Origin of the sequence: Pseudomonas sp. R43(2017) (assembly GCF_002112345.1) — a bacterium.
Lineage (GTDB): Bacteria > Pseudomonadota > Gammaproteobacteria > Pseudomonadales > Pseudomonadaceae > Aquipseudomonas > Aquipseudomonas kribbensis.
This window is the reverse complement of record NZ_NEHJ01000009.1, coordinates 280,803-334,646: the sequence shown is the minus strand read 5'-3', so window position 1 is coordinate 334,646 and position 53,844 is coordinate 280,803. Positions and strand designations below refer to the sequence as shown.

Sequence of the window (53,844 nt, the reverse complement as noted above, 5' to 3'; positions counted from 1 at the left end):
CCTGAAGACGCACATGCCGGACGGAGTGGCGTAAGCGGCGGTTGTTTGCTTAAGTCAATCGAGGCCCACCGAGGCGCCGGAGCATCCCATGTCGATTCGATTGTTGTTGGCTGCCGTGTGTTGCCTGATTCTCATGCCGACGGCGCAGGCGGTGGAGTACACCCGGGTTAATACCGCCGCCAGCCAGATCAGCTTCACCTACAACCAGATGGGTTCGCGGATGTATGGCACGTTCGGCAAGTTCGACGCGACGCTGGACTTCGACACTGCCAATCTGAGCAACGCCCGCACCACGTTGCACATCGACCTCACGAGCATCGACGCCGGCAGCGAGGACGCCAATACCGAACTGGTGAAACCGGCCTGGTTCGACACGCAAAAGTTTCCGACGGCAGTGTTCGAATCGACCGGTTTCAGCCGGGTCGATGAAAACCATTACCTGGTGGCCGGCCGGCTCACCCTCAAAGGCATCACCCATGAAGTACAGGTGCCGGTGCATCTGAAACCGGACAACAGCATCGGCATCTTCGACGGTGAACTGGTGCTCAAGCGCGATGCCTTTGGCCTCGGTGCCGGCGAGTGGGCCGACACCGTGGTCTCGAACGACATCGCGATCAAGTTCAAGGTTGTTGCACCGGCCCAGTGACCGGACTCAATACGCCCGCCAGTGCCCCGGCACCCAGCGCCATTGGTTGCCGGCCCAGCGGTAGTGCCCGGCGACCCAGTGATAACCCGGTGCAGGCATCGCCGGAACCACTTCGACGATCGGTGGTGGCCGGTGCGGGCGTGCCGGTTCGACGACGCAGCCCGACAGGGTGATTGCCACCAGCGTGGCGGTGAGCAAGGTTTTTAGGGTTTTCGACATGGTGATGTTCCTGGTGGGTAACGTTGGCGGACGGTTGCGCGATCAACGCACCCAATGGCCTTCAATCCAGTACCAGTTCGGCCCGCGCGCCTGCCAGTGGCCGGGTTCCCAGCGTGCGCCGCGGTGACGCACCGGTTGCCAGTGACCGGGCATCCAGACATAACCCCGGCCTTCCCAGCGCCAGTGGCCGCGATCCCAGGCATAACCTGCCCGTGGACCGGGCATCGGTTCCATGCGCATCGGTGGCGGTGCTTCGCGGATGATCATTTCGGGTTGGGCAAACACGGGGGAACTGGCCAGCGCGGCCAGCGTCACGGGCACCAGCAGCAGGGCTTTTCGCCATTTCAACAGGGAACGCAGAACGTTCATGACAACTCCTCAGGACCTGCGTCGGGAAAATGAACGCAGTTGAAGAATTGGACGCCAAACGGGCGAAAAGTCCGCTCACCGGCAGATGAAATTTTTGTCAGGCTTGCACAGGGTATGATGTCGCGGTTCGCCGGTCGCCCAACCCGCCCGGCAACCTGTGTTTTACCGCCGGAGTTCACCCGCCATGCCCCGCATCACCCACTACAAATCCCCGTGCCCCGAAGGCATCAACAGCCAGATCCTGCAAATGGTGGTCGACTACCTGACCGACATCAGCGCGATCGGTCTGGGCCCGAGCAACCTGTTGTACAACGTCTATCAGTACGCGGTCGGCTACGAGGTGCATTTGTATCTGGAGGCGCTGAACGGCGAGAAGGGCACCGAGGTGGAACTGCTGGTGGCCACCGACGACGATGATCCGGAACAGGTGATCGGCTTCCTGTTGTACTTGCCGGTGCAGGGCGACTGGGAGGCGTGCAATGTGGCCTATCTGGCGGTCGATCAGCAGCATCGCCGTCAGGGCGTGGCCCGTGCGTTGATTGCTGACATGGTTGCGCGTTACCCCCATGCCGAACTGACGTGCAGCGTGGGTAAAGTCCCGTATTTCGAAGCGCTGGGCTTTGAAGTGCTGGGCCAGCTGGAGACCCAGGTGCTGATGAGCACCCGGCATTACCGCAGCAACGGTTTGCGCGGTTTTATCGACACCACGCCGATCTACCGTTCGCTGGAAGTGCAGCAAATCCACACCTACCTGCTGCAGAAGCACGGCAAACGGGCGATGGTCGATGCCGAAAAACAGCGTGACCGGCACCTGGATCAAGTCACCCGTCACACCGAAGAATTTGTCCGCCAGCGCCTGACCGTGCACTGATCCGGCCAACGGCAAAAAGCCCTTGTTGCGATGACCGCAACAAGGGCTTTTTTGTGCCCGTGATTTCAGGACAGCTTCACGTTCATGGTGATCCGCGCCGTGAACACCTTCTTGCCCTCGGTGTCGTGGATGTCCACCGGCACGATCTTGTCGCCTTCGGTCTGCCAGTCCAGCCCTTCGCCATTGGCCACGGCTGTGACATCGGATTTGGCCTTGGCCAGGTATTCGACGGTCATGCCTTTGGGAATCCAGCGGGCGCCGGCGGGAATCGACACGTCGGTCATCATTCCGGCCGCCAGTTCGGCGGCGTTGCACATGGCAATGGCGTGCACGGTGCCGAGATGGTTGGTGATCTCGCGGCGGAACGGCACCTGCACCATCGCCGAACCTGCGCGCAGCTCGCTGACCAACGGATTGATGCTGCTGAAATACGGCGCGACCTGACAGGCCATCTGGCTGAACGCTTCGGGGCCGGCGCTGGTGAACATGCTGAGAAACTGACTCATGGTAAAGCCTCGCGATTAGGGGAATTTACAGAATTATGTTCCGTTACAGAATATTGTTCTGTAACGGAACGGTATTCTGTCCGTGGGAAATCTGTCAACCTAGGCGCGTTTCGATCACCGGCACGGGCGTGCCTTTCAACCGGATTCACAAGGCCTTCAACCCCATGGACACCGCAGATCTACTCGAGCGCAGCTACCCCGGACGCCGGGCCGAACTCAAGCGCGACATTTTTCGCCAGGCCTTGCGCCTGTTTAACGAGCAGGGAATCGAGGCCACCACCATCGAAATGATCCGCGCCGAGTGCGACACCAGCGTCGGCGCGATCTATCACCATTTCGGCAACAAGGAAGGGCTGGTGGCCGCGTTGTTTTTCACTGCGCTGGAAGATCAGGCGCGCTTGCGCGACGCCTATCTGGCCGAGGCAACAACGACCGAGGAGGGCGTGCAGGCATTGGTCTACAGCTATGTGGACTGGGTGGAAAACCAGCCGGAATGGGCGCGGTTCCAGTATCACGCGCGCTATGCCGTGACCCGGGGGCCGCACAAGGATGAACTCGCCGACCGCAACAGGACGCGCAACCAGGGTCTGCGCACCTGGCTGAGCGAATCCGGACGCGCCGCCGAACTCAATGAATGCCCGGCCGAATTGCTGCCGTCGCTGATCGTCGGTCAGGCTGACAGCTATTGCCGCGCGTGGTTGTCGGGAAGAGTGCAGGGCAGTCCGAAGGCTTATCGCGAGTTGCTGGCGCAGGCCGCATGGCGTTCGATACGTCGCGAACCCGGCGAAGGCTGATTTTCAGGGACAAAAAAAGAGCCTCAAGACTCTTTGATGGGGAGGAAGTAGAGCCCGTGAGGCTCAAGATGCGCATGAAACAAGGTGCGGGCTTGATTGGGGTTCAGGGCACCCGCACCTACGCAGCGGTTTGGCGAACCAAGCGGCTGCGTATCTCCATCCTAGGAAGGTGCCCGGACGGTCTCAAGTACCGTCAGTCACTTGCTTTGCGGCGCTGACGGCGGCCCTTTCGACCATCGCGGTGATGGTTGCAAACAACTCGTCGCGCGCCTGTGCGGCGCTGATTTCATCGGTGGCCGCAGCTTGAGACAACGCCTCGGCGGCACCGAGCATGGCACGCAGTCCCGCTTGGGTGATGTCGCCACCGTCAGCGAAAGGTGACAGCACGCGGCGGCATTTTTCCAGGAAGATCGCCTCGTATTCGCGTTTGATTTTCTCCAGCTCCGGCGTGCTGGCCAGGGCGGCAATTACCCCGGGAATCTCGTTGCCCTGTGTCAGCACACAGTCGACATACGACGTGGCAATCACCGAGGCAGTGCCGCTCAGCGTTGCCTCGCAATTGTCCAGCGCGGCATCCATCAGTGCGGTCTGGCGCCTGTCGAAATCCTGATACAGCGCCGCCAGCAAACCGGCGCGGGTGGTGAAGTGGTCATACACCACCGGTTTGGTCACACCCGCCTTTTCCGCCAGATAACCCAGGGTCAGGGCATCGGTGCCTTCTTCGCGAATCAATTGCCAGGCCATGTCGCGCAACTGGCGCTGGCGGTCTTCCCGGGACAGGCGTCGGCGGGGTTGAACGGATTCGGGGATTTCAGTCGTTGACATTGCTTATATACCAAACGTAACTTACTGACGGTAACTTACCAAGAGTAGCTTGCGAGCAGCATATAGCCCCTGATGAACATTCACCACCCGGAGACTTCCCATGCACACATTGATTGTTGTGGCTCATGACGATCCCCGTTCGCTGACTCATGCGCTGGCGCAGAAAATCGCCAAAGGCCTGTCGGAGAACGATCCGTCCAACACCTTCGAAATCGCTGACCTGCACGCCGAGGAATTCGACCCGCGTTTCGGCGTGGCCGACTGGGCGGTGCACCACCGCGAATCCGCACCGCCGGCAGACGTTTTGGCCGAGCAGGCTCGCATCGACCGCGCCGATGCGCTGGTGCTGGTGTATCCGGTGTTCTGGTGGTCGATGCCGGCGCTGCTCAAGGGCTGGATCGACCGGGTGTTCAGCAATGGCTGGGCGTTTGATTTCGACGGCGATTCGACGCGCAAGAAACTCGGACGCCTGCGTGTGCAGCTGGTCGCACTCGGCGGGGCCGATGCACGCACCTACGAACGCCACGGCTACGGCGCGGCGATGAAGGCGCAGATCGATCACGGGATTTTCGATTACTGCGGGGCGACGGTGGCGGGCTCGGCGTTGTTGCTGGAGTCCGAGTCGAGCGATCCTGCGGTGCAGCTGCAGGCAGCGCGCGAGCTCGGACAAGGGCTTTTTCGCTAGTCGATGCGTTTGAAGACCAGTGCCTTCAGGCCACTTTCCGGATCGATATCCGGAAACTCCGGCGGGTTTTCCAGCCGCTGCTCGAAACGCAGGCTCGGCGCCTCCTGGGTCACGCCGTCGATCAGGAAGTCCGGACCGAACGACGGATCGTTCATGCACGCCAGCACCGTGCCCTGTGCCGTCAGCAGTTCCGGCAGGCGGCGCAGCACGCGCTGGTAATCCTTGGTCAGCAGGAAGCTGCCTTTCTGGAACGACGGCGGGTCGATGATCACCAGATCGTACGGGCCGCTGTTGATCACCTTGCCCCAGGACTTGAACAGGTCGTGGCCGAGGAAACTCACCTTGCTCAGGTCATGCCCGTTCAGGCGGTGATTGTCGCGGCCCCGGCTCAGCGCCGCGCGGGACATGTCGAGGTTGACCACATGGCTGGCACCGCCCTCGATGGCCGCCACCGAAAAACCGCAGGTGTAGGCGAACAGGTTCAGCACCCGTTTGCCGGCTGTTTGCTCGCGCACCCAGTTGCGGCCGTAGCGCATGTCGAGGAACAGCCCGGCGTTCTGTTTGCGGCCCAGATCCACGCGGTATTTCAGACCGCCTTCGACGATGGTCATCTCGTCGATTTCATTCCCCAGCAGCCATTCGGCGGTGCTCTGCGGCAGGTAACGGTGCTGGATCAGCAGGGTATGGGCGCCGGACTGCTGCCATTGCTCCGAACCGGTGATTTCCAGCAACAGACGCTTGAGGTCTTCCAGTTGCGAAGCCTCGGGTTCCTTGAACAGCGACACCAGCACCACGCCTTGCAGCCAGTCCACGGTGACTTGCTCCAGCCCCGGCCAGCAGCGTCCACGACCATGGAACAGGCGCCGGGTTTCGGCCGGGGCCGAAGTCAGCGCGGTAAGCAGGTGGGCGTGGAGAACGGCGAGGGCTTGAGGGTTCATCAATCGGGATCGGCCAGCAAAAGGGCGGGCATTTTAACCACAAAAGCGCCGTGGCGATGGCCCGCCGAGCGACGTTATCGAAAAGACCTGTATCAAAAATGAATTTATGTACAAGGCGCTGCTCATACCAGATAAGCAGCGGGATCATGCCGCTAAATCGTTCATGCAATTCAGGGAGTGCCAGTTCATGTGTCCAATTCCGACGTCGAGCGCGCACCTTCCTGGCGGGTTGATTCTGGTAGTGGAAGACGACCCGTTGATTCTGGAGTTTCTGTGCGAAATTCTTCAGGAGGAAGGTTTCAAGGTCGAGCCGCAGACCAGTGCCGATGCGGCGTCGCAATACCTGGAAGAGCATGCGCCGGAAGTCGCGCTGCTGCTCACCGACATCACCATGCCCGGCACCCTCAATGGCGCGGACCTGGCCAATCTGGTGGGCGAGCGCTGGCCGGAAAAACCGGTGATGGTCATGTCCGGCTATGAAACGCCGGAAACCTCCGGCGTCCGCCATCCGGTGGCGTTCATCAAGAAGCCCTGGGCCATCGGTCAGTTGCTCGATTGCGTGGACGGCGCGTTCAAATCCAAGGCACCGCGTCTGCACTGAAGCCTGCGGCAGATGCTACATTGCCGGGCACATTTGCCCGGCTCTGCCTAAGGATGCGATCCCTTGTCTGCTCACGATGCTGTTTTCAATCGCGCGTTCGGCGCGTTCCTGTTCGACATGGACGGTACCGTCCTCAACTCCATCGCCGCCGCCGAGCGGATCTGGGCGGCCTGGGCCGAGCGTCATGGCGTGGATGTGGAGTCGTTCCTGCCGACCATTCACGGCGTGCGCGCCATCGATACCATCACGCGTCTGAACCTGCCGGGGGTGGACGCCGAGGCGCAAGCGGCATTCATCACCGAAGCGGAAATCGAAGACGTTGAAGGCATTGTCGAGATTCCGGGTGCGGCGGCGTTTCTCAAGTCGTTGCCGGCAAATCAGTGGGCCATGGTGACTTCGGCACCACGGGATCTGGCATTGCGGAGGATGGCAGCGGCGGGGATTCCGGAGCCGGCGGTGATGATCACTGCCGAAGACGTGAGCGCCGGCAAACCTGATCCGGCCGGTTACCGACTGGCCGCGAAACGTCTGGGTCTGGAACCGGCCGATTGCCTGATTTTCGAAGACGCGACTGTCGGTATTCAGGCCGCTGAGGCAGCCGGTGCGCCGCTGATGATCATCACGTCGACCCACCAGCATCCGATCGAGACTCCGCACGCGACCATCGCCAGCTACCGCGAGGCGACATTGTCCATCGACCACAACGGCCAGTTGCGCCTGCAGAAAGCCAACTGACACCTCTGTACCTGTGGGAGCGAGCTTGCTCGCGATAGCGGTTTATCAGCCACCTTCTTCATTGACTGACATGACCCTATCGCGAGCAAGCTCGCTCCCACAGGGGACCTGCATGAATTCGCGATCAGTAAACGCCCGGCAACAACCGCCAGCTGCGCGCGCAATAGGCGTCGTATTCGGCGCCGAACTGGGTGCGCAGCAGCGCTTCTTCCGAGTGGATACGGGCAATCAGCGGGATCAGCGTCAGCGCGGCCAGCAGGATCCCGACCACTGAACGAAATGCCAGGGCCCAGCCCAGTGCATTGACGACCAGCCCCAGATAACTGGGATTGCGCAGGCGTGTGTAGATGCCATCGGTGACCAGACGGTGCCCCGGCTGAATCGCCACCAGTCCGCTGAACCGATGCCCCAGCACAAACACCGGCCACAACCGCAACGCCCCACCGACAATGAACAGCAACGCCCCCAGCCAGCGGGTGCCTTCGCTGCCCACGGTCCAGAAACCGATTCGGTCGCAATAAGCCGGCAGAAAACCACTGACCAGTCCGATCACGCCGAACGCCGGAAGCACCCAGCGATTGGCCCGGTCCTCGCGCTCGCCGGAGCTGAGGTTCACTTCGCTGAACAACGACACCACCACCATCACCAGCGTCGCCAGGGCCACGACCACCAGTGATCCGTGGGAGAAGAACACCGCCACGCCACCGATGCCCCACATCGCCAGGCCCAGATAGGCGAGGGTGGCGAGCACCGCGACGACGGTCATTTGCGCTGACATTTTCATAGGCACCTCACGGCTGTTCCGTTCAGTGTAGATCCCGGCACGATCCCCGGCGTTTACTGTTCCGGGAACAGGGTGGACTAAGCTGAAGACAGGGACGTTTCGCTTTCATCCGTCCACGCTCCGACGCAGCGGTCGCCCGGACGTGGCCTCATCAGGAGCCCGCCATGCTGCACATCCGCACGCCGTTGATCCTCCATCCGACCCTGTCGACCACCTCCCGGCGTATCTGGCTGAAACTGGAAAACCTGCAACCCAGCGGTTCCTTCAAGCTGCGGGGCATGGGATTGTTGTGCAGTCAGGCGGCGGCGCAGGGCAAGCGAAAAGTCGTCTGCCCGTCCGGCGGCAATGCCGGCCTGGCTACAGCGGTGGCGGCGGCCAGTCTGAGTCTGCAAGCCTGCATCGTGGTGCCGCACACCACCCCGGAAGCGACCCGCGCGCGGATTCGCCGCACCGGCGCCGAAGTCATCGTCCACGGCAAGGTCTGGGACGAAGCCAACCAGCGGGCGCGGGAACTGGCCAGCGCGGCAGACACCGAATACGTCCCGGCCTTCGACCATCCGGTGTTGTGGGAGGGGCACAGCACCATGATCGACGAAATCCTCGAAGACTGCCCGCAGGTCGACACCGTGGTCACCTCGGTCGGCGGCGGGGGATTGCTCGCAGGAATCCTCACCGGACTGCTGCGCCATGACCGGTTTGACTGCCGGATCATCGCCTGCGAAACCCTCGGCGCCGCCTCGTTCGCCGCCGCCGTCGAGGCCGGCCACCCGGTGCGCCTGAGCAAGATCGACACCGTCGCCACCTCCCTGGGCGCCGCGCAGGTGGCGAAGTGGCCGGTGCAGCACATCGGCGAGTTCGATCACGAATGCCTGGTGCTGTCCGATGACGACGCGATCATGGGCGTGGTGCGTTATGCCAGTGATTTGCGGCAACTGGTGGAGCCGGCGTGCGGGGTGTCGCTGGCGGTGGCTTATCTGGATCATCCGGCGTTAGCGGGGGCTCGGGATGTGGTGATTGTTGTTTGTGGTGGGGTGAGTATCAGTGCGCAGTTGGCGGCGGGGTGGGCGCGGTTGGGTGCCTGAACCGCGCCTTCAATCAGGCGCCCGAAATATCCGGCCCCGTCAGCATCGTTCTGAATGTCTCCACCAACGGCCGCAAATTGACCCGATGCCAAGCCGCCCACAACGGCGTGGTAAACGCCAGCCACGGCACCTCCCGCAACACCACACCCGGCGGGGCGTTGTGGCTCAGGCCTTTCTGGATCATTGCAATCCCCAGCCCCGAAGCGACCAGTCCCAGCGCGGTAAACGGCTCGGTCGCCTGCATCCGCACATCCGGGGTGAAGCCGGCGCGCAGGCAGGCGCTCAGGAAGTCGTCGCAGGCATCCTGACGCGGTTGCACGCCGATCCATTCCTGAGTGGCCAGATCCTCCGGGCTCAGCGAAGCCTGTCCAGCCAGCGGATGCTGCTCAGGCAGCGCCAGCAGCATCGGGTCGTCCAATACCTGAAAACCCAGCAGATCCGGATCGTCCACCGCCGGCGGCTCACTGACCAGTGCAATGTCGAGGCTGCGCTGACGCAGGCCTTCAAGCTGTTCGGCGGAGTTGAGGTTGTACAGCGCGACATGCACGTTCGGTCGATCCACCCGCAGCACGCGCAAGGCGTTGGGCAGGACGCCCGCGTGCATGGCGTTCTCGATATAGCCGATGCACAAGCCACCTTCCTCGCCACGGCCCAGGCGCTTGCCCAGGGATTCCAGGCGATTGGCGTGGGTCAGCAGGGCGCGGGTTTCGGCGAGGAACGTCTGGCCGTCGCGGGTCAGGCGAATGCGCTGTTGGCTGCGTTCGAACAGGGTCAAGCCCAGGCGCTCTTCGAGCTGGGCGATCTGTCGGCTCAGGGGCGACTGGGAAATATGCAGGCGCTCGGCGGCGCGGCCGACGTGCTCTTCCTCGGCGACGACCACGAAGTAACGCAATTGGCGGAAATCGATCATGTCAGACCTTTAGGGACTCAAGTGCTGCGCATTATGTCTTGGACGGTCTGAGTGTCGCAATCTAGGATCTGCTCAACGGTCAACCACGACCCAGACACTACGAGGAAATCCCCATGAGTTTGAAAGACAAACTGCCTGGCCAACTGGGCTTCGGCACCGCGCCACTGGGCAACATGTTCCGCGCCATTCCTGAAGAAGAAGCCCAGGCCACCGTGCATGCGGCGTGGGATGCTGGCGTGCGTTACTTCGACACCGCGCCGTTCTACGGCTCGGGCCTGTCGGAAATTCGCCTCGGCGAAGCACTGTCCCGCTACAAGCGCGACGACTATGTGCTCAGCACCAAGGTCGGCCGGGTGATTCTCGATGAAGTCGAAGACGCCGCCGCCCGGGATCTGGGCGAAAAAAGCGGGGTGTTTGAACACGGCCGCCCGAACAAAATCATCAATGACTACAGCGCCGACGCCACCTTGCGCTCAATCGAAGACAGCCTCGAACGCCTGAAAACCGATCGCCTCGACATCGTCTGGGTCCACGACATCGCTCAGGATTTCTATGGCGACCAATGGCTGGAGTACTTCAATCAGGCCCGCACCGGCGCCTTCAAAGTCCTGACCCGCCTGCGTGAAGAAGGCGTGATCAAGGGGTGGGGACTGGGCGTGAACAAGGTCGAACCTTGCGAATTGACCCTTGATCTGACCGAAGCGCAGCCCGACGGTTTTCTGCTGGCCGGCCGCTACACTCTTCTCGACCACGAGCGGGCCCTGCAGCGCCTGATGGATTCGGCGCGGGCGCAGAACGTTGAAATCGTTGTCGGCGGCCCTTATAGCTCGGGGATCCTGGCCGGTGGCGCGCACTTCGAATACCAGAAGGCCAGCCCTGAGATCGTGGCCAAGGTCGAGCAGATCAAACGCATCGCGGCGGCCCATGGTGTGGATGTAAAAGCAGCGGCGCTGCAATTCTCCCTGGCCAATCCGGCGGTGGCGGCAGTGATTCCCGGCGCGAGCAAACCGGGGCGGATCGCCGAAGACGTGGCGGCGCTGTCGGCGGTGATTCCTGCCGGTTTCTGGCAGGCCATGCGTGAAGCGAAACTGGTGTCCGAACGTGCACCATTACCTATCGACGAGGTGAAAGCATGAAGATCGATCTGAGCGGGAAACTGGCGATTGTCAGCGGCAGCACGGCGGGTATCGGTTTGGGCATCAGCCAGTCACTGGCCGAGGCAGGCGCCACGGTGGTGGTGATCGGTCGCGACGCGGCCAAGGTCGAACAGGCGCTGGCGAGCATTCGGGACAAAGTCCCGGGCGCGAAACTGCGCGGTCTGACGGCGGATCTGGGCACGGCCGAAGGCGCGCAGAAACTGTTCGCCGCCGAACCGAAAGCCGACATCCTGGTGAACAACCTCGGGATCTACAACGCTGTGGACTTCTTTGATGCGCCCGACGATGAGTGGACGCGCTTCTATGAAATCAACGTGATCTCCGGCGTGCGCCTGTCGCGGCATTACGTGCCGGCGATGGTCGAGCAGGGCTGGGGCCGGGTGATCTTCCTGTCTTCGGAATCCGGCGTGGCGACCCCGGCCGACATGATCAACTACGGCGTGACCAAAAGCGCCAACCTCGCGGTGTCCCATGGTCTGGCCAAACGGCTGGCCGGCACTGGCGTCACGGTCAATGCGATCCTGCCGGGGCCGACCTTCACCGACGGCGTTGAAGAGATGCTCAAGGACGCCGCCGCCGAATCCGGTCGCAGCTTGCGGGACGAAGCCGACGCGTTTGTGCGCCGGGCACGTCCGACCTCGATCATCCAGCGCGTGGCCAATGTCGAAGAAGTCGCGCACCTGGTGACCTACATCGCTTCACCGCTGTCCTCGGCCACCACCGGCGCCGCACTGCGCGTCGACGGCGGCGTGGTCGACAGCCTGGCAATCTGATTTTTTTGAGAGAGACCTTTATTTATGGCAACAGCAACAGCATCCATCGACATCCCGGCTTCGGCCGATCAGGTCTGGCAATTGATCGGCGGTTTCAACACCCTGCCGGACTGGCTGCCGTTCATTCCCAAGAGCGAGCTGAGTGAAGGCGGGCGCGTGCGCAGCCTGCAAACCGCCGACGGCGGAGTGGTGGTCGAGCGCCTGGAAAACTTCGATAACGCCGGCAAGACCTATAGCTATTCGATCCTGCAGGCACCATTTCCCGCCACCGATTATCTGGCGACGATTCGCGTCGAAGCCCAGGGTCAGGGCGCGAAGGTGACGTGGTCGGGACGCTTCACGGCCAAGGGCGTGAGCGATGAGGAAGTGGTGGCGCTGTTCAGCGGCATCTATCAGGGTGGACTGGAGGCGCTGCGCGCTAACTACCCGGCCTGAGTTTCATGATCGTTCCCACGCAACGTGGGAACGATCACTGCCCAAAAGTCACGACTGTGAAATCAGGCTCTGCCGGCAATCCAGCACCAGTTTCGCCCCGCCCAGATCGCTGCGACCCACCTCAAGACTGAACCCGTGCAGGCTGACAATCGCTGCAACGATCGACAGTCCCAGTCCGAAACCGCTTTGCGGTTGTCCACCCTCGGCGCGATAGAAGCGTTGGAACACTGCTTCGCGTTCCGACTCGGGAATACCGGGGCCGGAGTCGTGCACTTCGATCCGCGTATGCCCCGCATCATTCACTCCACGCAAAATCACCGTGCCGCCTGGCGGGGTGAACTTGATCGAGTTGCTCAACAGGTTGGCCAGCGCCTCGAACAACAGCGCCCGGTCACCATTAAGCATCGGCAGGGTTTCCGGCATGTTCAGCTCGAAACGCAGTTCGTCTTCCTCGGCCAGCGGCAGGTAGAACTCATGCAGCTCCTGCAGCAACCGCACCGGATCGAGCTCGACGAAGCCGGAACGGCGCTGGCGATCTTCCAGTTCGGAAATCCTCAGCAAACCCCGAAAACGCGCCATCAGCGTATCGGCCTCGGCCAGCACCAGATCCAGTTGCGCGGCCTCCGGCGAGCCTTCGCCGGCCTGCTGCTGCATGCGATACAACTGCGCCCGCAGGCGCGTCAGCGGGGTGCGCAGGTCGTGGGCGATGTTGTCGCACACGCCTTTGACTTCGTTCATCAGGCGCTCGATGCGATCGAGCATGGCGTTGACGATGGCGGCGAGCATGTCCAGTTCGTCGCGGCGATTGGACACGGGCAAGCGGTGAGTCAGGTCACCGGCAACGATTGACTGGGCACTGGCCTGAATCGCGCGGATCCGCCGCAACGGCCGACGCCGCAGCAAATGCCAGCCGATGACCCCCGGCACGATCGTCAGCGAAACACCCCAGAGCAGGGCGCGCAGAATGATCCGGGTCACGGCGAACAGTGAACCGTTGTCGCGCACCAGCACCAGCCAGCGACCATCGCGGGTCGGCGTGGCGACTGCATCGCAGCTGTCGGCCGGCAGGGTCGGGTCGTCGGATTCGGAGCAGTCGCGCAGTTCGTGGATCTTGCCGTCCAGCGGCAGGCCGGCGGGCATCTGCTGCAAGGCCCCGCCGAGGTAGGTGTGGTCGGCGGCGAACAGGCCGTAGGCGTCGATGCCGCGAATGTCGAAGGTCATGCTGGCAGCGAGCGCGTCTTCCAGTTGCTCACCACGAAAGTGTGAGAACAGATGTTGACGCTGCATCAGCGAATGCTTGGCCAGGTTGTCGAGGTAACCGGACACCTCGAAATACATGACCCCCATGAGGATCCCGCTCCAGGCCACGAACAACGAACTGTAAAGCGCCAGCAGCCGGCTGCTGGAGGAACGCCAACCGTCAGACGGGTTCGGCAATGACATAACCCGAGCCTCGCACCGTGCGGATCAGCGGGACATTGCCCGGCGGGTCGATCTTCTTGCGCAGACGGCCGATGTGCACGTCGATCAGGTTGGTGCCCGGGTCGAAGTGATAACCCCAGACTTCCTCGAAAATCATCATCCGCGACAGGATCTGGCCGCTGTTGCGCATCAGGAATTCCAGCAGTTTGTATTCGGTCGGCAACAGCGTCAGCACCTGCTCGGCGCGGCTGGCTTCGTGGCTGATCAGATCCAGTTCCAGGTCCGCCACACGCAGGGTGGTGGGTTGGGTGCCGCCGTTGTTCTGGCGGCGCAGCAACACTTCGACCCGGGCCGCCATCTCGTCGGTGGCGAAGGGTTTGGTCAGGTAATCGTCACCGCCGGCGCGCAGGCCGCGCACGCGTTCGTCGACATCGGACAGGGCGCTGATCATCAGGATCGGCGTGGACACACCCATGGTGCGCAGGGTGGTGACGATGGCCAGGCCATCGAGTTCGGGCAGCATGCGGTCGAGGGTAATCAGGTCGTAATTGCCGCTGACGGCGCGGTCGAGGCCTTCGCGGCCGTTGTCGACCCAATCCACGTCGAGGCCGTGGCTGCTCAGTTCGGCGACGATTTCCCGGGCGGTCACGGCGTCGTCTTCGATGGTGAGGATGCGAGTCATGGTGGGCCTGCTGATCGGTTCAAACGGAATGGCAGCATTTTGCCAAGATTTTGCAATAACGCTTTAAATTAACTTTCATGTTGTAGTTGATACAAACGGCCAGGGCCGGTTTTTTGTGCCAATGCATAAAACCCGCTGCGATTGCACCGTTGTTGCAAATTGCATGGTCCCGGGAAGTTCATTCTTTTTAACTCATTGAATTTCAACGATTTATTTAATGTTGTCGACTGGCACGGTCACTGCAATTCATCTGCTGACGAGTTGTAACACCATTTTTCATGCCGGGAGCAGAACAACAATGAATAGATCCTCTGATGGGTTTTATCCTGCCTTTGATGGCGAGTCGAGCAACGTCTCGGGAGTCTCCTGGGGCGCGATCTTCGCCGGTGCCGCAGCCGCTGCGGCGCTGTCGATGATTCTGGTGCTGCTCGGTTTCGGTCTGGGCTTCTCCGCTGTTTCACCGTGGGCCGGGGAGGGCGTCAGTGCCAAGGGCCTGGGCATTTCGACAATTGTGTGGCTGGCGGCGACGCAAATCATCGCTTCCGGTCTGGGTGGCTACATTGCCGGTCGCCTTCGGGTGAAGTGGGCGAACATGCACGGTGACGAGGTGTATTTTCGCGACACCGCCCACGGCTTCCTCGCCTGGTGCGTGGCAACGCTGGTGACCGCGACTCTGGTGGTCGGTTCGGTCAGCAGCATCGTCAGCGGTGGCGTGCAGGCCGGTGCGAGTGTTGCCGGTGGCGCGGCCAGTGCCATGACTCAGGCCGCCGGCACGGCTGCGGCCAACACCAGCAGCGACCAGTATGGTTACTTCGTCGACAGCCTGTTCCGCGATGACCGTCCTGCCGCCGTCAGTGACGACGCAGCTCGCGGCACCGTGACCCGGATCTTCGCCCAGAGCCTGGCCAACGGTCAGCTCAGCCCCGAGGATCGTACCTACCTCGCGCAACTTGTGGCGCAACGCACCAACCTGAGCCAGGCCGATGCCGAACGTCGCGTGGACGAAATCTACGCCCGTACGCAAAAAGCCATAGCCGACGCCAAGGTTAAAGCACAGCAAGCCGCTGACACCGCCGCCAAAGTCGCTGCCTGGACCTCGCTGTGGATGTTCATCGCACTGCTGGCCGGTGCGTTCTTCGCCAGCCTGTCGGCCACCTTCGGCGGTCGCCGCCGGGATGCCGTCGAGTACGTTGAAGTCGACACCTACACCACGACCACTGTGCCCCCAGTCCGTTAATCAAGGAGCATCACCATGCGCTCATTACTGCTGTTTTTCCTCGGCGTGCCAATCCCGATCATTATTCTGATTGCGTTGTTCGTGCACTGACCTTTAACGATCTTTAAATCTTGAAAAGCATAAAGCCAGTCAATAACTAAATTGACTGGCTTTGTGCTGTTTGGAGGGCGAGATATTGTTTCGAATGATAGTAGCCTCGATCGGCTTTTACGGGGTGTTGATCAGCCCTTCAAAGCGCTTGACCGAGCAGGGTTGCAATTGTATTTTCACCCGGGTTTTCAACTGACTCGGTGGCGTAAGCATGGAGCTTTCAACCGCAATTCCAATCTTCAAGATATCGTCTGAAAAGTTGGCGCGTGAGTATTACCTGGATCGCCTGGGTTTTTCGATGGATTGGGAACATCGACGCAATGATTACCCTGCTTACCTTCAGGTCAGCAAGGGAGATTTAATTATTCATTTGACAGAGCATGAAGGTGATGCGGAGCCAGGTACGACAATCCTGGTGTCGGTCAGCGATATCGAAAGTCTTTACAGTGAGTTGAGGCGTGGTTTGCCCAGCAACAAGTTTGCAATTATAAAAGCCGGCAAGAATCACGTTCTGGAAATAGATGATCCGTTTGGCAACCACATCCGTTTTGTCAGTCCGTCACGCTAAAAAATAAAACGCTGCAGCCTGGGCTGCAGCGTTTTTTATTTAAGGACTTTCCTGGCGACAAAAACCGCCCTGCGGTTATGAACGGATGCCAGTGAGTAAGTGACGTGGAAAGTGGTCAGTAATTTGCTGGTGGCTTCGATGTGAGATTGCACCCACGCGTAATCTTCAATGCATTCAAAGATCAGCACGCCATTGTCACTGCACAAGTCCCAGGCTTTTTTGAACAAGTCAGCAAATGAGCGGTTGTCCTTGTCCGAATAACCAAATCCGATTCCGGCCCACACCACGCACGGGTATTGCGGAAGTTTGGCTGATTCACTGCGTATATCCCCCACGCTGAACGTTGTCCGTTCGTAATCACCATAGTGGGCAATGGCATCCTTGATTGCATTTTCGGAAATATCGATACCGTGGTAAGAGCGGTTTCGATTGATGGCGCCTCGCAAGCCACCTACATAACACCCTATATCGAGTACACCGGCGCAATCATATTGCTCGACAAGTCCCGAGATGACCGAATACCGGGTCGCCAGCGTGGCATCGGACAAATAGCCGTAGGCCCCGCTGGTATGGGCTTCGTCCTGGCGCTCCGGGTCCGCCGTGAGCGCCTCGCGCTCGTCTTCCGATAGAGTCTCTTTCTCTGTGGTGCTCATTACCTTCTCCTTGGTTGTTTACACGAAAAACGGGCGCGTCAGTACGCTGCAGAGACTGCTCGGAAATAGCGATCAAATGAACGGGAAAGGCATCACCTCACGAAGGTTCATGCACCAGGGTGCGTTTTTCCTTCGGTGGTTTTTCCGGCGATAGTTGCGACAGTAGCGTGCCGGCCAATATAAGGGCGCAACCGGCCAGCTCTTTCGGGCCAAGTGATTCGTTCAATATGAGCCATCCGGCAACCGCCGCAAACACGGCTTCAATACTTAGAATGATTGCACTGTGCGCAGCCTTGATATGTCGTTGGGCAAGTACCTGTAAGGTGAATCCGATGGCAACAGACAATACTCCGCCATATAAGAGCGGGATTTTTGCATTGGATATCATTTCGAAGGAAATCGGCTCCGAAACCACAGCGATGGCCAGGGAAAGTACAACGCAGGTTCCGGACTGAACAACGGCCAGTCTGATAGGTGGAAGCCGATGTCCGAACGTCGACAATGCAATGACTTGAAAAGCCCAGAAAAATGCACTGGCCAGTGTTAATAGATCGCCGGGGTTGACGTTGAGGTTTCCGTGAACACTCAGCAAATACAATCCCATCGTCGCCAGGGCTACACCGAACCAGACGCCGGAGGAATATCGGTGTCCGAAGAAACTGCACAATATCGGAACCAGCGCTACATACAATCCGGTAATAAAACCGGTGTTCGCTACAGAGGCATACATCAATGCGATTTGTTGAAGGTTTATGCCGCCGAACAATATCAGGCCAATAACGATCCCCGATGACCAATCCTTCCAGGACAGCGGTCGGGTATTTTTTTCAAAGAAAATAAAGGGAAGTATCAGCAGGGTTCCGAGGGCGAAGCGTAATCCTGTATACCAGAAAGGCCCGATAGAGCTCATGCCGATCTTTTGCGGAACAAACGCACAACCCCAAATTACCGCGGCCGCCAACAACAAAATGTTTGACGTGATTACTTTTCTGTCCATAGAAAATACAGTCGTCCATCGAGAAGGTAGCCGATTATAGGCGGGGCGATTTTGTCGTCAATTACAGTTAAGTGGACTTTTAATCGGAGTCGTCTCCCGGATTTAAAATATCCTTTAAAAATAACAGGTTGGGTCCAATCCTTTGTATATGCCTTTTTTTCATATGTTTAGGCGGCTTTCAGAGCAGACTCGGCTGTCCCAGAAAAGCGGTGCATTTCACTGGCATGGATCAATATTCGTCCCGACGATATCCCCTAACGTAAAAGAACCCGGCCCTTGCCGCTGGATCGACTACATTGCTTGCGCTCACATTTTGCTGCGCAGACGGAGTAAGCCTGTTGGCACGATAGAGAGGAAAACCCCCACGTGCCGGCGAGGTGTAGTGCAGCAAGGAGCTGTTTCAACCTCACCTGAACCTTTTCACGGATGATCATCGCAATGCACTGCCTAGAAAGAACCTTCGATATCCAGCCTTTGACGCAGGCGGATATGACTGTCCACATCAACGGCCAGCCGGTCACTGCCGCCATCGGCGAAACCGTGCTCAGCGTCATTCAGTCCCTCGGCGTGCGCCAGGTCGCGCGCAACGATCACAACCAGGTCAGCGGTGCCTATTGCGGCATGGGCGTGTGCCAGTGCTGCCTGGTGAAAATCAACGGCCGGCACAAACGCCGCGCTTGCCAGACCGTGGTGCGTGACGGCATGCAGGTCGAAACCCAGGCCAACCGCATTCACGGGCAGGAGGCGCCATGAGCCAACATCCGGTCATTGTCGGCGGTGGGCCGGCGGGCATGGCGGCGGCCATCGAACTGGCGCGCCATGGCGTGCGCAGCACATTGCTGGAAGAGGCGTCGCGCCTTGGCGGTGTGGTCTATCGCGGGCCGCTGCGTGACGGCGTGCAGCTGGATTATCTGGGGCCGCGTTACTCCGAGGCGTTGAGCAAACTGCACGGCGACTTTCAGGAGCAGGCCGGGTTGATCGATGTGCGTCTGCATCACCGGGTGGTCGGCGCCGAAGGCACCCGCTCGCTGGTGGTGCTCGATGGCGATGAGCGCCTGCATGAAATCAGCTATCCGCAACTGGTGATGGCCGCCGGTTGTCACGAACGCAGCGTGCCGTTTCCCGGCTGGACACTGCCCGGCGTGATCATGCTCGGCGGCCTGCAATTGCAGATCAAAAGCGGCGTGGTCAAACCTCAGGGGCCGGTGGTCATCGCCGGCACCGGGCCGCTGTTGCCGCTGGTGGCGACCCAGTTGCACGCGTCCGGCGTGAGCGTTGTCGGCGTCTACGAGGCCTGCGCGTTCGGCAAGATTGCCAAGGAAAGCCTGGCGCTGCTGAACAAGCCGCAACTGTTCCTCGACGGCTTGAGCATGCTGGCCTACCTGAAACTGCACGGCATCCCGATGAACTACGGCTGGGGCGTGGTCGAGGCACACGGCGAAGGCGAACTGAAAAGCGTCAGCGTGGCGCCGTACTCGGCGACGTGGGAGCCGGACATGAGCCGCGTCGAGCGCTTCGAAGCGAAGACGCTGGCGGTCGGCTACGGCTTCATTCCGCGTACCCAGTTGAGCCAGCAAATGGGCCTGGATCACGGCTTCAGTGACGACGGCTACCTGCGCGCCAATTCCAACATCTGGCAGCAGAGCAGCGAACCCCACGTGCATCTGGCCGGCGACATGGGCGGGATTCGCGGCGGTGAAGCGGCGATGCTGGCCGGCAAGATCGCCGCTACCTCGATCCTGCTGCAACGCGGTGTGCTGGAAGAAGAACTGGCGCGGGTCCGTCGCGACCGTTACCTGAGCAAACTCAAAGCCATCGTACGATTCCGTGCGGCGGTGGATCGCTACACCGAACGCGGTGTCGGGCAGATCGCATTGCCGGCCGCCGACACGGTGATCTGCCGCTGCGAACATGCGACCCGAGCCGACATTGACCGGGCGCTGGAACAGGGCGTGCAAGACATCGCCAGCCTGAAAATGCGTACCCGTGTGAGCATGGGCGACTGTCAGGGGCGGATGTGCGTCGGCTACTGCAGCGACCGCTTGCGTCAGGCCACCGGGCGCAAGGATGTCGGCTGGCTGCGGCCGCGTTTTCCGGTCGATCCGATTCCTTTTTCCGCGTTCCAGTCCCTCGGCACGGAGGCCGTTTCCCATGAGTAAGTTCTATGACGTGGTCATCGCCGGCGGCGGTGTGATCGGCGCGTCCATCGCCTATCAGTTGTCCAAGCGCAAAAACCTCAAGGTCGCGCTGATCGACGCCAAGCGGCCGGGCAATGCGACCCGCGCTTCGGCCGGTGGCTTGTGGGCCATCGGTGAGTCCGTGGGGCTGGGTTGCGGGGTGATTTTCTTCCGCATGATGTCGGCCAATCGCAAGCGCGAAACCCAGGGCGCGGCGGTGGCGGTGGACTCCAGCACGCCGCACATCCTGCCGCCGTCGTTCTTCGATTTCGCCTTGCAGTCCAACGCGCTGTACCCGGCGCTGCACCGTGAGCTGAAAGACAATCACGGGATGGATTTCAAGTTCGAAAGGACCGGGCTCAAGTTCGTCATCTATGACGATGAGGACCGGTTGTACGCCGAGCATATCGTCGGCTGCATTCCGCATCTGGCGGATCAGGTGCGCTGGCTGGATCAGGCTGCATTGCGCGAGTCCGAACCGAGCGTCAGCCATGAGGCGCGCGGTGCGCTGGAGTTTCTCTGCGACCACCAGGTCAGCCCGTTCCGCCTCGCCGACGCCTACGCCGAAGGCGCCCGGCAAAATGGCGTGGACATGTACGTCAACACCAACATCACCGGCGTTCTGCATCACGGCACGCGGGTGACCGGTGTTCAAACTGCCGAAGCCGGGGTTTTTCACTGCAAGACCCTGATCAACGCGGCGGGCGCGTGGGCTGCAGACTTGAGCGAGTGGGCCACAGGCATCCGGATTCCGGTGAAACCGGTGAAAGGCCAGATCCTGCTGACCGAACGCCTGCCGAAAATCCTCAACGGTTGCCTGACCACCAGCGATTGCTACATGGCACAGAAGGACAACGGCGAAATCCTGATCGGCAGCACCACCGAGGACAAGGGCTTCGACGTCACTACCACCTGGCCGGAAATCGCCGGGCTGGTACAGGGCGCGGTGCGTTGCCTGCCGGAGCTGGCGGACATCAACCTAAAACGCACCTGGGCCGGATTGCGTCCGGGCTCGCCGGATGAGTTGCCGATTCTCGGGCCGATGGCCGGGGTGGAGGGTTACCTGAACGCCTGTGGGCACTTCCGCACCGGGGTGCTGACGTCGGCGATCACCGGGGTGTTGTTGGACAAACTGGTCAACGATGAACCGCTGCCGCTGGACATCACGCCGTTTCTGGCGGACCGGTTTGCGGTAGCGCCCGTGCAGGAAGAGCGGGCGCTGGAGATGGCCTGATCAAAGCCTTCCCGCGCAGTGCGCGGGAAGGCTCGATGGTGGGGCTCAGGACTTGCCCGATTGTTCTTCCAGTTGATCCGACTCGAACAATCGGGCCAGTTCCGCCCGTGCTTCCTGGGCGGTCTGCAGGACTTTGGCCGCGTCGTCGTACACCGCGTGTTGAGCCTCGAGCACTTGTTCGTCGTGGTGCTTGAAGCGCTTGATCCGCGCATCGGCCTGGGCCTGGGTCAAACCCAGGCCAACCAGCGTGCGACGGCTCATTTCCAGACTTGAGTAGTAAGTCTCCCGGATCGGGTCGGCACCGACATCCACCAGGCGATGAACGTGCTGCCGGTTACGCGCCCGGGCAATGATCTTCATGTGCGGGTAGAGCTTGCGCACGATCTCGGCAGTCTTGATGTTGGTTTCCGGATCGTCCGTGGCAATCACGAAATATTCCGCTTCCCCGACCTTGGCCGCACTGAGGATTTCCGGGCGCATCGGGTCGCCGTAGAACACCGGCACGCCGCCGAAGCTGCGCGACAGTTCGATGGTTTCCACCGAGGTATCCAGCGCCACAAACTTGATGTTCTGCGCCCGCAGGATCCGCGCCACGATCTGGCCCATCCGGCCCATGCCGGCGATCACCACCCGTGGGGTTTCGGTGTCGATCTGGCGGAATTTCTCCGGCACTTCCACCGGCTGCACCTTCGGGCTGACCAGCCGTGCGCAGATCAACAGCAGCAACGGCGTGACGGCCATCGACAGGGTGATGGTCAGCACCAGCAAGTCGTACAGACGCGGTTCGAACAGACCCTGGTCGCGACCGATCTTGAACACCACAAAGGCAAACTCACCGCCCGCCGCCAGCACGATACCGAGGCGAATCGCACTGACTTTGCTCAAGCCGCCGGCCAGACGCCCGACCACAAACAACAGTGGCAACTTCAGCGCGATCAGCAACAGCGTCAGCCCCAGAACCGTGATCGGCGCGCTGAACAACAGGCTGAGATTCGCCCCCATGCCGACGCTGATGAAGAACAACCCCAGCAGCAGGCCCTTGAACGGTTCGATCTGCGCTTCCAGTTCATGGCGATATTCCGAGTCTGCCAGCAGCAGCCCGGCGAGAAACGCGCCCAGCGCCATCGACACACCGACCATGTCCATCATCCACGCGGTGCCGATCACCACCAGCAATGCGGTGGCGGTGGAGACTTCCGGCAGACCGGTTTTCGCCACGATGCGAAACACCGGGCGCAACAGATAACGCCCGCCGATCACGACCACGGCGATGCTGCCCAATACCTGCAAACTGTGGCGCACATCGTCGGCAGTGCTGGTGTGGTGATCGACGCCCGCGAGCATCGGCACCAGAGCGATCAGCGGGATCGCGGCGATGTCCTGGAACAGCAGAATCGCAAACGCCAGGCGACCGTGGGGACTGGTCAGTTCCTTGCGTTCAGCGAGGCTTTGCAGACCGAACGCAGTGGACGACAGGGCCAGACCGAGGCCGAGCACTATCGCGCTGTTCAACGGCTGGCCGAACACTGACAACGCCAGAACGCCGATTACCGAACCGGTCAACAACACCTGCGCGAGGCCAACGCCGAACACCGATTTACGCATCACCCACAAACGTCGCGGCGACAGCTCAAGACCGATGATGAACAGCAGCAAAACCACGCCCAGCTCGGAGATATGGCTGACGCTCTGCGGATTGCCGATCAGGCCCAGCACCGACGGGCCGATGATCACCCCGGCAAACAGATAACCGAGCACCGCGCCCAGTTGCAGGCGCTTGGCCAGGGGAACGGTGAGCACGGCGGCCAGGAGGAAGACGACAGCGGCTTGCAACAGATTGCCTTCATGGGGCATGAGCGGAACTCCAGTAACGCGGTACGGCGGGGGGCGACAAGGATAAAGGCTGAAACGATTACAGATCTACCGCAGACCCTGCTTGAGCGCATGTGCTCCTGTAACAATTTGCATCAATTGGTTACATTTATAGCCTCAGCGAATCAATTCCTCCCGAGTCTGCCATGGCCATCAACTTCGACCTCAACGACCTGCAAGCCTTTCGCGCCGTGGTTGAGCAGGGCAGTTTCCGCAAGGCCGCCGACACCGTGCGCATCTCGCAACCGGCCTTGAGCCGACGCATCGAAAAGCTCGAAGACGCCCTCGGCGTGAAGCTGTTCGAGCGCACCACACGCAAAGTCAGCCTGACCCAGGCCGGGCGTGGCTTCATGCCGAGTGTCGAGCGTTTGCTGGACGATCTTGATGTGGCTTTGCTCGGTATCAGCGAAGTAGCCTCGAACCGCCAGGGCCACGTCACCGTCGCCTGCGTGCCGTCGGCGGCGTATTACTTCATGCCACGGGTGGTCGCTCGCTATCACCAGCAGTTCCCGCGTATCAAAGTCAAAGTCCTCGACTCCAGCGCCCACGACGTGCTCACGGCGGTGGTCAATGGCGAGGCGGATTTCGGCTTGAGCTTCATGGGCACCCAGGAGGCGGGTGTGGATTTCGAGCCGCTGGTGCAGGAGAGCTACGTGGTGGCCTGTCGTCGCGATCATCCCCTGGCCGGGCGCAGCAGCGTCAGTTGGGACGAGTTTTACCAGCAGGATTACATCTCGCTGGACAAGACGTCGGGCAATCGCTTTTTGCTCGATCAGGCACTGGCGAAAGTGGTGCCGCAGCGGCCGAGCATCTGCGAAACCCTGCACGTGACTACGATGATCGGACTGGTGGAAGCGGGACTGGGTGTGGCGGCGGTGCCGTTGATGGCGATGCCGGCGGCGGATCATCCGATCCTGACGCGGGTGCCGCTGACCGATCCGCAAGTGATGCGCAATGTCGGCATCATCAAGCGCCGGGGTCGCACCCTGACCCCGGCGGCACTGGAACTGGAACGGCTGGTGGTGGAAATGAAGGTCCAGCCGCCGAAGGTCAGCGCTTGACCGAATCCAGCCCGGTGGCCTGTACGTCGGCCTGAGCGGCAGGCGCGGCCAGATAGGCGAGCAACGCCTTGGCTTCCTGTGGATGTTGCGCACCCACCGGAATCCCCGCGGCGAAACGGGTTACCGATTGCACCGATTCCGGGATCTTCCCGACATACGTCACACCCGGCACCGGCAGCAACTCGCTGACCTGCTGAAAGCCCAGTTGATAGTCACCGGTGGCAACCACCGAGCCTACCGGGATTTTCGGGATCATCTTCGCCTTCGGTTTCAACTGATCTTCGACGCCGAGTTTCTTGAACAACTGCTGCTCGATGTACACGCCGCTGGCGCTGTCCGAGTAGGCCACCGACTGCGAATCGAGCAGGGTTTTCTTCAGGGCGTCGACGTTGCTGATATCCGGTTTCGGTGCACCTTCACGCACCACCAGGCCAATCCGCGAATCCGCCAGTTCCACCCGCGAGGCCGGGTCGACCTTGCCTTGCTCGATCAAGTCGTCGAGGGCGTAGCCGACCATGATCACCACGTCGGCCTGTTCACCCCGGGCCAGGCGATTGGGGATCGCTTCCGGGGCCTTGCCCATCGACGGGCCGAGGATGGTGTCGAGGGTGTTGCCGGTGTTCGCGGCGAACTTCGGGCCGAGGATTTTGTAGGCGGCGGTGAAGCCGCCGGAGGTCATTACGCGCAGTTCTTCAGCCTGGGCCGCAACGTTGAACGCAAGGCCGGCGAGCAGGGCAGTAACGGTCATGAGTTTTTTCATGGTGCTCTCCTCAGGCAACGACAGGTTGCAGACGACCGCCTGCACGGCGATACAGATACAGCGTCGCGCACAACGCACACAGCGCGCCGACACTCATCCAGTAACCCGGTGCGGCCTTGTCGCCGGTGTACTGGATCAGGAAAGTCGACATCGCCGGGGTGAAGCCGCCGAAAATGGCGGTGGCAAGGCTGTAGGCCAACGAGAAACCGGCCACACGAACCTCAACCGGCATGATCTCGGTCAGCGCCGGAATCATCGCGCCGTTGTACATGCCGTAGATGAACGACAGCCACAGCAGCGACAGCAACATGTGGCTGAAGCTCGGCGCCTGCACCAGATACGACAGCGCCGGATAGGTGGTCGCCAGGGCCAGCAACGACATGGCAATCAGTACCGGACGCCGGCCGATGCGGTCCGACAACGCGCCGCCAATCGGCAGCCAGAAGAAGTTCGAAACGCCCACCAGCAGCGTCACCAGCAACGCATCCGAGGTGCTCAGGTGCAGCACGGTTTTACCGAAGGTCGGCGCGTACACGGTGATCAGGTAGAACGCGGTAGTGGTCAGGGCAACCATCAACATCCCGCCGATGACCACGACCCAGTTCTGGCCGAGGGTGCGGAACACTTCTTTCATGCTCGGGCGATGTTTGCGGGTGGCAAACTCTTCGGTTTCCGCCAGGTTTCGGCGCAAAAGGAAGATGAACGGCACGATCATGCAGCCAACGAAAAACGGAATCCGCCAGCCCCAATCGGCAATCACGTCCGGCGCCATCCACTGGTTCAAGGCAAAGCCCAGCGCGGCGGCAACGATGATCGCGACCTGTTGGCTGGCCGACTGCCAGGCGGTGAAGAAACCCTTGCGGCCCGGTGTGGCGATCTCCGACAGATACACCGAGACACCGCCCAGTTCCGCACCGGCGGAGAAGCCCTGCAGCAAGCGCCCGACCAGTACCAGCGCCGGTGCGAACAGACCAATGGTTTCGTATCCGGGCACCAGTACGATCAATATCGTGCCGCTGGCCATGATCGACAGGGTGACGATCAAGCCCTTGCGACGACCGACGTCATCGATGTACGCGCCGAGCACGATAGCCCCCAGCGGACGCATCAAAAAGCCTGCGCCGAACACCGCGAACGTCATCATCAGGGAAGCGAACTCACTGCTCGCCGGAAAGAACACCGCCGCGATCTGCGTGGCGTAGAAGCCGAACAGAAAGAAGTCGAACTGTTCGAGGAAGTTACCCGAGGTCACCCGGAAAATGGCACCGGCCCGCGAGCCGCCGTGTGGGATTGAGGCTGTCATCGAAAAATACTCCACCGCTTTTATGACGTGCGCGACGGGGAGGCGGCGCACGGTTTTTATTGGGGCGGATAGTGGCGCAGGGGGATCGATCTGTTAATTGCATAGTTGGCATGGATTGATGCGCAGGGCGGATCAATCCAGACCGAACGGCAGCCTCTTTATTGAAGCGGTGTAGCCGTTTCCTGTTTCTTCGCTGGCACACCCGGTGCAGTGGCGGTTGTAAAACTGCCATCCCATTGCGGATCGATCCGACGAATGCGCACGCTCAGATCAGGGTGTGACGCAAACATCCGGCTCAGCAAGCCTGATCCGCCCGTGCTGAAAAACAAATGACTGAACTCGGCGGCACGGGGGGAGTTGATGACGGAGCCTTGTTTATGGGCGCCGATTTTTTTCAGCGCACCGACAATGCTTTGCGGATTGCGCGTGTATTGCACCGCACTCGCATCGGCCAGGAACTCACGCTGGCGACTGACCGCTGCCTTGATCAAATTCCCATACAGATGCCCGATAAATCCGGCCACGCACAGTGCGAAACCGAGCGCAAAAACTACCAGCATCAACCGCACGTCGCGTTTGTCGCGCTTGAGCAGGCTGGCCATTATGTAAGTACCCGCCAGCCCCAGCACCAACAGGCCGTGCACCACCGCCACCAGTTGCGTATTGAGGCGCATGTCACCGTTGAAGATGTGGCTGAATTCGTGGGCAATCACCCCTTGCAGTTCTTCCCGAGTCAGCAGCTTCACCGCGCCACGGGTCACACCGATAGCTGCATCCTCCTGTGTAAGTCCGGCCGCGAAGGCGTTGATGCTTTCATCCGGCAACAGATACACCGCCGGCACGCGGGTGCCGGAGGCAATCGCCATTTCTTCGACCACATTCATCAAGCGCTGCTCGTCCAGGGTACGCGCATTGCCGTTGAGCAGGCGGCCACCCAGTTTCTCCGCAACGACTTTGCCGCCCGCCCGCAGTTGCCGGTATTTCAGCAGGCCGCCAATCACCACGATGCTGCTGATGAACGACGCGATGACGGCCATCGCCAGAAAGGCATCTGCCAGCGTGCCAATGCCGCTCAAGTAGTCTTCAAAACCACTGAATACGAAGGGCAGGGCGGTCAGGATGACCAGCGAGACAATCGACAGCGTCATCAGATAAACCAGCCGTCGGGTCTGGTTGCGAGCCTGGGTTTGTCGTTCAAAGAAATTCATCGGGCCATCCATGGAAAGCAGAAATCAGAAAGAAACCTTGGGTGCGGTTTTGATTGCCAGCGTATCCGCAAACTTCAGCGGTACGGCGTCATCGCGATGGCCAAAACTGGCCGCCAGCAGCACCGCGGGAAAACTCTGCTTGAGGGTGTTGTAGGCCATGACCGCGTCGTTGAACGCCTGGCGCGCGAAACTCACCTTGTTTTCGGTGCTGCTCAGCTCCTCGCTCAGTTGTTGCATGTTCTGCGAGGCCTTGAGTTCCGGATAGGCTTCCAGGGTCAGGTTCAATCGACCCACGGCGCTGCTGAGTGCGCTGTCCGCCAGCCCCAGTTGCGCGATGTGCTGGGCATTGCCCGGTTTGGCCTGCGCAGCTTCAAGTCCCGCCACGGCTTCATTGCGCGCAGCGATCACCGCTTCCAGGGTTTCGCGCTCATGGGCCAGATAACCCTTGGCGATGCTGACCAGATTGGGGATCAGGTCATAGCGGCGCTTGAGCTGCACTTCGACCTGGGCAAACGCGTTCTTGATCTCGTTGCGCCGGGCCACAAGCTTGTTGAAAAGACTGACAGCGTAGAGGCCCAGAACCGCAAGCAGCACCAGATTGACGATGAGGTAGATTTTCACGGTGATGTCCTTGTTCACTCGGCGGGGGCGCGCGGGATCTTATCGTAATTGGTGGCCATTGGCTGTAATTGCCATGCAGCGGGGAACACCGGATGGTGCTCCGGGGCGCGACTACACTCTCAAGTCCCGCATCAACAAAAAACAAGGAATGATTCCCGAACCCCGCAGTCGGAGTTCAGGTAACACACATCTGAAGGAGGTTCACCGATGAACAACAAGACCCTGATCGCCAGCCTGGCCCTCGTCGCCGGCATCGCCGGGATCACCCCACTCGTTCAAGCGGCGCAACCCTCGACCGACACCGTCGAACGCTCGCCCACCGACGGCCGCGAACTGAAGGTCAACGACCGCGCCCCGGACGTCTACCAGCGCAGCGAAAAAGCCATCAAGAACTGGAAACAGAAAGGCCTCAAGCAACCCGATCCGCAGGCGCAGTGGGTGCAAATGAATGACAAGTACGTGATGGTGATGATTACCAACGGGACGATTGTGGATATCAAGCCGGTGGAGCGTTAGGCCGCCAGCAACAATTGGCCATGGACGGTTGATTGCATTTGAGCGCCGTTCGGGTAAAACGCGAGGGGCGTTTCGAGTGACTGGATGTCAGGAGCAATTCGTTGGAAAAGAAACCCCTCTACCGCAAAGTAAACACCTCGGCCCATAATGTCTGGCGCAACAACCCGGGCGGGCATTATCGGCATCAGCGAAACACCAAGGCTGAAATTCACAGCGAGGCCACGCGCGGCTCGATGCATGGCATCAAGCACCATGGCTACGATTACACGCCGTTGTTCCGCTTTTTGCTGTCGCGTGTCGGCGGTGATTGGGACGAGATTTTCAGTGAGGCGGTGTCGCGGCTGGATCGGCAGGAGCCGGTGTTCTGGATGGTCGCTGAGCTTGAAAGTGACCGGGAAGAAATAGTGCGACTCGGTGAGTCGAGTTTCTTCAATGGTCTGTATGTCGATGAGCAGAAACGTCTGCAAATCGTCAATCCCGCCCTGAAAGCCGAAGACATGACGCCCAACTGTCAGTGCTGCACTCACACATTCAATGGCGTTGTATTCGGTACACTCGAACGCTGAGGTTCAGTCGACCCGGCTGTGGCTCAGCGTCTGTCCGCCACCCAATCGATACTGATTATTCCCGCTGCGCTTGGCCTCATACATTGCCAGATCCGCAATGTGCAGCAGCCGGTCCATGGTCGGCGCATGGTCAGGGAATACCGCTACGCCGAGGCTGGTGCCGATGTGGCGTTGGTCGTTGCCGATGGTGATGGGCGGGGACAGTTCGATGAAGATTTTCTGGCAGATGCTACGGGCTTCGTCCTGCAGGTTCAGGCCGGGGGCGAGGCCTTGCAGGATGACCACGAATTCGTCGCCGCCGATCCGGGCGACGGTGTCGCTGACCCGCAGGATGCGTTTCAGCCGGGTGGCGGTGGTGATCAGGACGCGGTCGCCGGCGGCATGGCCGTAGCGGTCGTTGATGCTTTTGAAACCGTTGAGATCGATGAACACCAGCGCCACCCGGGTCTCGGTGGCGCGGGCATGTTCCAGCGCTTCTGACAGACGTTCTTCCAGCACCAGTCGATTGGGCAAACCGGTCAGCGGATCGAAGTGGGCCAGGTGCTGGAGGTAATTGGCCGAGGCTTTCTCTTCAGTGATGTCGCGCACCACGCCCATCATCTTGATCATCGCGTCGTGGTCGTTCTTCACCACGTTGCCGGTTTCCCGCAGCCAGCGAATCGTCCCGTCGGGCCAGACCACGCGGTATTCCTCGTCGTGGTTTTCACCGGTTTCCAGACAGCGCAATTCCCCGGCGCGCACCTTGGCGCGGTCGTCCGGGTGTACGCAGGAGCAGAACAAGGCGTAGGAGGGCGTCACTTCACCGATCTTGAACCCGAACATGCCGAAGATCGCGTCGGACCAATACAGTCGATCCGTGTCGACTTCCCAATCCCAGGTGCCGATCCGCGCAAAATACTGACTGCGCTTGAAGCGCTCGGCATCGCCATCGTGATGAATATTCTGGCCTTCGGCAGCGCGGGTGAGCAGTTCACGGTATTCGGCAAGTTGCCGACGCAGGGCACGCTCGCGACGAATCAACACGGCGATCACGACCATCAGCAAAACGACAAGGGCAAAGCCGATCCAGAGTTGAGTCATTCAAGCATCGCTGACATGGCGTATCGATTCGGGGTTGGTGGCGGGTCGCTATCATTCATCACGGCCAACGCTGGGTCAAACGGTTGCCAATGTCCGGCATTTCTGGGAAAACGGCGGCCAGCGGAACAATAGAGTGAATGTTATGAATGATGAACTGCAGATAATCGATCTTCAGCCCGGCGACGGAAAAGCCGCCGTCAAAGGCGCATTGATCACCACCCAATACACCGGTTGGCTGGAAGACGGCACCGAGTTCGATTCGTCCTGGAGTCGGGGCAAGCCGTTTCAGTGTGTGATCGGCACGGGCCGGGTGATCAAGGGCTGGGATCAAGGGATCATGGGCATGCAGGTCGGCGGCAAGCGCAAACTGCTGGTGCCGGCGCATCTGGGTTATGGCGAGCGGACGATGGGCAAGATTCCACCGAATTCGAATCTGGTGTTCGAGATTGAGTTGCTGGAGGTTTTGACGCGGGAGGATTGAAGCTCGTGGGACGAGGACGTTGTGATGAGGGAAGTCCCTGATCACAACGTCCGGGATGCGACGCTTGGTGAGTCAGGTAAATGCCTCAATATCGTCAAGCGTGTCTTCGATCACGCCTTCCAGCGAGGGGAATCTTTTCTTTACTTCTTCCAGCGCTGAAAGAACGGCATCTTTGTCCAGCTCGCCGTACCTGCGAGCGATGTGGCCGAGAGCGGTAATGGCGGAGGAGACTACGGCTTCATTACTGCTGGCGAAATACTTCAAGCAAGTCTGTTGGGCCCAAATCCTGTCTTCTTCATTGAGGCCAATAGAAATCAGAGCCTGGATAACGTCTGTGTCTGTGCGGCTTTGAAGAAGTCTCACTGCTTCATCATGGCTAATAGACGGGTCTTTATAGGTCAAGCTCACTTCTTGGCTCCCAGAATGTTGCCTTTGTTATCCGTTTTCTTGGCTTTGATTAGCGCGTTTTTCACAGTGAATGCAAAAAATGAACCCGCTGCCTCCGATCACGGAGCAGCGGGTTTTTTCTTGCCTTTTTACCTGAGGCGTTACGCAGCCATCGCCATCTCATCCAGCGTTGCGGCAACCGTGCTGGTCAAGCTCGGAAATCTGCGTTTTACGCTGTTAAGTACCGGCATTACTCGGTTGCGGTCCAGTTTGCCGTGATCGCGGGCGAGCTGGACGAGGGCCTCGAGGGCGGCGGTGACGATGGATTTTCTTTCGCTTTCGAGCAGCAGCAGACAGGCCTTTTCGGCCCATTGGCTGTCTTTCTCGTTGAGGCCGATGGAGATCAGGGCGGCGACGACGTGTGCATCGGATTTGCTTTCCATGGTGTGTTCCTCAGGTCGTGGCATCGAGGGTGTCCAGCGCCCGGTTCACGGCGAGTTCGCCGCACATCACCACTTGGGCGATACCCAGGACGGTACTGCGGTAGGGCGGGTCCAGCAGCGCGGCGAAGTCGCTGAGCATCACGCTGGCCGAGGCCATCGATTCGCAGGCGTGGGCCAGCAAGGCATGTTGATCGATGTGGGGGGCGATGAGGAACATGCGGCCGGGGCAGTGCTGTTTCGGTGCGGTGGGTTTCAGGTAATGGTCGAGGGCGCGCTCGGCGGCTTCGTGGAGTTTTTTTGAGTCGGTTGTGGAGTAGGGAGAGGTTGGGTCGGATTCGGACGATACGTCTGTTTCCGGAGGATTAGGCGTTGGCTTGATCATTTGCTTGGAAACCTCCAATAGAGGCTGACACGTTCTTGCGACTAAACAATAGGTGGCAGCTGTACGCAGGTTAGTCGACCAGTATCCAAGCACTACTGGCGCGCCCTAGAGCGCCCTACGCACAGCCGCCATTGAGTTCAGGCGTGGGAATGCCTGACTGAAAAACAGCTTGCGAGCTTGGATAAAACGCCGAGCGACTAAACCCGTTCACTGACCATTCAGTGATGCGAATCAAGTTACGGGCAGGTTCCAAACCGCACAAGCCGGCGGATTCTGGCGTAGTTGTAGGCAAAGGCGCAAGGCAATGTAGCCTCCCGGATGGGGGCAAAATGATGCGCCATTTTTCGGTCCTCCATCGCGAGCAAGCTCGCTCCCACAGGGGTTCTGTGTCGGCTTGTCAGGTGTGCCGGCTCGCGCATTTCTGCTTTGTGATACCAAATGTCAGATAAGCCAATTCAAACTTGATTTATATCGGTTTCGATATAGTCTGCTGGTATGTGATCGCTGCCATTCCTTGCAACACACCGCCGCGACACGATTCCGTCCGGGCTATTACGCTTTTCTTTCCAACACAGGAGAAGCCAATGCCAAGACACAAGGACGTGGTGTTTGTCGGGAGTGCGCTCAAGGATCTGAGAGCTTTTCCCCTCGATGCTCGCAGAGCTGCAGGATTCCAACTGGATCTGTTGCAACAGGGCGACGAACCCTTTGACTGGCGCCCCATGAAAACAGTCGGGCGGGGCGTCAATGAAATCAGAATCACCGAGGATTCAGGGGCGTTTCGAGTGTTTTATGTGGTCAACCGGCCTGACGCGATTTATGTGCTGCACGCCCTGCAAAAGACCACGCGCAGAACCGAGACGCGAGACATAGAACTGGCACGGGCCAGATACCAGGAAATAGGTTGAACCATGACGGATCATCAAAACTCTGCCCAGCGTTTCGCAAGCGTCTGGGATGCACTGGAAGACACGCCGCAGGAAGCGGCCAACATGCGCCTGCGGGCCAAACTGATGCGCACGCTGTGCGAAACGATTCGTGCCTGGGAGCTTCCCCAGAAAGAGGCGGCCAAGCGTCTTGGCATCACTCAGCCACGCCTCAACGACGTACTCAACGGCAAAATCGACAAGTTCTCTCTGGATGCGCTGGTCAACCTGTCGGCCGCAGCGCAACTGGACGTAGACCTCTGCTTCTCGTCGTCCCCGCCACTGCAATGGGCCTGACAGACGAGAGCTCCCAACGGCCCAGCATCTGAAAAGCCTTCTAGAGGCGGCGCTGTCTGACGCGCCGCCTCATACTTTCACATCAAAATCTCAAGCCGCGACGGACGGTCGAAAGCAGGCCTTGCCCCTTCCGATGTAAACGGCGACTATGCTCGCCATATAGGGGTAGGGGGTATAGGTATGTCGCACACGCACGAACACAAAGGCGAGTTGCTCAATCGGGTCCGGCGCATTGCCGGGCAGGTTCAGGCGGTTGAACGAGCACTGGAGTCCGAGGCCGATTGTGCCAAGACGTTGCACCTGATGGCGGCGATTCGCGGCGCGGTCAACGGCTTGATGGAGCAGTTCATCGAGGCCCACGCCCGCGAGCATGTCGCCCATCCCGACCTCAGCGACGAAGCCCGCGCCCAGGGCGTGGAAGAGTTGTTGCAAGCCATCCGCCGTTATTCCAAGTGAGCACCGACACCATGAATCTGACGACTCGCTCTGACGACTTTTCCCACGACCACCAGTTCCTCGGTTCGTCCCATGACGACAACGCCCGTCGCACCTTGTGGGTGGTGGCACTGACGTTCGTGATGATGATCGGCGAAATTGCTGCCGGCTACCTCACCGGTTCTATGGCGCTGCTGGCCGACGGTTTCCACATGGCGACCCACGCCGGCGCCCTCGGCATCGCGGCGGCAGCCTATGGTTTTGCCCGGCGCAACGCCAACAACCGCCGTTACAGTTTCGGCACCGGCAAGGTCGGCGATCTGGCGGGTTTCGCCTCGGCCATGGTGCTGGGGCTGGTGTCGCTGGGCATTGCCGGGGAATCGGTTTTCCGTCTGTTCGAGCCCACCAGCGTGGCGTTCGGCGAGGCCACCTTGATCGCCGTGGTCGGCCTGGGCGTCAACCTGCTCAGCGCTTTTTTGCTGGCCGGCCATCACGGTCATCATGACCACGGCCATAGCCACGATCACGGTCATCACCACCATCACGACAACAACCTGCGTTCAGCTTACGTGCACGTACTCGCCGATGCGTTGACCTCGGTGCTGGCGATTGCCGCGCTGCTGGCCGGTCGTTATCTGGGTTGGGTGTGGATGGACCCGGTGATGGGCATCGTCGGTTCCATCGTCATCGCTAAATGGGCCTGGAACCTGATGCGCGACAGCGCCGCCGTGCTCCTCGACACCACCGATGAGCCGGTGGCCGAGGAGATCCGCGAGCTGCTGGAAACCTCTGACGATGTGCGCATCAGCGACCTGCACGTCTGGCAGGTCGGCCCGCAGGCGCGGGCGGCGATTGTCAGTGTGGTGGCGGCTGCGGGCGTAACGGCCGAGGCGATTCGCGAGCGGCTGGCACCGGTGCATGAGTTGTCGCACCTGACCATCGAGTTGCGCAGCGCCTAAGCCCGTACTTCGCTGAACAGCGGAATTCGGCCGTTCAGCGAAGGGCGGTAGTGCCAGGTGAACCGGCTCAGGTCGATGTCATGGGCGAGGATTTCACCGACGGTCGCGCTGGCAATGGTCAGCGCCAACCTTTGCCCCGGGCATTGATGCCGGCCGCTGCCGAACGTGAAGCTGCGGCGGTTGGGGCGATCCGGCAAAAACTGATCCGGGTTTTCATTCAGAGCCGGGTCGCGGTTGGCCGAGGCGAGCAACACCAGAATCACGTCGCCTGCTTCAAGTCGGACGCCGTCGATTTCGCAGGTGTTCGCGACAAAACGTCGGGTGTTCTGCACCGAAGGATCGAACCGCTGCACTTCGGCGAGCAGCCAATCCACTGCGGTGTCGCGTAATTCAGGCTGACGCTGCAACGCCACCAGCGCATTGCCGATCAGGCCGGCGGTGGCTTCAAAGGTCTGCGAGCAAAGGCCGATGAGGTTGGCGATCAGTGCGTCCTCTTCGCCTGAAAAGCGTTGCTGAATGTCGGCGAGAAACGGGTTCGGATCTGCCAGTAATTCAATGAAGTAACCGTGCAATTGCTCCGCCGCTCGATGGGCTGCCGCCAGTTGCAGTTCATTGCTCAGTGGCGAAAGACACGCTGCAAAATCGGCGGTGAGCTCACTGATCGTCCGCGCTTGTGCCGGAGTGAATCCGAGCAAAGCCGCGACCACGCATACCGGGCCGCGAAACATTGCCTTATATAGGCCGTCGGCATCGTTTGTGATCAACCGTGCGGCGACCAGCGCTTTGACATCTTTGTCATTGATAAGCCCCAGCGGCGGCTCAATGGCCGAACGCGGACAGCGCTGAGCTTCGCCATCATTCATGCGCATCAACTGGCCAAACACTTTTCCTGCCATTCCATCAGCGATCGCTTTAGGCACCGGCTCCTGCACCGGACGCACCCGGCAATCCGTATTCGCCAAAACCGCGCAAACCGCCCGGGCACTGCTGGCCACCCACAGTTTCAGTCCGTGATGAAAGGTCAGCCCGCCCGCCGCGCGCAGTTCGGCGTAGTAAGGGTAGGGATCGGCGTGAGTCGCAGCGATGATCGGGTCCATGGATCGCAACCTTGTCGGTGGGGAAAGTGTTGCTACTATCTCCAGTCCTTGAGGGCGATGATTCGTCCGGGAGCGAAATATGCACGCAGAACATTCAGACATCGGCGTCTCGCAAGTGGCCGTCGCCATCGCGGAACCGGCGCGCACCAAAATGCTGTGCTCGCTGATGGACGGCCACGCCCGCACCGCCACGGAGCTGGCGACCCTCGCCGACGTCAGCGCCTCCACCGCCAGCGCGCACCTGGCCAAACTCAAGGACCTGGCGCTGGTGCGTCTGCACGTGCAGGGCCGCCACCGTTATTACAGCCTCGCCGACAAGCGCGTGGCTCAGGCACTCGAAGCGCTGATGGTGATCGGCCAGAACCCTGCACCGACCTTCAAACCGCATACGCCGGACCGTCTGCAATTTGCCCGCACTTGCTACGACCACATGGCCGGGACGCTGGCGGTGTTGCTGCATGACCGGTTGCTGGAGGGCGGTTGGCTGGTGGAAACCGATGAGCAGGCGTACCGCTTGAGCGAGAGCGGAGAGGCGCTGTTCGAAGGGTTGGGAGTCGAGGTCAGGGATCTGTCGACCTTGCGCCGACGCTTTGCCTGCCCATGTCTGGACTGGAGCATGCGCCGGCCGCATCTGGGTGGATCACTTGGAGCGGCGCTGTTGCAGGTGGCGTTGAAGCGCAAGTGGGTGACGCAGGATCTGGACAGCCGGGCGCTGACTTTGACGGCGGCGGGGCGCAAGGAAATGACGGCGCGATTCGGGGTGAAATGGCCCGAAGCGATGCAGCCTGCCCCGGTGCGTAAATCCTCGACCATCGCAGCTGACAGCCGACTGTAATAAGTCCGACTGACGAAGGGTCGTTTTACGGCTTGTGGCCCGCGGACGGACTCTATACTGTATATGCGAACAGTATAAGGTCCGTGCCATGCAACTCATCGACAAGCTCAGCATCCTCGCCGACGCCGCCAAGTACGACGCCTCCTGCGCCAGCAGCGGCGCGCCCAAGCGCAGCTCCGAGGGCAAGAGCGGGCTGGGTTCCACCGATGGCATGGGCATCTGCCACAGCTACACGCCGGACGGGCGTTGCGTGTCGCTGCTCAAGGTTCTGCTGACCAATTTCTGCCTCTATGACTGCCAGTACTGCGTCAACCGCCGTTCCAGCGACGTGCCCCGGGCGCGTTTCACACCAGAGGAAGTGGTTACGCTGACCCTGGATTTCTACCGGCGCAATTGCGTCAGCGGGTTGTTCCTCAGCTCCGGGATCATCCGTTCGGCGGACTACACCATGGAGCAACTGGTGCGAGTTGCGAAGCTATTGCGTGAGGAGCATGAGTTCCGGGGTTACATCCATCTCAAGACCATTCCCGAAGCGGATCCTGCGCTGATCGAAGAGGCCGGGCGTTATGCCGACCGCTTGAGCGTCAACATCGAATTGCCGACCGATGCCAGTTTGCAGACGCTGGCGCCGGAGAAGCAGATCGGCTCGATCAAGCAGGCGATGAACACCATCTACACCGGCGTGCAGACCGTGCTCAACGAACCCCGTGCTCCGAAGTTCGCCCCGGCCGGGCAGAGCACGCAGATGATTGTCGGTGCCGATGACACCGACGACAGCACCATCCTCCACAGCGCCCAGGCCTTGTACGGCAACTTCCGTTTGCGCCGGGTCTATTACTCGGCATTCAGCCCGATTCCCGACAGCCCGAAAAGCGTGCCGCTGGCCGCACCGCCTCTGATGCGTGAGCACCGTTTGTATCAGGCTGATTTTCTATTGCGCGGTTATGGCTATACCGCTGGTGAATTGCTTCAGGGGCCGGGCAATCTGGCGCTGGATATCGACCCGAAACTGGCCTGGGCGCTGCAGAATCGCGAGGTGTTTCCGCTGGACCTCAATCGCGCCGAGCCGGCGCTGATCTCACGCATTCCCGGCATCGGCCTGCGCACCACCGAACGTCTGGTGGAACTGCGTCGGCAGCGGCGCATCCGTTACGAAGATGTGGCCCGCATGCGCTGCGTACTGGCCAAAGCCAAACCATTCATCATCACCAGCGATTACCACCCGCAGCAGGCAGAAGTCACCAGCCAGATGCTCTATCAGCAGTTGCGCGACCGACCGATGCCGCAGCAGATGGGGTTGTGGGGATGATCAATCTCGATTGCGATGACTTGTTCGACACCTGGCGCCAACAGGCCCGCTGGCTGCTCAGCCATGAAATCGATCCGAGTCTGGTGAGCTGGGCGTCGGAAGGGGTGAGTGATCTGTTTGCCAGTGACGTGTCGGTGCCTGAAGGGCAGGGACCTTTTCAGGCGCGGATTCCGCGTGCGTTGCTCGACACCCTGGAACAAGCGTCACGCTACCGTGGCGATCAGCGCTGGAGTCTGCTGTATGAAGTGCTCTGGCGCGTCAGCCATGGCGATCGCACGGCAATGATGGCCGGCGACAAACTGGGCAGCGAGTTACAGCGGCGGATCAAGCAGGTGCAGCGTGAAGCCCATCATTTGCATGCGTTCGTGCGTTTCATCGAGCGTCCATCAGAACTGCCCGGCCCGCAATACGTCGCGTGGCACGAACCGGCCCACGACATCCTGCACAGCGCCAGCGAACATTTCATCGGCCGAATGGGGCGCCATCGCTGGCTGATCGCTACGCCGCGTGATGGGGTTTATTACGATGGCGAACAGTTGATCCATCAGCGCCAGTGTCCGCTGGAATGGCAGCAACTGGCGCAGAACGTTGACGATCCGCAGGGCGAGTTGTGGCTTGCGTACTACAGTCACATCTTCAACCCGGCGCGGTTGAACGAGAAGGTCATGCAGGGGCACTTGCCCATGCGTTTCTGGAAGAATTTGCCGGAAGGCGAATTGATCCCCGGATTGATTACCCAGGCGCGAACGGGCAAGCAGCAGAACGGGCAGGCCGGCGGCATCGCCGGGCGCGGCGGCAAACGTATTGCGTTGAAACGGTTGGAGCATCCGCCGTCCGATCAGCGAGTCGCCGAAGCCATCAACAAACCAAAACCGGCAAAGGTCACGCCCGAGACTTTCGCTGCCAGCCATGAACCTTTCGGACTCGACAACCAGCCTTTGGCGGCATTGGCGAGCAGGGCATAGCTGCCGTGCACCAGAATCACCAGCACGGCGTAAGAAGCCACCAGTTTGAAGAACTGCGGAAGGAAAACCTGTGTGGTGTCGATGAACTGCGGGAACACTGCCAGAAAAAAGAAGATGGCTTTGGGATTGAGAAACTGCAGGGACGCAGCTTCCAGAAAGCGGTAGCTCGGGCGCGAGGGGCGGACGTGTTGCAGGGTGCGGAAACGATCCGAACGCCAGCTCTTGAAACCCAGGTACAACAGGTAAGCGGCGCCGGCGAATTTCAGCACGGTAAAGGCCGTCGCCGAGGCGCTGAGGATCAGGCCGACACTGGTTGCACTGACGGCGGCAACCACGAAGGCTCCCGAGGCGATCCCCAGAATCCCCGGCACCGCACCGGTCCAGCCCAGGCGTACGGCGCTGGACAGGGTCAGCACCACGCCCGGGCCGGGGCTCAAGATGGTCAGGGTGGCGAAGATTACAAAGAGTCCGTAGCTGTGCATGTCTGGCTCCGTCGGGGCGCGTGTTTGGGCGTGCGGGCAGATTGGCGTGGCGACAGACGTGTGACAAACGCTTTAAATGCAGCGCATACGTGACTAAATTAGACCCATGAACAAATCACTCCCGCCGCTCAATGCGGTTCGTGCCTTTGCGGTTGCCGCCCGTCACCAGAGTTTCACGTTGGCGGCCGAAGAGCTGCACGTGAGCCACAGTGCCGTCAGCCGGCACATCAAATTGCTGGAAGAACACCTGGGTGTGTTGCTGTTCGAGCGGCGCATCCGGCAATCGCTGCTGACGCCTGCCGGCCAGCGTTTTTATCAGCAGGTCAGCGCCGGTCTGGCGCAGATCGCCGACGCGGCTGCCGAGTTGCGGCAGCAGGCCGCACGGCCGACCGTGACCATCAACACCCGGCCGTCCTTTGCCCAGTTGTGGCTGATGCCCCGGCTGGATGACTTCACGGCAGAACATCCGGACATCGAACCGCAGGTGATCACCCAGACCCGCTCTCCGGATCCGGCACGAGACAGCTTCGACATCGTCATCCGCCGTGGTCGCGACGACTGGGCACCGACCATCGAGTCGCACCCGTTGTTTGAAGATGAGTTGCTGATGGTGGCGGCGCCCGAGCTGATCGAGCGAATCCCCTTGGCGGACCTTGCGGATCTGGGCCGGCACACTTTGCTGACGGTCAGGGCCCGACGCGAAGACTGGCACCACTGGGCGCTGCGTTTCGGTCAGAGTCAGAGTGCAACCCAGGAGATTCGTCAGTTCGATTACATGCATCGAGTCATGGAGGCCGCCGTGGCGGGTGAGGGCGTTGCGTTGTGCCCGACCACGTTGCTGGGCACGCACCTGTCGAGCGGTCGACTGGTCTGCCCGTTGCCTGATTTGCGGATGCCGTTGCCCCGTTATTACTACGGCGTGGCGCCGCAGGCCTCTGCCTCGGCCCAAGTGTTTCTGACGTGGCTGCAAAAACAGACCCCATGAAAAAGCCCCCATCGATTTCTCGATGGGGGCTTTTGTGCATCTGGCCGTCAGATCAAACCTTGACGATCCAGCCGGCTGGCGCTTCGACGTCGCCGGTCTGTACGCCGGTCAGCTCTTTGTAGAGCTTCTGGGTCACAGGGCCGACTTCGGTTTCGCTGTGGAACACGTGCAGGTGATCGTTGTAGCTGATGCCGCCGATCGGGGTGATCACCGCAGCGGTACCGCAGGCGCCGGCTTCCTTGAAGTCCGACAGCTTGTCGATGAACACGTCGCCTTCGACCACTTCCAGGCCCAGACGGGACTTGGCCAGTTCGATCAGGGACAGACGGGTGATGCCCGGCAGTACCGACGGCGAGTTCGGGGTCACGAACTTGTTGTCGTGGGTGATCCCGAAGAAGTTGGCCGAACCGACTTCCTCGATCTTCTTGTGGGTCAGCGGATCCAGGTAGATGGCGTCAGCGAAGTGCGCTTTCTTGGCCTGGGAGCCCGGCATCAGGCTGGCAGCGTAGTTGCCACCGACCTTGGCGGCACCGGTGCCTTGTGGCGCGGCGCGGTCGAAGCTGGAAATCTGGAAGTTGTGCGGGGTCAGGCCGCCCTTGAAGTAGGCGCCGACCGGGATCGCGAACACCGAGAAGATGAACTCAGGGGCGGTACGCACGCCGATGTTGTCACCCACGCCGATCACGAACGGACGCAGGTACAGCGCGCCGCCGGTGCCGTAAGGCGGGATGAAGCGCTCGTTGGCGCGAACCACTTCCTTGCACGCTTCGATGAATTGCTCGGTGGACACATGCGGCATCAGCAGGCGGGCGCAGCTGCGCTGCATGCGCGCGGCGTTCTGGTCCGGACGGAACAGGTTGATCGAGCCGTCCTTGCAACGATAGGCCTTCAGGCCTTCGAAGCATTGCTGGCCATAGTGAAGGGCAGTGGAGCCTTCGCTGATGTGCAGCACGTTGTCTTCGGTCAGGGTGCCTTTGTCCCACTCGCCGTTGCGAAAGTACGACAGATAGCGTTTATCGGTCTTGATGTAGTCAAAACCCAGCTTGTCCCAATTGATGCTTTCGTTACCCATGACACCCTCTATCACTTAACAACCGTCGAAACGGTTCAAGGCTTCTGACGTTTTTTTGGATGGGCACAACAATACTTCATTCTTGAGCGGTTTCGCAGCCCGGGCGATGGGGGGAGCAGCAGATTTATTAGCCTGCTTATGAAAAAACTCCCCCGCGTCGGTTCTTTTGATCGTTCCCACGCGGAGCGTGGGAACGATCTGAGGCTGAGAGTTACAGGTGCAACGCATGCCCGAGGGCACGCAACGCTGCTTCCTGCACCGCTTCACCCAGGGTCGGATGCGCATGGATGGTGCCGCCGATGTCTTCCAGTCGCGCACCCATTTCCAGGCTTTGCGCGAACGCAGTCGACAGCTCCGACACTCCGACACCGACCGCTTGCCAGCCGACAATCACATGATTGTCCCGACGGGCGACCACCCGCACGAAGCCGGTTTTCGATTCCAGGGTCATCGCCCGGCCATTGGCCGCGAACGGGAAGTTCGACACGATGCAGTCCAGTCCCGCCGCCTTGGCTTCATCCGGGGTCTTGCCGACGACGACCAGTTCCGGGTCGGTGAAGCACACGGCGGCGATGGCGGTCGGGTTGAACTCGCGGGTCTTGCCGCTGATCAGCTCGGCAACCATCTCGCCCTGGGCCATGGCGCGGTGGGCCAGCATCGGCTCGCCGCTCAGGTCGCCGATGGCGTAGACGTTGCGCATGCTGGTCTGGCAGCGGCTGTCGATCTTGATCGCCGAGCCGTTCATGTCCAGGTTCAGCGCTTCAAGGTTCCAGCCCTGGGTGTTGGGTTGGCGACCGACCGCCACCAGCACCTGATCGGTTTCCAGGTTCAGGGTGTCGCCGTTCGGATCACGCACCTGCAACGTGCCGTCGAAACCCAGCACGCTGTGCTTCAGGTACAGCTTCACGCCCAGTTGCTTCAGCGCTTCGTGCACCGGTTGGGTCAGTTCCGCGTCGTAGGCCGGCAGGATGCGATCCTGCGCTTCGACCACACTGACCTCGGCGCCGAGCTTGCGATAGGCAATGCCCAGCTCCAGACCGATGTAACCACCGCCGACCACGATCAGGCGTTTTGGCACGGACTTCGGCGCCAGTGCTTCGGTGGACGAAATGATCGGCCCGCCAATCGGCAGGATCGGCAGGTTGACGCTTTTCGAACCGGTGGCGAGCACCAGGTGTTCGCACTGGATGCGGGTGTCGCCGACTTCCACGGTTTTGCCGTCGATGACCTTGGCCCAGCCGTTGATGACCTGAACCTTGTTTTTCTTCAGCAGCGCGGCGACGCCAGTGGTCAGGCGATCGACGATGCCGTCCTTCCATTCGACGCTTTTAGTGATGTCGAGGGTCGGCGCGGAGACGCTGATGCCCAGTGCCGAATGCTGATTGTGATGTCGAGTCTGGTGAAACTGCTCGGCCACATGAATCAGCGCTTTCGACGGAATGCAGCCGATGTTCAGGCAAGTACCGCCCAGCGATTCGCCCTCGACCAGAATGGTCGAAATGCCCAGTTGTCCGGCACGAATGGCCGTTACATAACCGCCAGGGCCGCCGCCGATAATCAGCAGCGTGGTGTTCAGAGTTTGCATGCCATCACTCCACAAACAGGGTCGCGGGTTGTTCGATCAGGCCACGAATGGCCTGGATGAAGAGCGCCGCGTCCATGCCATCGACCACGCGGTGATCGAAGGAACTGGAGAGGTTCATCATCTTGCGGATCACCACCTGGCCTTTGACGACCATCGGGCGTTCGACGATTTTGTTCACGCCGACGATGGCCACTTCCGGCAAGTTCAGCACCGGAGTGCTGACGATGCCGCCCAGGGCGCCGAGGCTGGTCAGGGTGATGGTCGAGCCGGACAGCTCATCGCGGCTGGCCTTGCCATTGCGGGCGGCAGTGGCGAGGCGGGAGATTTCCGCCGCGCTGTCCCACAGGCTGCGTGCTTCGGCGTGACGCACCACCGGCACCATCAGGCCGACGTCGCTTTGGGTGGCGACGCCGACATGCACCGCGCCGAGGCGGGTGATGACCTGGGCTTCGTCGTCGTAACGGGCGTTCATCTGCGGGAAGTCGCGCAGGGCGACGACCAGTGCACGCACCAGGAACGGCAGCAAGGTCAGCTTGCCACGGCTGGCGCCGTGTTTTTCATTCAGGTGTGCACGCAGTTCTTCAATCGCGGTGACGTCGATTTCCTCGACATAACTGAAGTGCGCAGCACGCTGAGTGGCGTCCTGCATGCGCTGGGCAATCTTGCGGCGCATGCCGATAACCTGAATCTGTTCTTCATCGTGACGCTGGGCGTACGCGGCGGCGACCGGCGCTGAAGCGTTCGACTGACCTTGCGCCAGATAAGCCTCGAGGTCTTCGTGCAACACACGACCGGCCGGGCCGGAACCGCGCACCAGACGCAACTGAATGCCCAGATCCAGCGCATGTTTGCGCACGGCCGGCGAGGCGAGCGGACGCTCATCGGCTTCACGGGCAACCATCGGGCCCTGGCAAACCGGAGCCGTACGTGGCGCGACGGGTTTGCTTTCAACGACCGCTTCAACTTTCGGTGCGACAGGTGTTTCCTTCGCTGCAACAGGCGCCGGTTTGTCGGACTCTTTCAGATTGCCAGCGCCTTCCACTTCGATGCTGATCAGAATACTGCCGACCGCCATCACTTCGCCCGGCTGACCGCCTAGGGCAATTACCTTGCCGTGCACCGGCGAGGGAATGTCGACCATCGCCTTGTCGGTCATCACATCCGCCAGCACCTGATCTTCAACGACCAGATCGCCGACCTTGACGTGCCATTGCGACAGTTCTACTTCTGCGATGCCTTCGCCGATGTCCGGCATCTTGATAACGTGCGTGCCCATTCAGACCTCCATGACCCGTTTCAGCGCCGCGCCCACACGGGACGGCCCTGGGAAATACGCCCACTCCTGCGCGTGCGGGTAGGGGGTGTCCCAACCGGTGACGCGTTCGATCGGCGCTTCCAGGTGGTGGAAGCAATGCTCTTGCACCAGCGACACCAGTTCGGCGCCGAAACCGCAGGTGCGGGTGGCTTCGTGAACCACGACGCAGCGGCCGGTTTTCTTCACGGATTTGACGATGGTTTCCAGGTCCAGCGGCCACAGGCTGCGCAGGTCGATGACTTCAGCGTCCACGCCGCTTTCTTCGGCGGCGACTTGCGAGACGTACACGGTGGTGCCGTAGGTCAGCACGGTGACGTCCTTGCCCGGACGGGCGATGGCGGCGACGTCCAGCGGCACGGTGTAGTAGCCGTCAGGCACCTGTGCTGCCGGGTGTTTCGACCAAGGCGTTACCGGGCGTTCGTGGTGGCCGTCGAACGGGCCGTTGTACAGGCGTTTCGGCTCCAGGAAGATCACCGGGTCATCGTTTTCGATGGAGGCGATCAGCAGGCCCTTGGCGTCATACGGGTTGGACGGCATGACGGTGCGCAGGCCGCAGACCTGGGTGAACAGGGCTTCGATACTCTGACTGTGGGTCTGGCCACCGTAGATGCCGCCGCCGCAAGGCATGCGCAGGGTCATCGGCGCGGTGAATTCGCCGGCGGAGCGATAACGCAGGCGTGCCGCCTCGGAAATGATCTGGTCGTAGGCCGGGTAGACGTAGTCGGCGAACTGGATTTCCACCACCGGACGCAGACCGTAGGCGCCCATGCCCACGGCGGTCCCGACGATGCCGCTCTCGGAGATCGGTGCGTCGAACACCCGCGAGGTGCCGTACTTGGCCTGCAGGCCTTCGGTGCAACGGAACACACCGCCGAAGTAGCCGACGTCCTGGCCGAACACCACCACATTGTCGTCACGTTCAAGCATCACATCCATGGCCGAGCGCAGGGCCTGGATCATGGTCATGGTGGTCGTGGTCATGGCGGTTTCCAACTGAATATTGTTGTTGTGGTCGTTCATGTCAGATCCCCAACTGCTGACGCTGGCGCTTCAAGTGCTCCGGCATCTCTTTGTAGACGTCTTCGAACATGGTCGCGGCGCTTGGAATCTGGCCGCCGGCAAGGGTGCCGTACTGTTCGGCCTGTTTCTGTGCGGCGATCACTTCGGCTTCGAGCTCGGCGCTGACGGCGGCGTGCTCGTCTTCCGACCAGTGGCCGACCTTGATCAGGTGCTGTTTCAGGCGGGCGATCGGGTCGCCCAGCGGGAAGTGGCTCCAGTCGTCGGCAGGACGGTATTTGGACGGATCGTCGGAAGTCGAGTGCGGGCCGGCACGGTAGGTGACCCATTCGATCATGGTCGGGCCAAGGCCGCGGCGGGCACGTTCGGCAGCCCAGGCGGAAGCGGCGTAGACCGCGTAGAAATCGTTACCGTCGACGCGCAGGGAAGCGATGCCGCAACCGACGCCGCGTCCGGCGAAGGTGGTGGCTTCACCACCGGCAATGGCCTGGAAGGTCGAGATCGCCCACTGGTTGTTGACCACGTTGAGGATCACTGGCGCACGGTAGACGTGGGCGAAGGTGAGGGCGGTGTGGAAGTCCGATTCGGCGGTGGCGCCGTCGCCGATCCAGGCCGAGGCGATTTTGGTGTCGCCCTTGATCGCCGAGGCCATGCCCCAGCCCACGCCCTGAATGAACTGGGTGGCGAGGTTGCCGGAGATGGTGAAGAAACCGGCGTCCTTGACCGAGTACATGATCGGCAGCTGACGTCCCTTGAGCGGGTCGCGCTCGTTGGACAGCAGCTGGCAGATCAGGTCGACCAGCGGTACGTCGCGGGCCATCAGGATGCTTTGCTGGCGGTAGGTCGGGAAGCACATGTCGTCGGTGTTCAAGGCCAGGGCCTGGGCACTGCCGATGGCTTCTTCGCCGAGGCTCTGCATGTAGAACGACATTTTTTTCTGACGCTGGGCGACCACCATGCGGTTGTCGTAGATCCGGGTCTTGAGCATGGCGCGCATGCCTTTGCGCAGGATCTCGACCGGCACGTTTTCGGCCCATGGGCCGAGGGCGTTGCCCTGGTCGTCGAGCACGCGGATCAGGCCACGGGCCAGGTCGGCAGTGTCGGCGGGTTCAACGTCGATGGAAGGTTTGCGCACCGTGCCGGCATCGGTCAGATGCAGGTAGGAGAAGTCGGTTTTGCAGCCTGGGCGGCCCGAAGGTTCAGGGACGTGCAGACGCAGCGGTTCATACGCTTGGGTCATGGCTTCTACGCTCGATCTTGTGAATTTCTTGTAGTGAGCTGGCAGTCATTCTTCGATAAAAGAAATCTTGTCCTACAACAATCATAGGCCCGGGCAAGAAGAATATTTCTCTCTGTTTCGTTGCGCTGGAGATCATTTGCAGATAGAAATTCTGCATAAACATAAAAAACAGGTGGTTTTGTCTCATGCGCAAACTGGACCGTACCGACATCGGCATTCTCAACAGCCTTCAGGAGAATGCGCGCATCACCAACGCCGACCTGGCCCGTTCGGTCAATCTGTCGCCGACACCGTGCTTCAACCGGGTCAAGGCGATGGAAGAACTGGGGCTGATCCGCGAGCAGGTGACCCTGCTCGATGCCGATCTGCTCGGGCTGCACGTGAACGTGTTCATTCACGTGAGCCTGGAGAAGCAGGTGGAGGAAGCGTTGCAGCATTTCGAAGAAGCGATTTCCGACCGGCCGGAGGTCATGGAGTGCTACCTGATGGCCGGCGACCCGGACTATCTGATCCGGGTGCTGGTGCCGACCATTCAGTCCCTTGAGCGCTTCATGATGGACTTCCTGACCAAAGTGCCGGGCGTGGCCAACATTCGGTCAAGCTTTGCGCTCAAGCAGGTGCGCTACAAGACCGCTTTGCCGTTGCCGGCGAACGGTCTGACCCTCGGCAACTGATCGCTGGCCGGGTTACAGGCGGTCATATCGATAATTCAGCTCCGTCGTATGGATCGCCTGCCCAACCGTGAATGTTTGTGCCCAGGGGGCTAGTTCATTCTCCGGGTGGAAAACCAGCGCTGTTTCATTCATTGCATCAGGGTCGCCTTCCATGGGCGTGAATGCCGGGAGGCGCGGATGTTGATGTTTCCAACGTTCCCACAGCAGATCCATGTAGCAGTGATGCAGGAAGAAGACCGGATCGTTCGGGGAGGCCGCGTGCAGCATGCTGCCGCCCACCCAGGCGTGAACCGGGTTGTGCAACTCTCTTTCCGCCACGTTTTCCCAACCCGCCGGCTCCAGCCAGTAGGGCGTCCTGTTTAGGGCAGAGATGACGGTGTCTTCCGACGGCAAGGCGCCTTCTGCACCCAGGTTTCGAAGCAGGCCCGTGTTTCCCGGCGCCTCGTCCCATACCGTCACTTCAAATTGAGAATGCTCCCGGGAAAACGGGCCGGTGGTGACGCGTTGGTCCAGGGTGTTGTCGCCATTACCCCCCATGAAGTCGGAGGTGAAGGGGTTGTCGGCACCACCGAGTTGCCAGTTCCAGTAAGGCAGGGTGATGCTCGGATTATTGACGGCGGCTTGCAGCGCCAGCTCGAACTGGCGGATCAGAATCCGGTGCCAGGGAAAGAACAGGGGACTGCCGTGCGGATTCGGGACCAGCGGGTTGCCCCGGCCCATCGAATTCTTGTGGATCTGGACAAAGTCGTCATAGCGGCTCTGCTGGCCGGGTCGCAGCACGCTGTCGACATTGTTTTTCAGCCTCAGAACCGCGTCGATGAAAGCGGATTTCTCATCCCGGGACAGATCCCGGTGGTTGCGGCGAATATCCATATTGCCAAAACTCCATTGGTTGATTGCCCAATGAAGTCTGCCTGCTGGCTGAAAAAACGCACAGTTCATCGCATCCGACGTGACAGGTACGAAATCCGTTATTCCCGGTTCCTTGACTGAATTTTTCCTACACAGAGTTGATGGGAATCTTCAGGTAGACAACGCCATTGCCTTCCGCCGGCGGCAGATTCCCGGCCCGCACATTCACCTGAATCGCCGGCAGCAACAGGGTTGGCATGCCCAAACCCGCATCACGTTTGGTCCGCATTTCGACAAACGCAGCTTCGTCGACGCCGTCATGCACATGGATATTACTTTTACGCTGCTCGCCCACGGTGGTCTGACATTGCGAGGCACGACCCTGCGGTGGGTAGTCGTGGCAGACGTAGAGCTTCACGCTGGCGGGGAAGGCCAGCAGTTTGTGGATCGAGTTGAACAGTTGATGCGCGTTACCGCCGGGGAAGTCGCAACGGGCGGTGCCTACGTCGGGCATGAACAGCGTGTCGCCGACCAGGATCTGCTCGCCGTCGATCAGGTAGGCCATGTCCGCCGGGGTGTGACCGGGGACGTGCAGGGCGGTTGCCTTGAGGTTGCCGATCCTGAACGACTCGTTCGGCGCAAACAGATGATCGAACTGCGAGCCGTCGACACGAAATTCCGGCTCGAGGTTGAACAGCGCCTTGAACACGTTCTGCACTTTGCTGATCGATTCGCCGATGGCGATCTTGCCGCCCAGCTCGCGGCGCAGGTAGGGCGCGGCGGACAGGTGGTCGGCGTGGGCGTGGGTTTCCAGCAACCACTGCACTTGCAGATGGTGGGCGCGCACGAAGGCAATGATTTTGTCTGCCTGGGCCGTGCAGGTGCGGCCGGCGGCGCCGTCGTAGTCGAGCACCGGATCGACGATCGCGCACTGTCCGCCATCGGCCTCGTAGACCACGTAGCTGTAGGTCGAGGAGGCGGGGTCGAGGAAAGCTTCAATCAGCGCGGGCATGGACAGGGTCCTGTGCAGGAAGGTGGAAAGTCAGGGTTGCAACACTTTATGTAAACACATAATGTCCGCAGCTTAAGTGACGTTGAAGGCATCCTGCAAATGCAATCCAGTCTGACCGAATGTGAAGTCGCCCAGCTGAGGGCTTCGGCCTCCAAGGCCTGTTCGTTGCTCAAGGCCCTGGCCAACGAGGACCGTTTGCTGATCCTGTGCCAGTTGACCCAGGGCGAACGCAACGTCGGCGAGCTGGAGAAAATGACCGGCGTGCGCCAGCCGACCCTGTCCCAGCAATTGGGCATCCTGCGTGATGAAGGGCTGGTCGCGACCCGACGTGAAGGCAAGTACATTTTTTACGGCCTCGCCAGTCATGAAGTCATCCAGGTGATGAAAACCCTGTCCGGACTCTACTGCGGAGCCGTGCTCAAAAGCTGGGCGCAATAGACCCGGCTATCCTTGCGTGCAGCAATAAGGAACAAGCAATGAACGATCAACACTGGGGCCCATCCATCAGTGCAGACATCGTGGTCATCGGCGGCGGCACCGCCGGCATCGGTTTTGTCGCCAGTCTGCTCAAGCGTGATCCGCACCTGAAAGTGACGGTGATCGAGCCGAGTGCCCAGCATTACTACCAACCGGCGTGGACGCTGGTCGGCGGTGGTGCCTACGACGCCAAAGACACCGCCCGACCGATGAACAAGGTGATGCCGCGTCAGGCCACCTGGATTCAAGCGGCAGTGACGGCCATCGATCCCGAGCAGCGCCGTCTCACCCTCAACGATCAACGCACCGTCAATTATCAGAACCTGATCGTCTGCCCCGGCCTGCGTCTGGCCTGGGAGAGAATCGAAGGCCTGCAGGAAAACCTCGGCCAGCACGGCGTGACGTCCAACTACAGCTATCAGCACGCGCAATACACCTGGGATCAGGTGCAGAAGCTGCGCGGCGGCAAGGCGCTGTTCACCCAGCCGGCAATGCCGATCAAATGCGCCGGCGCGCCGCAGAAGGCGCTGTACCTGTCCTGCGATCACTGGCTCAAGAACGGCGTTCTGAACAAGGTCGAGGTTGAATTCAATCTGGCGGGTGCGGCGCTGTTCGGCGTGGCGACGTTCGTGCCGCCGCTGATGAAGTACATCGAAAAATACAACGCCCGCCTGGCGTTCAATGCCAATCTGGTGAAGGTCGACGGCCCGGCGAAAACCGCCTGGTTCGAGGTCAAGGATGCCGACGGCAACGTCACTCAGGTGGCCAAGACCTTCGATCTGCTGCACGTCGTGCCGCCACAGGTTTCCCCGGACTTCATCGCACAAAGCCCGCTGGCCGACGCCGCCGGCTGGTGCGAGGTCAACCCGCACAGCCTGCAACATCCGCGTTACCCGGAGGTGTTCGCGCTCGGCGATATCTGCAACACCACCAACGCGAAAACCGCTGCCGCCGTGCGCAAGCAGGTCGTGGTGGTCGCCGAGAACCTGCTGGCCCAGCGCAAGTCTCTGGCGTTGACGCTGAAATACGACGGCTACGGTTCCTGCCCGCTGACGGTGGAGAAGGGCAAGGTGATCCTCGCCGAGTTCGGCTATGGCGGCAAGTTGCTGCCGACCTTTCCCCTCGATCCGACCGTGCCACGGCGTTCCGCGTGGTGGCTGAAGGCATCCCTGCTGCCGTGGTTCTACTGGAACGGCATGCTCAAGGGCCGCGAGTGGCTGACGAGTCTGTCCAAAGTCGACTGAGTACTCCCTATGTTGCTGGCAAGTCTGTTTGGCGTGGTGATGGGATTGATCCTCGGCTTGACCGGGGCCGGCGGCGGGATTCTCGCGGTGCCGGCGCTGGTGCTCGGGCTGGGCTGGACGATGACGCAAGCGGCGCCGGTGGCGCTGTTCGCCGTGGGCAGTGCGGCGGCGGTCGGAGCCATCGATGGTTTGCGTCATGGACTGGTGCGCTACCGCGCGGCGCTGTTGATCGCGGCGCTCGGGGCGGTGTTTTCGCCGCTGGGCATCTACTTCGCGCACCAGTTGCCGGAGAAGGTCCTGATGATTCTCTTCAGCCTGCTGATGGTGATGGTGGCCTGGCGCATGCTGCGTCGCGAACGCCAGCAAGAGGGACCGAGCGATCATGGCCACGCCAGTTGGGGCCAGAAGAACTGCATGCTCAATGAACAGACCGGTCGCTTCGACTGGACCGCCAAATGCACCGCAACCCTCGCGGCGTTGGGCGCGGTCACCGGTGTGGTGTCGGGGTTGCTGGGCGTTGGCGGCGGGTTCCTGATCGTGCCGGCGTTCAAGCAACTGACCGATGTGCAGATGCGCGGCATCGTCGCCACGTCCCTGATGGTGATCAGCCTGATTTCCGCCATCGGCGTGATCGGTGCGTTCCATGCCGGGGTGCGGATCGATCATCTGGGCGCGGCGTTCATCGTGGCCAGCATTGTCGGCATGATCATTGGCCGCAAACTTTGCGCGCGGGTACCGGCGAGGACATTGCAGGTGGGATTCGCCAGTGTGTGCCTGGTGGTTGCGGCTTATATGCTGCTGCGGGCCTGAGTCGTTACAGAGAAAATCGCAGCCTGGGCTGCGATTTTTTTGTCATTGGTTGTACGCCGCCTCGGTGTTGTCGATCAGCGGGTTTTTCTCGGTCAGCACCACCTGGGCGATCTGATCCTTGCGCATGAAGGTCACCTTCGGATGCGATTGCGCATAGTGGATAAAACGCTCCATCGCCTCGACCATCGCCGGCGTGCCGCCGATGCGGTCGTGCAGACTCACCGACATCATCCGCCGCTTGCTCGCGCCTTCGGCGTAGAGGCGATCGAATTCCAGCACCAGCTGCTGATAAAACTGCTCGGCGGAGAAATGCCTGCCTTCGATCAGCACAATGTCGTTGTTGCGCAGGGTGTAGGGCACCACGGCGAATTTGCGCCCGCGAACCATGGTCACGAACGGCTCATCGCGGCTTACATCGTCGATGTGGTAGGTGAAGTTCAGATCCTGCAGCACCTTCAACGTATTGGGACTGCGCCGCAGCCAGTTGGCGTTGTAACCGACCGAACGCTGGCCGGTGATTTTTTCCACCGCTGTGACGCCGTCGCCGATGAACTGTTTCTCCTGGGCGTAGTTCATGTTGTACGAATCGGCCCAGCGCATGCCGTGGGCCGCCAGTTCATGGCCGCGCTCGGCAATCGCCCTGGCCAGTTCCGGGTGCTTGAGCGCCGCCTCACCGACCACGTGGGAGGTGACCTTGATGCCGGTGCGATCCCACAGATCGAGCATGCGCCACAGGCCTTCCTTGTAGCCGTAATCGAACCAGGTCTGCGCCGGCAAGTCCGGATAACCTTTGGTCAGCGGCGTGCCGGAAAACGGACTTTCTGCGCCCTCGGGCTGGCCACCGGTTTCGAATTGCATCGACACCGAAATCACCAGTTGCGAGCCATCCGGCCACGGGCGTTCCTGGGCGAAGGCGAGGGCGGGCAGTAACAGGGTGGCTGCCAGCAGGTTTTTCAGCAGACGCGGGGAGCGTTGCCAGCGGGACGTGGTCATAACGGGCACCTTGCAGGTTGAGAAGTGCGGCAAGGTTGGCATCCGCTACGCTTGGGAAAAATCCGCTGCGGGCGAGATGACCTTTAAACAAAATTTACGAATCCACCACTGACTTGTGGGAGCAAGCGCCCACAGGGATATGTGTTTGGCTGCCGTTTTGCGGCACACTCAAGCCATCACCGTACAAGGCCTTTCCATGGATCGATACGCCCCGCGCAACTGGCAGCCTCACGAGAAGCCCAGTCTGCCCGGATCCCCCTCGACGCCGTTGCATTCCAACCCCAAGCGCCTGGCCTATGCGCTGGTCGGGTTGCTGGTGGCGTTGACCGGCGGATTGGGCAATTCGCTGGTGGTCGCCAACCTGCCTTATCTGCAAGGCGCGCTCGGGGCGACCACGGCGGAGATGGCCTGGCTGCCGGCGGCGTATGTGATGACCAACGTGTCGATGAACCTGCTGCTGGTGAAGTTTCGCCAGCAGTTCGGGCTGCGGGCGTTCACCGAGGTGTTTCTGGTGCTATATGCGCTGGTGACCTTCGGCCATCTGTTCGTCAATGACCTGAATTCGGCGGTCGCCGTGCGTGCCGCCCACGGCATGGTCGGCGCGGCATTGAGCTCGCTGGGCTTGTATTACATGGTGCAGGCGTTCCCGGCCAAATGGCGGATGAAGGCGTTGGTGCTCGGTCTTGGCACTTCGCAACTGGCCTTGCCGCTGGCGCGGCTGTTTTCCGAAGACCTGCTGCAGATTGCCGAATGGCGCGGCCTGTATCTGTTCGAGCTGGGCATGGCGCTGCTGTCGCTGGGTTGCGTGTTGATGCTCAAGTTGCCGCCCGGCGACCGTTTCAAGACCTTTGAACCCCTCGATTTCCTGACCTTCGCGATTCTTGCCAGCGGCGTGGCTTTGCTGTGCGCGGTGCTGTCCCTGGGCCGGATCGACTGGTGGCTGGAGGCGCAGTGGATCGGCATTGCCCTCGCCGCATCGATTGCCCTGATCCTCGCGGGACTGGCCATCGAACACAACCGCAGCAACCCGATGCTGATGACCCGCTGGCTCGGCAGCGGAGTGATGATCCGTCTGGCGCTGGCGGTGATCCTGATTCGCATGGTGACCTCGGAGCAATCCACCGGCGCTGTCGGCTTCATGCAAAACCTGAACATGAGCAGCCAGCAGTTGCACAGCCTGTACGTGGTGATGC

Annotated in this window: 62 protein-coding genes and 1 pseudogene (2 of these 63 running past the window's edge); 33 read left to right on the top strand and 30 right to left on the bottom strand. The window is 60.8% G+C overall.

Going from position 1 to position 53,844, the window contains the following annotated elements; translation table 11 throughout:
- Positions 1–34 carry the end of a LysR family transcriptional regulator gene (locus CAG02_RS25010; protein WP_085711575.1) on the top strand. Its footprint begins 872 nt before the window's first position, so the window shows 34 of its 906 coding nt (coding positions 873–906); the start codon falls outside the window, past its left edge; its stop codon occupies positions 32–34.
- 54 nt (positions 35–88) lie between these two features.
- A complete protein-coding gene (locus CAG02_RS25005; RefSeq protein WP_085711574.1) occupies positions 89–646 on the top strand; it encodes a YceI family protein in 558 nt (185 codons plus the stop codon).
- A 6-nt stretch (positions 647–652) separates the two neighbouring features.
- On the opposite strand, the gene CAG02_RS25000 is transcribed toward CAG02_RS25005, so the two are convergent.
- Together CAG02_RS25000 and CAG02_RS24995 are read right to left on the bottom strand one after the other, a co-directional pair.
- Positions 653–865, bottom strand: a complete 213-nt coding sequence (locus CAG02_RS25000; protein ID WP_085711573.1) for a YXWGXW repeat-containing protein — start codon at positions 863–865, stop codon at positions 653–655.
- A gap of 42 nt (positions 866–907) precedes the next feature.
- Positions 908–1,234, bottom strand: coding sequence for a YXWGXW repeat-containing protein (locus CAG02_RS24995; protein WP_085711572.1), 327 nt, complete (start codon positions 1,232–1,234; stop codon positions 908–910).
- A gap of 184 nt (positions 1,235–1,418) precedes the next feature.
- Between CAG02_RS24995 and CAG02_RS24990 the strand changes: the two genes are divergently transcribed.
- Complete coding sequence (locus CAG02_RS24990; protein WP_085711571.1) at positions 1,419–2,105, top strand: GNAT family N-acetyltransferase; 687 nt, start codon at positions 1,419–1,421, stop codon at positions 2,103–2,105.
- A 65-nt stretch (positions 2,106–2,170) separates the two neighbouring features.
- Here the strand turns inward: CAG02_RS24990 and CAG02_RS24985 are convergent, their stop codons facing one another.
- On the bottom strand, positions 2,171–2,611 hold the full coding sequence (locus CAG02_RS24985; RefSeq protein WP_085711570.1) for a hotdog fold domain-containing protein: 441 nt from the start codon (positions 2,609–2,611) through the stop codon (positions 2,171–2,173).
- 164 nt (positions 2,612–2,775) lie between these two features.
- Between CAG02_RS24985 and CAG02_RS24980 the strand changes: the two genes are divergently transcribed.
- Positions 2,776–3,405 carry a TetR/AcrR family transcriptional regulator gene (locus CAG02_RS24980; protein WP_085711569.1) on the top strand — a complete coding sequence of 210 codons (630 nt, stop codon included), beginning with the start codon at positions 2,776–2,778 and terminating at the stop codon, positions 3,403–3,405.
- A 183-nt stretch (positions 3,406–3,588) separates the two neighbouring features.
- On the opposite strand, the gene CAG02_RS24975 is transcribed toward CAG02_RS24980, so the two are convergent.
- Positions 3,589–4,230 (bottom strand): TetR/AcrR family transcriptional regulator, encoded by a 642-nt coding sequence (locus CAG02_RS24975; protein ID WP_085711568.1) that lies wholly within the window; start codon positions 4,228–4,230, stop codon positions 3,589–3,591.
- 100 nt (positions 4,231–4,330) lie between these two features.
- Between CAG02_RS24975 and CAG02_RS24970 the strand changes: the two genes are divergently transcribed.
- Positions 4,331–4,915, top strand: a complete 585-nt coding sequence (locus tag CAG02_RS24970) for an NAD(P)H-dependent oxidoreductase (RefSeq protein WP_085711567.1) — start codon at positions 4,331–4,333, stop codon at positions 4,913–4,915.
- Here CAG02_RS24970 and CAG02_RS24965 read toward each other — a convergent pair.
- The gene (locus tag CAG02_RS24965) at positions 4,912–5,853 is read right to left on the bottom strand and encodes a class I SAM-dependent methyltransferase (protein WP_085711566.1); all 942 of its coding nucleotides are present in this window, start codon (positions 5,851–5,853) and stop codon (positions 4,912–4,914) included. The genes CAG02_RS24970 and CAG02_RS24965 overlap by 4 nt on opposite strands.
- A gap of 187 nt (positions 5,854–6,040) precedes the next feature.
- On the opposite strand from CAG02_RS24965, the gene CAG02_RS24960 reads away from it, so the two are divergent.
- The gene (locus tag CAG02_RS24960; RefSeq protein ID WP_085711565.1) at positions 6,041–6,454 is read left to right on the top strand and encodes a response regulator; all 414 of its coding nucleotides are present in this window, start codon (positions 6,041–6,043) and stop codon (positions 6,452–6,454) included.
- Positions 6,455–6,517: 63 nt separating this feature from the next.
- Positions 6,518–7,189 (top strand): HAD family hydrolase, encoded by a 672-nt coding sequence (locus CAG02_RS24955; protein ID WP_085711564.1) that lies wholly within the window; start codon positions 6,518–6,520, stop codon positions 7,187–7,189.
- 124 nt (positions 7,190–7,313) lie between these two features.
- On the opposite strand, the gene CAG02_RS24950 is transcribed toward CAG02_RS24955, so the two are convergent.
- Positions 7,314–7,973 (bottom strand): isoprenylcysteine carboxylmethyltransferase family protein, encoded by a 660-nt coding sequence (locus CAG02_RS24950; protein ID WP_085711563.1) that lies wholly within the window; start codon positions 7,971–7,973, stop codon positions 7,314–7,316.
- Positions 7,974–8,137: 164 nt separating this feature from the next.
- Between CAG02_RS24950 and CAG02_RS24945 the strand changes: the two genes are divergently transcribed.
- A complete protein-coding gene (locus CAG02_RS24945; RefSeq protein WP_085711562.1) occupies positions 8,138–9,055 on the top strand; it encodes a pyridoxal-phosphate dependent enzyme in 918 nt (305 codons plus the stop codon).
- A 13-nt stretch (positions 9,056–9,068) separates the two neighbouring features.
- Here the strand turns inward: CAG02_RS24945 and CAG02_RS24940 are convergent, their stop codons facing one another.
- On the bottom strand, positions 9,069–9,965 hold the full coding sequence (locus CAG02_RS24940; RefSeq protein ID WP_085711561.1) for a LysR substrate-binding domain-containing protein: 897 nt from the start codon (positions 9,963–9,965) through the stop codon (positions 9,069–9,071).
- Positions 9,966–10,078: 113 nt separating this feature from the next.
- Here CAG02_RS24940 and CAG02_RS24935 point away from each other — a divergent pair, with 113 nt between their 5' ends.
- From CAG02_RS24935 to CAG02_RS24925, 3 genes are read left to right on the top strand one after another with little or no spacing between them, the layout of a single operon-like run.
- Positions 10,079–11,101 carry an aldo/keto reductase gene (locus CAG02_RS24935; RefSeq protein WP_085711560.1) on the top strand — a complete coding sequence of 341 codons (1,023 nt, stop codon included), beginning with the start codon at positions 10,079–10,081 and terminating at the stop codon, positions 11,099–11,101.
- On the top strand, positions 11,098–11,895 hold the full coding sequence (locus CAG02_RS24930) for an SDR family NAD(P)-dependent oxidoreductase (protein WP_085711559.1): 798 nt from the start codon (positions 11,098–11,100) through the stop codon (positions 11,893–11,895). Before CAG02_RS24935 ends, CAG02_RS24930 begins: the two co-directional genes overlap by 4 nt.
- A 24-nt stretch (positions 11,896–11,919) precedes the next feature.
- Positions 11,920–12,330, top strand: coding sequence for an SRPBCC family protein (locus CAG02_RS24925; protein ID WP_085711558.1), 411 nt, complete (start codon positions 11,920–11,922; stop codon positions 12,328–12,330).
- Between the two features lie 48 nt (positions 12,331–12,378).
- Here CAG02_RS24925 and CAG02_RS24920 read toward each other — a convergent pair whose 3' ends face one another.
- Positions 12,379–13,773 carry a HAMP domain-containing sensor histidine kinase gene (locus tag CAG02_RS24920; RefSeq protein WP_085711557.1) on the bottom strand — a complete coding sequence of 465 codons (1,395 nt, stop codon included), beginning with the start codon at positions 13,771–13,773 and terminating at the stop codon, positions 12,379–12,381.
- The gene (locus CAG02_RS24915; protein WP_085711556.1) at positions 13,751–14,434 is read right to left on the bottom strand and encodes a response regulator transcription factor; all 684 of its coding nucleotides are present in this window, start codon (positions 14,432–14,434) and stop codon (positions 13,751–13,753) included. Before CAG02_RS24915 ends, CAG02_RS24920 begins: the two co-directional genes overlap by 23 nt.
- A gap of 298 nt (positions 14,435–14,732) precedes the next feature.
- Here CAG02_RS24915 and CAG02_RS24910 point away from each other — a divergent pair, with 298 nt between their 5' ends.
- Positions 14,733–15,671 carry a hypothetical protein gene (locus tag CAG02_RS24910; RefSeq protein WP_085711555.1) on the top strand — a complete coding sequence of 313 codons (939 nt, stop codon included), beginning with the start codon at positions 14,733–14,735 and terminating at the stop codon, positions 15,669–15,671.
- 301 nt (positions 15,672–15,972) lie between these two features.
- Complete coding sequence (locus tag CAG02_RS24905; RefSeq protein WP_085711554.1) at positions 15,973–16,329, top strand: glyoxalase superfamily protein; 357 nt, start codon at positions 15,973–15,975, stop codon at positions 16,327–16,329.
- Between the two features lie 35 nt (positions 16,330–16,364).
- On the opposite strand, the gene CAG02_RS24900 is transcribed toward CAG02_RS24905, so the two are convergent.
- Entirely contained in the window at positions 16,365–16,982 is a 618-nt protein-coding gene (locus tag CAG02_RS24900) for a class I SAM-dependent methyltransferase (RefSeq protein WP_085711553.1), read from the bottom strand.
- Between the two features lie 97 nt (positions 16,983–17,079).
- Positions 17,080–17,979, bottom strand: coding sequence for a DMT family transporter (locus CAG02_RS24895; RefSeq protein WP_085711552.1), 900 nt, complete (start codon positions 17,977–17,979; stop codon positions 17,080–17,082).
- 438 nt (positions 17,980–18,417) lie between these two features.
- On the opposite strand from CAG02_RS24895, the gene hcnA reads away from it, so the two are divergent.
- From hcnA to hcnC, 3 genes are read left to right on the top strand one after another with little or no spacing between them, the layout of a single operon-like run.
- Complete coding sequence (gene hcnA, locus CAG02_RS24890) at positions 18,418–18,732, top strand: cyanide-forming glycine dehydrogenase subunit HcnA (protein ID WP_085711617.1); 315 nt, start codon at positions 18,418–18,420, stop codon at positions 18,730–18,732.
- Positions 18,729–20,138 (top strand): cyanide-forming glycine dehydrogenase subunit HcnB, encoded by a 1,410-nt coding sequence (gene hcnB, locus CAG02_RS24885; RefSeq protein WP_085711551.1) that lies wholly within the window; start codon positions 18,729–18,731, stop codon positions 20,136–20,138. Before hcnA ends, hcnB begins: the two co-directional genes overlap by 4 nt.
- Positions 20,131–21,390, top strand: a complete 1,260-nt coding sequence (gene hcnC, locus CAG02_RS24880) for a cyanide-forming glycine dehydrogenase subunit HcnC (protein ID WP_085711550.1) — start codon at positions 20,131–20,133, stop codon at positions 21,388–21,390. Before hcnB ends, hcnC begins: the two co-directional genes overlap by 8 nt.
- A gap of 45 nt (positions 21,391–21,435) precedes the next feature.
- Here the strand turns inward: hcnC and CAG02_RS24875 are convergent, their stop codons facing one another.
- The gene (locus CAG02_RS24875) at positions 21,436–23,244 is read right to left on the bottom strand and encodes a monovalent cation:proton antiporter-2 (CPA2) family protein (RefSeq protein ID WP_085711549.1); all 1,809 of its coding nucleotides are present in this window, start codon (positions 23,242–23,244) and stop codon (positions 21,436–21,438) included.
- Positions 23,245–23,408: 164 nt separating this feature from the next.
- On the opposite strand from CAG02_RS24875, the gene CAG02_RS24870 reads away from it, so the two are divergent.
- Positions 23,409–24,323: a LysR family transcriptional regulator gene (locus CAG02_RS24870; RefSeq protein ID WP_085711548.1), complete on the top strand. Its 915-nt coding sequence runs from the start codon at positions 23,409–23,411 to the stop codon at positions 24,321–24,323.
- On the opposite strand, the gene CAG02_RS24865 is transcribed toward CAG02_RS24870, so the two are convergent.
- The 4 genes from CAG02_RS24865 to CAG02_RS24850 form a co-directional block, all read right to left on the bottom strand.
- The gene (locus CAG02_RS24865; RefSeq protein WP_085711547.1) at positions 24,313–25,083 is read right to left on the bottom strand and encodes a substrate-binding domain-containing protein; all 771 of its coding nucleotides are present in this window, start codon (positions 25,081–25,083) and stop codon (positions 24,313–24,315) included. The genes CAG02_RS24870 and CAG02_RS24865 overlap by 11 nt on opposite strands.
- A gap of 10 nt (positions 25,084–25,093) precedes the next feature.
- Positions 25,094–26,386: an MFS transporter gene (locus tag CAG02_RS24860; RefSeq protein WP_085711546.1), complete on the bottom strand. Its 1,293-nt coding sequence runs from the start codon at positions 26,384–26,386 to the stop codon at positions 25,094–25,096.
- A 158-nt stretch (positions 26,387–26,544) separates the two neighbouring features.
- On the bottom strand, positions 26,545–27,594 hold the full coding sequence (locus CAG02_RS24855; protein ID WP_085711545.1) for a M48 family metallopeptidase: 1,050 nt from the start codon (positions 27,592–27,594) through the stop codon (positions 26,545–26,547).
- A 24-nt stretch (positions 27,595–27,618) separates the two neighbouring features.
- Positions 27,619–28,215 carry a LemA family protein gene (locus tag CAG02_RS24850; protein ID WP_085711616.1) on the bottom strand — a complete coding sequence of 199 codons (597 nt, stop codon included), beginning with the start codon at positions 28,213–28,215 and terminating at the stop codon, positions 27,619–27,621.
- Positions 28,216–28,422: 207 nt separating this feature from the next.
- Here CAG02_RS24850 and CAG02_RS24845 point away from each other — a divergent pair, with 207 nt between their 5' ends.
- Both CAG02_RS24845 and CAG02_RS24840 read left to right on the top strand, forming a co-directional pair.
- On the top strand, positions 28,423–28,731 hold the full coding sequence (locus CAG02_RS24845; protein WP_085711544.1) for an RcnB family protein: 309 nt from the start codon (positions 28,423–28,425) through the stop codon (positions 28,729–28,731).
- Positions 28,732–28,832: 101 nt separating this feature from the next.
- Positions 28,833–29,297 (top strand): hypothetical protein, encoded by a 465-nt coding sequence (locus CAG02_RS24840; protein WP_085711543.1) that lies wholly within the window; start codon positions 28,833–28,835, stop codon positions 29,295–29,297.
- 3 nt (positions 29,298–29,300) lie between these two features.
- Here the strand turns inward: CAG02_RS24840 and CAG02_RS24835 are convergent, their stop codons facing one another.
- Positions 29,301–30,377 (bottom strand): sensor domain-containing diguanylate cyclase, encoded by a 1,077-nt coding sequence (locus CAG02_RS24835; protein ID WP_085711542.1) that lies wholly within the window; start codon positions 30,375–30,377, stop codon positions 29,301–29,303.
- A gap of 142 nt (positions 30,378–30,519) precedes the next feature.
- Here CAG02_RS24835 and CAG02_RS24830 point away from each other — a divergent pair, with 142 nt between their 5' ends.
- A complete protein-coding gene (locus tag CAG02_RS24830; RefSeq protein ID WP_007952931.1) occupies positions 30,520–30,858 on the top strand; it encodes an FKBP-type peptidyl-prolyl cis-trans isomerase in 339 nt (112 codons plus the stop codon).
- A 72-nt stretch (positions 30,859–30,930) separates the two neighbouring features.
- Here CAG02_RS24830 and CAG02_RS24825 read toward each other — a convergent pair whose 3' ends face one another.
- The 3 genes from CAG02_RS24825 to CAG02_RS24815 all read right to left on the bottom strand — a co-directional run bounded on the left by CAG02_RS24825 (position 30,931) and on the right by CAG02_RS24815 (position 32,070).
- Positions 30,931–31,266 (bottom strand): hypothetical protein, encoded by a 336-nt coding sequence (locus CAG02_RS24825; protein WP_085711541.1) that lies wholly within the window; start codon positions 31,264–31,266, stop codon positions 30,931–30,933.
- A gap of 140 nt (positions 31,267–31,406) precedes the next feature.
- The gene (locus CAG02_RS24820) at positions 31,407–31,688 is read right to left on the bottom strand and encodes a hypothetical protein (RefSeq protein WP_085711540.1); all 282 of its coding nucleotides are present in this window, start codon (positions 31,686–31,688) and stop codon (positions 31,407–31,409) included.
- Positions 31,689–31,698: 10 nt separating this feature from the next.
- Positions 31,699–32,070, bottom strand: coding sequence for a DUF6124 family protein (locus CAG02_RS24815; protein ID WP_085711539.1), 372 nt, complete (start codon positions 32,068–32,070; stop codon positions 31,699–31,701).
- A 584-nt stretch (positions 32,071–32,654) separates the two neighbouring features.
- On the opposite strand from CAG02_RS24815, the gene CAG02_RS24810 reads away from it, so the two are divergent.
- The 4 genes from CAG02_RS24810 (at position 32,655) to dmeF (ending at position 34,687) form a co-directional block, all read left to right on the top strand.
- Positions 32,655–32,978: a type II toxin-antitoxin system RelE/ParE family toxin gene (locus CAG02_RS24810; protein WP_085711538.1), complete on the top strand. Its 324-nt coding sequence runs from the start codon at positions 32,655–32,657 to the stop codon at positions 32,976–32,978.
- A gap of 3 nt (positions 32,979–32,981) precedes the next feature.
- The gene (locus CAG02_RS24805) at positions 32,982–33,293 is read left to right on the top strand and encodes a helix-turn-helix domain-containing protein (RefSeq protein WP_085711537.1); all 312 of its coding nucleotides are present in this window, start codon (positions 32,982–32,984) and stop codon (positions 33,291–33,293) included.
- 180 nt (positions 33,294–33,473) lie between these two features.
- The gene (locus tag CAG02_RS24800; RefSeq protein WP_065258432.1) at positions 33,474–33,749 is read left to right on the top strand and encodes a metal/formaldehyde-sensitive transcriptional repressor; all 276 of its coding nucleotides are present in this window, start codon (positions 33,474–33,476) and stop codon (positions 33,747–33,749) included.
- An 11-nt stretch (positions 33,750–33,760) separates the two neighbouring features.
- Complete coding sequence (dmeF, locus tag CAG02_RS24795; RefSeq protein WP_085711615.1) at positions 33,761–34,687, top strand: CDF family Co(II)/Ni(II) efflux transporter DmeF; 927 nt, start codon at positions 33,761–33,763, stop codon at positions 34,685–34,687.
- Here dmeF and CAG02_RS24790 read toward each other — a convergent pair.
- Entirely contained in the window at positions 34,684–35,784 is a 1,101-nt protein-coding gene (locus tag CAG02_RS24790; protein ID WP_085711536.1) for a cytochrome P450, read from the bottom strand. The two genes, dmeF and CAG02_RS24790, sit on opposite strands and share 4 nt — an antisense overlap.
- Positions 35,785–35,863: 79 nt before the next feature.
- Between CAG02_RS24790 and CAG02_RS24785 the strand changes: the two genes are divergently transcribed.
- From CAG02_RS24785 to CAG02_RS24775, 3 genes and pseudogenes are all read left to right on the top strand, one after another.
- Entirely contained in the window at positions 35,864–36,619 is a 756-nt protein-coding gene (locus tag CAG02_RS24785) for a helix-turn-helix transcriptional regulator (RefSeq protein WP_085711535.1), read from the top strand.
- Between the two features lie 88 nt (positions 36,620–36,707).
- A complete protein-coding gene (locus tag CAG02_RS24780; protein WP_085711534.1) occupies positions 36,708–37,928 on the top strand; it encodes a putative DNA modification/repair radical SAM protein in 1,221 nt (406 codons plus the stop codon).
- Positions 37,925–38,743, top strand: a pseudogene (locus tag CAG02_RS24775) (TIGR03915 family putative DNA repair protein); the annotation flags it as partial. The gene CAG02_RS24780 and the pseudogene CAG02_RS24775, both read left to right, overlap by 4 nt.
- 23 nt (positions 38,744–38,766) lie before the next feature.
- On the opposite strand, the gene CAG02_RS24770 reads toward CAG02_RS24775, so the two are convergent.
- Complete coding sequence (locus CAG02_RS24770; RefSeq protein ID WP_085711533.1) at positions 38,767–39,375, bottom strand: LysE family translocator; 609 nt, start codon at positions 39,373–39,375, stop codon at positions 38,767–38,769.
- A 106-nt stretch (positions 39,376–39,481) separates the two neighbouring features.
- Here CAG02_RS24770 and CAG02_RS24765 point away from each other — a divergent pair, with 106 nt between their 5' ends.
- Entirely contained in the window at positions 39,482–40,360 is an 879-nt protein-coding gene (locus tag CAG02_RS24765) for a LysR substrate-binding domain-containing protein (RefSeq protein WP_085711532.1), read from the top strand.
- A 52-nt stretch (positions 40,361–40,412) separates the two neighbouring features.
- Here the strand turns inward: CAG02_RS24765 and CAG02_RS24760 are convergent, their stop codons facing one another.
- From CAG02_RS24760 to CAG02_RS24740, 5 genes are all read right to left on the bottom strand, one after another.
- Positions 40,413–41,432, bottom strand: coding sequence for a branched-chain amino acid aminotransferase (locus CAG02_RS24760; RefSeq protein ID WP_085711531.1), 1,020 nt, complete (start codon positions 41,430–41,432; stop codon positions 40,413–40,415).
- A gap of 211 nt (positions 41,433–41,643) precedes the next feature.
- On the bottom strand, positions 41,644–43,017 hold the full coding sequence (gene lpdA / locus CAG02_RS24755; RefSeq protein WP_085711530.1) for a dihydrolipoyl dehydrogenase: 1,374 nt from the start codon (positions 43,015–43,017) through the stop codon (positions 41,644–41,646).
- Between the two features lie 4 nt (positions 43,018–43,021).
- On the bottom strand, positions 43,022–44,293 hold the full coding sequence (locus tag CAG02_RS24750; protein WP_085711529.1) for a dihydrolipoamide acetyltransferase family protein: 1,272 nt from the start codon (positions 44,291–44,293) through the stop codon (positions 43,022–43,024).
- On the bottom strand, positions 44,294–45,352 hold the full coding sequence (locus CAG02_RS24745; protein ID WP_085711528.1) for an alpha-ketoacid dehydrogenase subunit beta: 1,059 nt from the start codon (positions 45,350–45,352) through the stop codon (positions 44,294–44,296). It lies immediately after the preceding gene.
- Position 45,353: 1 nt separating this feature from the next.
- Entirely contained in the window at positions 45,354–46,589 is a 1,236-nt protein-coding gene (locus tag CAG02_RS24740; RefSeq protein WP_085711527.1) for a 3-methyl-2-oxobutanoate dehydrogenase (2-methylpropanoyl-transferring) subunit alpha, read from the bottom strand.
- A 185-nt stretch (positions 46,590–46,774) separates the two neighbouring features.
- On the opposite strand from CAG02_RS24740, the gene bkdR reads away from it, so the two are divergent.
- Positions 46,775–47,263 (top strand): Bkd operon transcriptional regulator BkdR, encoded by a 489-nt coding sequence (gene bkdR, locus CAG02_RS24735; protein ID WP_007915088.1) that lies wholly within the window; start codon positions 46,775–46,777, stop codon positions 47,261–47,263.
- A 12-nt stretch (positions 47,264–47,275) separates the two neighbouring features.
- Here bkdR and CAG02_RS24730 read toward each other — a convergent pair whose 3' ends face one another.
- A complete protein-coding gene (locus CAG02_RS24730; RefSeq protein WP_085711526.1) occupies positions 47,276–48,136 on the bottom strand; it encodes a tyrosinase family protein in 861 nt (286 codons plus the stop codon).
- A 127-nt stretch (positions 48,137–48,263) separates the two neighbouring features.
- On the bottom strand, positions 48,264–49,127 hold the full coding sequence (locus CAG02_RS24725) for an MBL fold metallo-hydrolase (RefSeq protein ID WP_085711525.1): 864 nt from the start codon (positions 49,125–49,127) through the stop codon (positions 48,264–48,266).
- Positions 49,128–49,226: 99 nt separating this feature from the next.
- Between CAG02_RS24725 and CAG02_RS24720 the strand changes: the two genes are divergently transcribed.
- The 3 genes from CAG02_RS24720 to CAG02_RS24710 are packed head-to-tail and all read left to right on the top strand — an operon-like array spanning position 49,227 to position 51,658.
- A complete protein-coding gene (locus CAG02_RS24720) occupies positions 49,227–49,565 on the top strand; it encodes a helix-turn-helix transcriptional regulator (protein ID WP_007952897.1) in 339 nt (112 codons plus the stop codon).
- Between the two features lie 38 nt (positions 49,566–49,603).
- Positions 49,604–50,848, top strand: a complete 1,245-nt coding sequence (locus CAG02_RS24715) for an FAD/NAD(P)-binding oxidoreductase (protein ID WP_085711524.1) — start codon at positions 49,604–49,606, stop codon at positions 50,846–50,848.
- Between the two features lie 9 nt (positions 50,849–50,857).
- Complete coding sequence (locus CAG02_RS24710) at positions 50,858–51,658, top strand: sulfite exporter TauE/SafE family protein (RefSeq protein WP_065258956.1); 801 nt, start codon at positions 50,858–50,860, stop codon at positions 51,656–51,658.
- Positions 51,659–51,700: 42 nt separating this feature from the next.
- Here the strand turns inward: CAG02_RS24710 and CAG02_RS24705 are convergent, their stop codons facing one another.
- Positions 51,701–52,651, bottom strand: coding sequence for a polysaccharide deacetylase family protein (locus CAG02_RS24705; RefSeq protein WP_085711523.1), 951 nt, complete (start codon positions 52,649–52,651; stop codon positions 51,701–51,703).
- 196 nt (positions 52,652–52,847) lie between these two features.
- Here CAG02_RS24705 and CAG02_RS24700 point away from each other — a divergent pair, with 196 nt between their 5' ends.
- A protein-coding gene (locus tag CAG02_RS24700) for an MFS transporter (protein WP_085711522.1) crosses the window boundary here: on the top strand, positions 52,848–53,844 show its 5' portion. Its footprint extends 659 nt past the window's final position; only the first 997 of its 1,656 coding nucleotides appear in the window; the start codon lies at positions 52,848–52,850; its stop codon lies off the right edge, out of view.

Coding starts and splice junctions, on each gene's coding strand:
- CAG02_RS24865 (WP_085711547.1), bottom strand. CDS start 25,083: ATGAAAAAACTCATGACCGTTACTGCCCTGCTCGCCGGCCTTGCGTTC.
- CAG02_RS24705 (WP_085711523.1), bottom strand. CDS start 52,651: ATGACCACGTCCCGCTGGCAACGCTCCCCGCGTCTGCTGAAAAACCTG.
- hcnC (WP_085711550.1), top strand. CDS start 20,131: ATGAGTAAGTTCTATGACGTGGTCATCGCCGGCGGCGGTGTGATCGGC.
- CAG02_RS24835 (WP_085711542.1), bottom strand. CDS start 30,377: ATGACTCAACTCTGGATCGGCTTTGCCCTTGTCGTTTTGCTGATGGTC.
- CAG02_RS24845 (WP_085711544.1), top strand. CDS start 28,423: ATGAACAACAAGACCCTGATCGCCAGCCTGGCCCTCGTCGCCGGCATC.
- CAG02_RS24860 (WP_085711546.1), bottom strand. CDS start 26,386: ATGACAGCCTCAATCCCACACGGCGGCTCGCGGGCCGGTGCCATTTTC.
- CAG02_RS24915 (WP_085711556.1), bottom strand. CDS start 14,434: ATGACTCGCATCCTCACCATCGAAGACGACGCCGTGACCGCCCGGGAA.
- CAG02_RS25005 (WP_085711574.1), top strand. CDS start 89: ATGTCGATTCGATTGTTGTTGGCTGCCGTGTGTTGCCTGATTCTCATG.
- CAG02_RS24765 (WP_085711532.1), top strand. CDS start 39,482: ATGAACAAATCACTCCCGCCGCTCAATGCGGTTCGTGCCTTTGCGGTT.
- CAG02_RS24960 (WP_085711565.1), top strand. CDS start 6,041: ATGTGTCCAATTCCGACGTCGAGCGCGCACCTTCCTGGCGGGTTGATT.
- CAG02_RS24940 (WP_085711561.1), bottom strand. CDS start 9,965: ATGATCGATTTCCGCCAATTGCGTTACTTCGTGGTCGTCGCCGAGGAA.
- CAG02_RS24790 (WP_085711536.1), bottom strand. CDS start 35,784: ATGGACCCGATCATCGCTGCGACTCACGCCGATCCCTACCCTTACTAC.
- lpdA (WP_085711530.1), bottom strand. CDS start 43,017: ATGCAAACTCTGAACACCACGCTGCTGATTATCGGCGGCGGCCCTGGC.
- CAG02_RS24950 (WP_085711563.1), bottom strand. CDS start 7,973: ATGAAAATGTCAGCGCAAATGACCGTCGTCGCGGTGCTCGCCACCCTC.
- CAG02_RS25000 (WP_085711573.1), bottom strand. CDS start 865: ATGTCGAAAACCCTAAAAACCTTGCTCACCGCCACGCTGGTGGCAATC.
- CAG02_RS24780 (WP_085711534.1), top strand. CDS start 36,708: ATGCAACTCATCGACAAGCTCAGCATCCTCGCCGACGCCGCCAAGTAC.
- CAG02_RS24770 (WP_085711533.1), bottom strand. CDS start 39,375: ATGCACAGCTACGGACTCTTTGTAATCTTCGCCACCCTGACCATCTTG.
- CAG02_RS24710 (WP_065258956.1), top strand. CDS start 50,858: ATGTTGCTGGCAAGTCTGTTTGGCGTGGTGATGGGATTGATCCTCGGC.
- CAG02_RS24935 (WP_085711560.1), top strand. CDS start 10,079: ATGAGTTTGAAAGACAAACTGCCTGGCCAACTGGGCTTCGGCACCGCG.
- CAG02_RS24870 (WP_085711548.1), top strand. CDS start 23,409: ATGGCCATCAACTTCGACCTCAACGACCTGCAAGCCTTTCGCGCCGTG.
- CAG02_RS24945 (WP_085711562.1), top strand. CDS start 8,138: ATGCTGCACATCCGCACGCCGTTGATCCTCCATCCGACCCTGTCGACC.
- CAG02_RS24815 (WP_085711539.1), bottom strand. CDS start 32,070: ATGATCAAGCCAACGCCTAATCCTCCGGAAACAGACGTATCGTCCGAA.
- CAG02_RS24910 (WP_085711555.1), top strand. CDS start 14,733: ATGAATAGATCCTCTGATGGGTTTTATCCTGCCTTTGATGGCGAGTCG.
- hcnA (WP_085711617.1), top strand. CDS start 18,418: ATGCACTGCCTAGAAAGAACCTTCGATATCCAGCCTTTGACGCAGGCG.
- CAG02_RS24740 (WP_085711527.1), bottom strand. CDS start 46,589: ATGACCCAAGCGTATGAACCGCTGCGTCTGCACGTCCCTGAACCTTCG.
- CAG02_RS24715 (WP_085711524.1), top strand. CDS start 49,604: ATGAACGATCAACACTGGGGCCCATCCATCAGTGCAGACATCGTGGTC.
- CAG02_RS24875 (WP_085711549.1), bottom strand. CDS start 23,244: ATGCCCCATGAAGGCAATCTGTTGCAAGCCGCTGTCGTCTTCCTCCTG.
- CAG02_RS24730 (WP_085711526.1), bottom strand. CDS start 48,136: ATGGATATTCGCCGCAACCACCGGGATCTGTCCCGGGATGAGAAATCC.
- CAG02_RS24725 (WP_085711525.1), bottom strand. CDS start 49,127: ATGCCCGCGCTGATTGAAGCTTTCCTCGACCCCGCCTCCTCGACCTAC.
- CAG02_RS24930 (WP_085711559.1), top strand. CDS start 11,098: ATGAAGATCGATCTGAGCGGGAAACTGGCGATTGTCAGCGGCAGCACG.
- CAG02_RS24895 (WP_085711552.1), bottom strand. CDS start 17,979: ATGGACAGAAAAGTAATCACGTCAAACATTTTGTTGTTGGCGGCCGCG.
- CAG02_RS24985 (WP_085711570.1), bottom strand. CDS start 2,611: ATGAGTCAGTTTCTCAGCATGTTCACCAGCGCCGGCCCCGAAGCGTTC.
- CAG02_RS24720 (WP_007952897.1), top strand. CDS start 49,227: ATGCAATCCAGTCTGACCGAATGTGAAGTCGCCCAGCTGAGGGCTTCG.
- CAG02_RS24820 (WP_085711540.1), bottom strand. CDS start 31,688: ATGGAAAGCAAATCCGATGCACACGTCGTCGCCGCCCTGATCTCCATC.
- CAG02_RS24980 (WP_085711569.1), top strand. CDS start 2,776: ATGGACACCGCAGATCTACTCGAGCGCAGCTACCCCGGACGCCGGGCC.
- CAG02_RS24855 (WP_085711545.1), bottom strand. CDS start 27,594: ATGAATTTCTTTGAACGACAAACCCAGGCTCGCAACCAGACCCGACGG.
- CAG02_RS24905 (WP_085711554.1), top strand. CDS start 15,973: ATGGAGCTTTCAACCGCAATTCCAATCTTCAAGATATCGTCTGAAAAG.
- CAG02_RS24990 (WP_085711571.1), top strand. CDS start 1,419: ATGCCCCGCATCACCCACTACAAATCCCCGTGCCCCGAAGGCATCAAC.
- CAG02_RS24745 (WP_085711528.1), bottom strand. CDS start 45,352: ATGAACGACCACAACAACAATATTCAGTTGGAAACCGCCATGACCACG.
- hcnB (WP_085711551.1), top strand. CDS start 18,729: ATGAGCCAACATCCGGTCATTGTCGGCGGTGGGCCGGCGGGCATGGCG.
- CAG02_RS24925 (WP_085711558.1), top strand. CDS start 11,920: ATGGCAACAGCAACAGCATCCATCGACATCCCGGCTTCGGCCGATCAG.
- CAG02_RS24750 (WP_085711529.1), bottom strand. CDS start 44,293: ATGGGCACGCACGTTATCAAGATGCCGGACATCGGCGAAGGCATCGCA.
- CAG02_RS24995 (WP_085711572.1), bottom strand. CDS start 1,234: ATGAACGTTCTGCGTTCCCTGTTGAAATGGCGAAAAGCCCTGCTGCTG.
- CAG02_RS24800 (WP_065258432.1), top strand. CDS start 33,474: ATGTCGCACACGCACGAACACAAAGGCGAGTTGCTCAATCGGGTCCGG.
- CAG02_RS24970 (WP_085711567.1), top strand. CDS start 4,331: ATGCACACATTGATTGTTGTGGCTCATGACGATCCCCGTTCGCTGACT.
- dmeF (WP_085711615.1), top strand. CDS start 33,761: ATGAATCTGACGACTCGCTCTGACGACTTTTCCCACGACCACCAGTTC.
- CAG02_RS24900 (WP_085711553.1), bottom strand. CDS start 16,982: ATGAGCACCACAGAGAAAGAGACTCTATCGGAAGACGAGCGCGAGGCG.
- CAG02_RS24810 (WP_085711538.1), top strand. CDS start 32,655: ATGCCAAGACACAAGGACGTGGTGTTTGTCGGGAGTGCGCTCAAGGAT.
- CAG02_RS24975 (WP_085711568.1), bottom strand. CDS start 4,230: ATGTCAACGACTGAAATCCCCGAATCCGTTCAACCCCGCCGACGCCTG.
- CAG02_RS24785 (WP_085711535.1), top strand. CDS start 35,864: ATGCACGCAGAACATTCAGACATCGGCGTCTCGCAAGTGGCCGTCGCC.
- CAG02_RS24805 (WP_085711537.1), top strand. CDS start 32,982: ATGACGGATCATCAAAACTCTGCCCAGCGTTTCGCAAGCGTCTGGGAT.
- CAG02_RS24920 (WP_085711557.1), bottom strand. CDS start 13,773: ATGTCATTGCCGAACCCGTCTGACGGTTGGCGTTCCTCCAGCAGCCGG.
- CAG02_RS24965 (WP_085711566.1), bottom strand. CDS start 5,853: ATGAACCCTCAAGCCCTCGCCGTTCTCCACGCCCACCTGCTTACCGCG.
- bkdR (WP_007915088.1), top strand. CDS start 46,775: ATGCGCAAACTGGACCGTACCGACATCGGCATTCTCAACAGCCTTCAG.
- CAG02_RS24760 (WP_085711531.1), bottom strand. CDS start 41,432: ATGGGTAACGAAAGCATCAATTGGGACAAGCTGGGTTTTGACTACATC.
- CAG02_RS24830 (WP_007952931.1), top strand. CDS start 30,520: ATGAATGATGAACTGCAGATAATCGATCTTCAGCCCGGCGACGGAAAA.